The 57,671-nt window shown below is 70.9% G+C and carries 49 protein-coding genes and 1 riboswitch (2 of these 50 cut by a window edge); of the genes, 12 read left to right on the top strand and 37 right to left on the bottom strand.

The annotated features are described in order from the left end of the window. From H629_RS0108675 to H629_RS0108625, 11 genes are all read right to left on the bottom strand, one after another. On the bottom strand, positions 1–515 hold the 5' end (the start) of the coding sequence (locus tag H629_RS0108675) for an NAD(P)/FAD-dependent oxidoreductase (RefSeq protein WP_024356884.1). It extends 829 nt beyond the left edge of the window; the window shows 515 of its 1,344 coding nt (coding positions 1–515); its start codon is at positions 513–515; the stop codon falls past the left edge of the window. A gap of 209 nt (positions 516–724) precedes the next feature. After that, complete coding sequence (locus H629_RS0108670) at positions 725–1,219, bottom strand: DUF501 domain-containing protein (protein ID WP_024356883.1); 495 nt, start codon at positions 1,217–1,219, stop codon at positions 725–727. Next, the gene (locus H629_RS0108665) at positions 1,216–1,707 is read right to left on the bottom strand and encodes an FtsB family cell division protein (protein WP_024356882.1); all 492 of its coding nucleotides are present in this window, start codon (positions 1,705–1,707) and stop codon (positions 1,216–1,218) included. The genes H629_RS0108670 and H629_RS0108665 overlap by 4 nt, the downstream gene beginning before the upstream one ends. A 30-nt stretch (positions 1,708–1,737) precedes the next feature. Further along, on the bottom strand, positions 1,738–3,018 hold the full coding sequence (gene eno / locus H629_RS0108660; protein ID WP_024356881.1) for a phosphopyruvate hydratase: 1,281 nt from the start codon (positions 3,016–3,018) through the stop codon (positions 1,738–1,740). 138 nt (positions 3,019–3,156) lie between these two features. Continuing rightward, a complete protein-coding gene (hisS, locus tag H629_RS0108655; RefSeq protein WP_024356880.1) occupies positions 3,157–4,464 on the bottom strand; it encodes a histidine--tRNA ligase in 1,308 nt (435 codons plus the stop codon). Positions 4,465–4,645: 181 nt separating this feature from the next. Next, complete coding sequence (locus H629_RS0108650) at positions 4,646–5,446, bottom strand: MazG nucleotide pyrophosphohydrolase domain-containing protein (RefSeq protein ID WP_024356879.1); 801 nt, start codon at positions 5,444–5,446, stop codon at positions 4,646–4,648. A 168-nt stretch (positions 5,447–5,614) separates the two neighbouring features. Next, positions 5,615–9,397, bottom strand: a complete 3,783-nt coding sequence (gene mfd / locus H629_RS0108645; protein WP_024356878.1) for a transcription-repair coupling factor — start codon at positions 9,395–9,397, stop codon at positions 5,615–5,617. Further along, positions 9,394–10,017: an aminoacyl-tRNA hydrolase gene (pth, locus tag H629_RS0108640; protein ID WP_051137857.1), complete on the bottom strand. Its 624-nt coding sequence runs from the start codon at positions 10,015–10,017 to the stop codon at positions 9,394–9,396. The genes mfd and pth overlap by 4 nt, the downstream gene beginning before the upstream one ends. Before the next feature lie 114 nt (positions 10,018–10,131). Further along, positions 10,132–10,713 (bottom strand): 50S ribosomal protein L25/general stress protein Ctc, encoded by a 582-nt coding sequence (locus tag H629_RS0108635; RefSeq protein ID WP_024356876.1) that lies wholly within the window; start codon positions 10,711–10,713, stop codon positions 10,132–10,134. 184 nt (positions 10,714–10,897) lie between these two features. After that, positions 10,898–11,587 (bottom strand): uracil-DNA glycosylase, encoded by a 690-nt coding sequence (locus H629_RS0108630; RefSeq protein ID WP_024356875.1) that lies wholly within the window; start codon positions 11,585–11,587, stop codon positions 10,898–10,900. Positions 11,588–11,592: 5 nt separating this feature from the next. Next, a complete protein-coding gene (locus tag H629_RS0108625; protein ID WP_024356874.1) occupies positions 11,593–12,366 on the bottom strand; it encodes an SDR family NAD(P)-dependent oxidoreductase in 774 nt (257 codons plus the stop codon). 242 nt (positions 12,367–12,608) lie between these two features. Between H629_RS0108625 and H629_RS0108620 the strand changes: the two genes are divergently transcribed. After that, positions 12,609–13,931, top strand: a complete 1,323-nt coding sequence (locus tag H629_RS0108620) for a bifunctional o-acetylhomoserine/o-acetylserine sulfhydrylase (RefSeq protein ID WP_024356873.1) — start codon at positions 12,609–12,611, stop codon at positions 13,929–13,931. Between the two features lie 273 nt (positions 13,932–14,204). Here the strand turns inward: H629_RS0108620 and H629_RS0108615 are convergent, their stop codons facing one another. Further along, positions 14,205–15,059: an EamA family transporter gene (locus H629_RS0108615; protein ID WP_024356872.1), complete on the bottom strand. Its 855-nt coding sequence runs from the start codon at positions 15,057–15,059 to the stop codon at positions 14,205–14,207. A 190-nt stretch (positions 15,060–15,249) separates the two neighbouring features. Between H629_RS0108615 and metX the strand changes: the two genes are divergently transcribed. Beyond that, positions 15,250–16,455 carry a homoserine O-acetyltransferase MetX gene (metX, locus tag H629_RS0108610; protein WP_024356871.1) on the top strand — a complete coding sequence of 402 codons (1,206 nt, stop codon included), beginning with the start codon at positions 15,250–15,252 and terminating at the stop codon, positions 16,453–16,455. Positions 16,456–16,551: 96 nt separating this feature from the next. Here the strand turns inward: metX and H629_RS0108605 are convergent, their stop codons facing one another. Then, positions 16,552–17,763, bottom strand: a complete 1,212-nt coding sequence (locus H629_RS0108605; RefSeq protein WP_024356870.1) for a serine hydrolase domain-containing protein — start codon at positions 17,761–17,763, stop codon at positions 16,552–16,554. Between the two features lie 174 nt (positions 17,764–17,937). Here H629_RS0108605 and H629_RS0108600 point away from each other — a divergent pair, with 174 nt between their 5' ends. Beyond that, complete coding sequence (locus H629_RS0108600; protein WP_024356869.1) at positions 17,938–18,525, top strand: hypothetical protein; 588 nt, start codon at positions 17,938–17,940, stop codon at positions 18,523–18,525. A gap of 79 nt (positions 18,526–18,604) precedes the next feature. Here H629_RS0108600 and H629_RS0108595 read toward each other — a convergent pair whose 3' ends face one another. Then, on the bottom strand, positions 18,605–19,651 hold the full coding sequence (locus H629_RS0108595) for a hemolysin family protein (RefSeq protein ID WP_024356868.1): 1,047 nt from the start codon (positions 19,649–19,651) through the stop codon (positions 18,605–18,607). Beyond that, positions 19,648–20,985, bottom strand: a complete 1,338-nt coding sequence (locus tag H629_RS0108590; RefSeq protein ID WP_024356867.1) for a hemolysin family protein — start codon at positions 20,983–20,985, stop codon at positions 19,648–19,650. The genes H629_RS0108595 and H629_RS0108590 overlap by 4 nt, the downstream gene beginning before the upstream one ends. Before the next feature lie 242 nt (positions 20,986–21,227). Between H629_RS0108590 and H629_RS0108585 the strand changes: the two genes are divergently transcribed. The 3 genes from H629_RS0108585 to H629_RS0108575 are packed head-to-tail and all read left to right on the top strand — an operon-like array spanning position 21,228 to position 26,440. Beyond that, on the top strand, positions 21,228–24,965 hold the full coding sequence (locus tag H629_RS0108585; RefSeq protein WP_024356866.1) for a multifunctional oxoglutarate decarboxylase/oxoglutarate dehydrogenase thiamine pyrophosphate-binding subunit/dihydrolipoyllysine-residue succinyltransferase subunit: 3,738 nt from the start codon (positions 21,228–21,230) through the stop codon (positions 24,963–24,965). A 12-nt stretch (positions 24,966–24,977) separates the two neighbouring features. Continuing rightward, positions 24,978–25,736 carry a FadR/GntR family transcriptional regulator gene (locus H629_RS0108580; RefSeq protein WP_024356865.1) on the top strand — a complete coding sequence of 253 codons (759 nt, stop codon included), beginning with the start codon at positions 24,978–24,980 and terminating at the stop codon, positions 25,734–25,736. Next, the gene (locus H629_RS0108575; protein WP_024356864.1) at positions 25,733–26,440 is read left to right on the top strand and encodes a cache domain-containing protein; all 708 of its coding nucleotides are present in this window, start codon (positions 25,733–25,735) and stop codon (positions 26,438–26,440) included. Before H629_RS0108580 ends, H629_RS0108575 begins: the two co-directional genes overlap by 4 nt. Before the next feature lie 125 nt (positions 26,441–26,565). On the opposite strand, the gene H629_RS0108570 is transcribed toward H629_RS0108575, so the two are convergent. The 5 genes from H629_RS0108570 to H629_RS0108550 all read right to left on the bottom strand — a co-directional run bounded on the left by H629_RS0108570 (position 26,566) and on the right by H629_RS0108550 (position 31,575). Continuing rightward, the gene (locus tag H629_RS0108570) at positions 26,566–27,303 is read right to left on the bottom strand and encodes a type 1 glutamine amidotransferase (protein ID WP_029746768.1); all 738 of its coding nucleotides are present in this window, start codon (positions 27,301–27,303) and stop codon (positions 26,566–26,568) included. A 67-nt stretch (positions 27,304–27,370) separates the two neighbouring features. Further along, complete coding sequence (locus H629_RS0108565; RefSeq protein ID WP_024356862.1) at positions 27,371–28,096, bottom strand: gamma-glutamyl-gamma-aminobutyrate hydrolase family protein; 726 nt, start codon at positions 28,094–28,096, stop codon at positions 27,371–27,373. After that, entirely contained in the window at positions 28,097–28,822 is a 726-nt protein-coding gene (locus H629_RS0108560) for a substrate-binding periplasmic protein (protein ID WP_024356861.1), read from the bottom strand. Continuing rightward, complete coding sequence (locus H629_RS0108555; protein ID WP_024356860.1) at positions 28,819–30,255, bottom strand: glutamine synthetase family protein; 1,437 nt, start codon at positions 30,253–30,255, stop codon at positions 28,819–28,821. The genes H629_RS0108560 and H629_RS0108555 overlap by 4 nt, the downstream gene beginning before the upstream one ends. Positions 30,256–30,336: 81 nt before the next feature. Beyond that, the gene (locus H629_RS0108550; RefSeq protein WP_024356859.1) at positions 30,337–31,575 is read right to left on the bottom strand and encodes a cytochrome P450; all 1,239 of its coding nucleotides are present in this window, start codon (positions 31,573–31,575) and stop codon (positions 30,337–30,339) included. Between the two features lie 252 nt (positions 31,576–31,827). Between H629_RS0108550 and H629_RS0108545 the strand changes: the two genes are divergently transcribed. Beyond that, entirely contained in the window at positions 31,828–33,102 is a 1,275-nt protein-coding gene (locus H629_RS0108545; protein WP_024356858.1) for an FAD-dependent oxidoreductase, read from the top strand. Positions 33,103–33,175: 73 nt separating this feature from the next. Beyond that, the gene (locus H629_RS0108540; protein WP_024356857.1) at positions 33,176–33,634 is read left to right on the top strand and encodes a flavodoxin domain-containing protein; all 459 of its coding nucleotides are present in this window, start codon (positions 33,176–33,178) and stop codon (positions 33,632–33,634) included. 151 nt (positions 33,635–33,785) lie between these two features. Here the strand turns inward: H629_RS0108540 and H629_RS0108535 are convergent, their stop codons facing one another. The 4 genes from H629_RS0108535 to H629_RS0108520 all read right to left on the bottom strand — a co-directional run bounded on the left by H629_RS0108535 (position 33,786) and on the right by H629_RS0108520 (position 38,594). After that, the gene (locus H629_RS0108535; RefSeq protein WP_029746766.1) at positions 33,786–34,565 is read right to left on the bottom strand and encodes a gamma-glutamyl-gamma-aminobutyrate hydrolase family protein; all 780 of its coding nucleotides are present in this window, start codon (positions 34,563–34,565) and stop codon (positions 33,786–33,788) included. 103 nt (positions 34,566–34,668) lie between these two features. Next, positions 34,669–36,165 (bottom strand): APC family permease, encoded by a 1,497-nt coding sequence (locus H629_RS0108530; protein ID WP_024356856.1) that lies wholly within the window; start codon positions 36,163–36,165, stop codon positions 34,669–34,671. A gap of 237 nt (positions 36,166–36,402) precedes the next feature. Beyond that, complete coding sequence (locus tag H629_RS14815; RefSeq protein ID WP_024356855.1) at positions 36,403–36,759, bottom strand: cupin domain-containing protein; 357 nt, start codon at positions 36,757–36,759, stop codon at positions 36,403–36,405. Between the two features lie 77 nt (positions 36,760–36,836). Then, the gene (locus H629_RS0108520) at positions 36,837–38,594 is read right to left on the bottom strand and encodes an FG-GAP repeat protein (protein WP_024356854.1); all 1,758 of its coding nucleotides are present in this window, start codon (positions 38,592–38,594) and stop codon (positions 36,837–36,839) included. A gap of 449 nt (positions 38,595–39,043) precedes the next feature. Between H629_RS0108520 and H629_RS0108515 the strand changes: the two genes are divergently transcribed. From H629_RS0108515 to H629_RS0108500, 4 genes are all read left to right on the top strand, one after another. Then, positions 39,044–40,069, top strand: a complete 1,026-nt coding sequence (locus H629_RS0108515; RefSeq protein WP_024356853.1) for an agmatine deiminase family protein — start codon at positions 39,044–39,046, stop codon at positions 40,067–40,069. A gap of 101 nt (positions 40,070–40,170) precedes the next feature. Beyond that, the gene (locus H629_RS0108510; protein ID WP_024356852.1) at positions 40,171–42,000 is read left to right on the top strand and encodes an ABC transporter ATP-binding protein; all 1,830 of its coding nucleotides are present in this window, start codon (positions 40,171–40,173) and stop codon (positions 41,998–42,000) included. Positions 42,001–42,118: 118 nt separating this feature from the next. Continuing rightward, entirely contained in the window at positions 42,119–43,642 is a 1,524-nt protein-coding gene (locus H629_RS0108505) for an aldehyde dehydrogenase (NADP(+)) (RefSeq protein ID WP_024356851.1), read from the top strand. A gap of 316 nt (positions 43,643–43,958) precedes the next feature. Next, positions 43,959–44,345 carry an META domain-containing protein gene (locus H629_RS0108500; protein ID WP_024356850.1) on the top strand — a complete coding sequence of 129 codons (387 nt, stop codon included), beginning with the start codon at positions 43,959–43,961 and terminating at the stop codon, positions 44,343–44,345. Between the two features lie 171 nt (positions 44,346–44,516). Here H629_RS0108500 and H629_RS0108495 read toward each other — a convergent pair whose 3' ends face one another. The 13 genes from H629_RS0108495 to H629_RS14550 all read right to left on the bottom strand — a co-directional run. Then, a complete protein-coding gene (locus tag H629_RS0108495; RefSeq protein WP_024356849.1) occupies positions 44,517–44,870 on the bottom strand; it encodes a hypothetical protein in 354 nt (117 codons plus the stop codon). Between the two features lie 69 nt (positions 44,871–44,939). After that, on the bottom strand, positions 44,940–46,598 hold the full coding sequence (purH, locus tag H629_RS0108490) for a bifunctional phosphoribosylaminoimidazolecarboxamide formyltransferase/IMP cyclohydrolase (RefSeq protein ID WP_024356848.1): 1,659 nt from the start codon (positions 46,596–46,598) through the stop codon (positions 44,940–44,942). 182 nt (positions 46,599–46,780) lie between these two features. After that, positions 46,781–47,392, bottom strand: a complete 612-nt coding sequence (gene purN, locus H629_RS0108485) for a phosphoribosylglycinamide formyltransferase (RefSeq protein ID WP_024356847.1) — start codon at positions 47,390–47,392, stop codon at positions 46,781–46,783. Positions 47,393–47,577: 185 nt separating this feature from the next. After that, the gene (locus H629_RS0108480; RefSeq protein WP_024356846.1) at positions 47,578–48,099 is read right to left on the bottom strand and encodes a nucleoside/nucleotide kinase family protein; all 522 of its coding nucleotides are present in this window, start codon (positions 48,097–48,099) and stop codon (positions 47,578–47,580) included. Beyond that, positions 48,099–49,811 carry an ABC transporter permease gene (locus H629_RS0108475; RefSeq protein ID WP_029746764.1) on the bottom strand — a complete coding sequence of 571 codons (1,713 nt, stop codon included), beginning with the start codon at positions 49,809–49,811 and terminating at the stop codon, positions 48,099–48,101. Before H629_RS0108475 ends, H629_RS0108480 begins: the two co-directional genes overlap by 1 nt. A 1-nt stretch (position 49,812) precedes the next feature. Continuing rightward, positions 49,813–50,916, bottom strand: a complete 1,104-nt coding sequence (locus H629_RS0108470; RefSeq protein ID WP_024356844.1) for a thiamine ABC transporter substrate-binding protein — start codon at positions 50,914–50,916, stop codon at positions 49,813–49,815. Then, positions 50,911–51,020, bottom strand: a riboswitch (TPP riboswitch). Its footprint overlaps the gene before it by 6 nt. 52 nt (positions 51,021–51,072) lie before the next feature. After that, a complete protein-coding gene (locus tag H629_RS14560) occupies positions 51,073–52,926 on the bottom strand; it encodes a cell division protein PerM (protein WP_152485684.1) in 1,854 nt (617 codons plus the stop codon). Positions 52,927–52,965: 39 nt separating this feature from the next. Continuing rightward, the gene (locus tag H629_RS0108460) at positions 52,966–53,796 is read right to left on the bottom strand and encodes an ABC transporter ATP-binding protein (protein ID WP_024356842.1); all 831 of its coding nucleotides are present in this window, start codon (positions 53,794–53,796) and stop codon (positions 52,966–52,968) included. Beyond that, positions 53,793–54,623: an ABC transporter permease gene (locus H629_RS14145; protein ID WP_024356841.1), complete on the bottom strand. Its 831-nt coding sequence runs from the start codon at positions 54,621–54,623 to the stop codon at positions 53,793–53,795. Before H629_RS14145 ends, H629_RS0108460 begins: the two co-directional genes overlap by 4 nt. Before the next feature lie 11 nt (positions 54,624–54,634). Beyond that, positions 54,635–55,636 carry an aliphatic sulfonate ABC transporter substrate-binding protein gene (locus H629_RS0108450; RefSeq protein WP_084705376.1) on the bottom strand — a complete coding sequence of 334 codons (1,002 nt, stop codon included), beginning with the start codon at positions 55,634–55,636 and terminating at the stop codon, positions 54,635–54,637. A gap of 109 nt (positions 55,637–55,745) precedes the next feature. Beyond that, on the bottom strand, positions 55,746–56,486 hold the full coding sequence (locus H629_RS14140; RefSeq protein WP_276202540.1) for a response regulator: 741 nt from the start codon (positions 56,484–56,486) through the stop codon (positions 55,746–55,748). 29 nt (positions 56,487–56,515) lie between these two features. Continuing rightward, entirely contained in the window at positions 56,516–56,941 is a 426-nt protein-coding gene (locus tag H629_RS14555) for an ATP-binding protein (protein WP_051137848.1), read from the bottom strand. Then, a protein-coding gene (locus tag H629_RS14550; RefSeq protein ID WP_084705375.1) for a histidine kinase crosses the window boundary here: on the bottom strand, positions 56,942–57,671 show its 3' portion. 53 nt of this gene lie beyond the right edge of the window; 730 of the gene's 783 nt are visible here — the last part of the coding sequence; its start codon lies beyond the right edge, outside the window; the stop codon is at positions 56,942–56,944.

Here is a 57,671-nt window from a genome sequence, read left to right as displayed (position 1 = left end):
GCGAAGCCGCCGCCGACGACGGTGACGGTGAGCAGGCGGGCGCGCTCGGGCGAGCCGGCGGGCAGCGATGCCGCGCGCTCGAAGTTGCCGACGAGGCGGTCGCGCACGGCGACGGCCTCTTCGATGGTCTTCATGCCGATGGCGTTCTCGGCGATGCCCGCGATGGGGAAGGTGCGCGAGACGGAGCCGGTGGTGACGACGATGTGGTCGTACGCGAAGTCGAAGGCCTCGCCCTCGTTCGGGGTCACCGTCGCGGTCTTGGTGGCGTGCGAGATGCCCGTCACCTTGCCCGCGATGTTGTGCGTGCTGGTGAGGTGCCGACGGCGGGCCACGACCGCGTGACGCGGCTCGATCGAACCCGCGGCGACCTCGGGGAGGAAGGGCAGGTAAGCCATGTAGGGCAGCGGATCGACGATCGTGACCTCGGCCTCGCCCGCACGGAGCAGCTTCTCGAGCTTCCATGCGGTGTAGAAGCCGGCGTAGCCACCACCAACGATCAGAATCTTCTTCGCCACGAAGCGGTCTCCTTGATGCAGTGAGCGTGAATGCCCGGATCGCGGGCACAGAAAAACCGGGCACGTCGTACCCGAGGTCCCATACTACAGCTTCATGAGAGCGGTCACTGCTGTTTCGGCGGGCATTCCGCAGAACATGCCGCTATTCGTCGGCATCCGGGCGGATCGCCTGCAGTTTCTCCGGCCGGCGGGCCGATCGCGGCCCGAGGCTACGCGCTCGCGTACCCGTCCCAGCCGCTGCGAGCCAGCGCAAGGTCGCCGATGGGGTTGACGCCGGGCCCGGCAGCCAGCGCGTGGCCGATGAGGGCGTGCAGGCACTTCACGCGCGTGGGCATACCGCCCGCGCTCACACCGGCGAGCTCGGGCACCTCCCCCACGCTGTCGCGATCCTCGATGTACTGCTCGTGCGCGCGGGCGTACTGGGCGCGCACCTCCTCGTCCTCGGCGAGCAGTTCGTTGAACTCGTTCATCACGCCGGCGGCCTCGAGCCGGGACGCCGCGGCGACCGCCTCCGGGTGGCACAGGTAGTAGAAGGTGGGGAACGGCGAGCCGTCGGGCAGCCGCGGCGCGGTCGCGACGACGGTCGGACTGCCGTCGGCGGCCCGAGCGGCGATCCCCACGACGCCGCGCGCCTCGCGTCCGAGCTGCTCGCTCACGGCGTCGATGTCGGCGGCGGTGGGCTCGGTGTACGGTGGGCGGCTCATGGCTGGGGCTCCTCGGCGGTGGGGTCGGGGTCGGGTGCGGGTTGGGTTCCCGCGAGTTCGTCTGGCGGGGCTGCGGTCGTGCCCGCGGTCAGGAAGGACACCGCGATCCCGCGCACCCAGTCGCTCTCGAGGCGGGACAGCTCGGGGCTGGTCTCGTCGTCGGACTCCGCCGGCAGCACGATGTCATCGACCACGCCCAGCTGGGTCTCGCCCGGCATCACGTAGAAGAGCCTGTCGCGCGCCTGGGATCGCACGTAGACGGGATCCTTCCATTTCACCCGCTCGGCGTCGATCTCGTTGACCGCCTCCTGATGCAGCCGCACGCTCTCGCGCAGCTCGGAGATCTCGCGCCGCTGCTGCACGTAGGTGGAGAGGCTGGGGCTCACGATCACGGCGCCGGCCGCGAGCAGCACCACGACGAGCACGGTGAACCCGCTGAAGCGGAGGCTCGAGGCCCAGGCCCCGAGATCCTCCACCCAGCGTTTCACCGTGCTGCCGTTCGCGTTCGCGTGCTGCAGTTACGCCGTGAAGCGCGGGAAGGCGGCGCTACCGGCGTAGGCCGCGGCGCCGCCGAGCTCCTCCTCGATGCGCAGCAGCTGGTTGTACTTCGCGACGCGGTCGGAGCGCGCGGGCGCACCGGTCTTGATCTGGCCGCAGTTGGTGGCGACGGCGAGGTCGGCGATGGTGACATCCTCGGTCTCGCCCGAGCGGTGCGACATCACGGCGGTGTAGCCGGAGCGCTGCGCGAGCTGCACCGCGTCGAAGGTCTCGGTGAGGGTGCCGATCTGGTTGACCTTCACGAGCAGCGAGTTGGCGACGCCCTTCTCGATGCCCTCGGCGAGGCGCGCGGGGTTGGTGACGAAGAGGTCGTCGCCCACGAGCTGCACGCGATCGCCGATCTCGGCGGTGATGTGCGCCCAGCCCTCCCAGTCGCTCTCGTCGAGCGGATCCTCGATCGAGACGAGCGGGTAGCGGTCGAGCAGGTCGGCGTAGTAGGCCGTCATCTCGGCTGCGGTGCGCTGCTGGCCTTCGAAGGTGTAGACGCCGTTCTCGTGGAACTCGGACGAGGCGACGTCGAGCGCCACGGCCACGTCGCGGCCCGGCTCGAGGCCGGCGCGCTTGATGGCCTCGACGATCAGATCGAGTGCGGCCGAGTTGTGGGGCAGGTCGGGGGCGAAGCCGCCCTCATCGCCGAGGGCGGTGGTGAGGCCCTGCTCCTTGAGCAGCGCCTTGAGCGCGTGGTAGACCTCGACGCCCCAGCGCAGGCCCTCCGAGAAGGTCTCGGCGCCGAGCGGCACGGCCATGAACTCCTGGATGTCGACGCCGGTATCGGCGTGCGCGCCGCCGTTGATGATGTTCATGAGCGGCACCGGCAGGGTGTTCGCGGTCGGCCCGCCGAGGTAGCGGTAGAGGGGCAGCTCGGCCGAGGCGGCCGCGGCGTGGGCCACGGCGAGGCTGACGCCGAGGATCGAGTTCGCGCCGACGCGCGACTTGTTGTCGGTGCCGTCGACCTCCTTGAGCACGGCGTCGATGATGCGCTGATCGTCGGCGGCGAAGCCCTCGATGGCGGGGGCGAGCTCGTCGAACACGGCGTCGACGGCCTTGGTCACGCCCTTGCCAAGGTAGCGATCCTTGTCGCCGTCGCGCAGTTCGTACGCCTCGAAGGCGCCGGTCGACGCACCCGAGGGCACGGCTGCGCGCCCCACGGAATCGTCGGTGAGGCCGACCTCGACCTCAACGGTCGGGTTGCCACGCGAATCGAGAATCTCGCGGGCGATCACCGCGTCGATAAATGCCACCATGCGCTCCTTCGGAGTGTTGTTGCGGGGGTCAGCGGCGCTGTTCGCACCGCGGTTCCAGTGTAGCGGCAGCCCCAGCCCCGCTCGCTGCGAAGCAGCCCGGATCCGCGTCGCGGGCGCTGCGGCGGCACGCCCCGCTCAGTCGGCGAGCGCGCGGAACTCGATGGTGTCGGCCGTGGCCCCGGCCCGCACGTTCGCGAAGCTCGTGAAGCCCTCCTCTGCGACGCGCGCGAGCAGGGTCTTCATGTTCTTCTGACGCTTCTCGAGCCGCACGCGGTGACCGCGATCCACGAGCTCCCGCTTGATCGCGAGCAGCTCGGCGAAGGGCACCTCGGCGTCGTAGACGAGCGCGACCGATTCAGGGCCGGCCGAGCCGGGCAGCGAGATGAGATCCACCACCCGCTCGAATCCGATCGAGAAGCCGACCGCGGGCACGTCCTGCCCCAGGAAGCGCCCCACCATGCCGTCGTAGCGGCCGCCGCCGCCGACCGAGCTGCCCGAACCGGGATGCGCAACCTCGAAGATCGTGCCGGTGTAGTAGCCCATGCCGCGCACCAGGGTGGGGTCGAAGCGCAGCGCGACCCCACTGGGCAGCGCCCCGTCGAGAGCCGCGCCCAGTTCGGCGAGGCTCTCGATGCCGGCTGCGGCGCCGGGGTTCTCGGCGGCGCCGGGCAGCGCGGCTTCGATAGCGGATCGCGTGAGGGCGATCCCCTCCCCCGCGAGGGCGGGCTCGACCGCGGCGAGCACGGCCCCGATCCGCTCACCAGCCGCGCCGTCGATGTCGCGCAGCTCCTCGACGACGCCCGCGGCGCCGATCTTGTCGAGCTTGTCGATCGTGATGAGGGCGCGGTCGTGGGTGTCGGCGGCGAAGCCGCAGTGCTCGAGCAGACCGAAGAGGATGCGACGGTCGTTGACGCGGATCACGCATCCCTCGAGCCCGAGCGCCGCGAGCGCCTGCGAGGTGGCGGTGATCAGCTCGATCTCGGCGAGCAGGCCGGCCTCGCCGATGATGTCGATGTCGGCCTGCACGAACTGCCGGTAGCGGCCCTTCTGCGGACGCTCGGCGCGCCACACCGGGGCGATCTGGATGGCGCGGAAGACGGGCGGCAGCTCGGCGCGGTGGCTCGCGTAGAACCGGGTGAGCGGCACGGTGAGATCGAAGCGCAGACCGAGGTCGGCAAGCTGCTCGGCGTTGCCGGCGTCGCTGGCTGCGGCGAGCGCCTCGGGGCGGATGCCGCGCTTCAGGATCGAGAAGCTGAGCTTCTCGTTGTCGCCGCCGAGCCCGGCGTGCAGGCGCGCATAGTCCTCGACCACGGGGGTCTCGATCTCGTCGAACCCGTGGGCGCGGTAGACGCCCTTGATGACGCCGAGCGCGTGCTCACGGCGCGCCTTGTCTGCGGGGAGGAAATCGCGCATGCCGCGCGGCGGGTTCACGGGTGCTGCCATGGTCCCCTATTCTTCCACGCCGCCGCCCCGTCGCGCGCCCCGGCCATACCGCGCGCCGCCGCGCCGCTCGCCCTGCGGCACCCCTCCGCACGTCGGGGTCACACAAGTGGTCGTTTCCCGCCGCGGACCGAACCCGCGGTGCGGCGAGCGGTGTGGGGCGATCCGTCCTCCTGAGCGCCGCTCACTCCCCGTGGGTGACGCGTGCGGTGAAGCGGTCGATCGCGAGCCGCAGCGCGCGATCCGGATCGACGCCCGCGGCGTTCGCCCGCACGACGAGCGCGAGCATCGCGTCGCCGATCCCGTTCTCGGCCATGCGCTGCTCGTCGGGCCCGATCGCTGTGGCGAGGGGGTCGTCGGGGTGGCTCTCCCCCGCGCTCGGATCGACGAGCCGGGCCCGCTTCAAGCGTTCGACCACCTTCGCCGCGCGGGCGAGCGTGGGCATGCCCGCCGGGATGCCGTCGAGGGGGCCGCGCGATCCGCGTTCCTCCCCCGCAGCATCCTCCTTCAGCCGCTCCCACTCGGCGTGCAGCTCCTCGACCGTCATCTCGCCGCGGTCGCCGAACACGTGCGGGTGCCGGGCGATCAGCTTCGCATCGAGCGCGCCCGCGACGCTCGCGAGATCGTAGCCCTCGCCGTCGCGCTCCGCGATGGCAGCGTGGAAGAGCACCTGGTAGAGCACGTCGCCCAGCTCCGAGCGCACCTCGTCGGCGGGCAGCTGCCGCTCCACCGCGTCGATGAACTCTGCGGTCTCCTCGACGAGGAACGGGGTCAACGTCTCGTGCGTCTGCACGCCGTGCCAGGCGCAGCCGCCCGGTCGCACCATCGTACGCACCGTCTGCATCGCTGCCGCCACGGCCTCCGCGTCGCGGGCAATGGTCTCCGCGTCGGGTGCAACGGTCCCCGCGTCGGGTGCAGCAGACGTGCCTCCGGCATCCGCGGCGGGGTGCGGGGCGGTCTGGTCGACGTCTGCGTCCTGATCCATGCCATCCAGCCTACTGACGCCAGCGCTCGCTCGCCGAATGGCCCAGATCACAGCTCGGGCAGTGGATCGCAGCTCAGGCGGAGGTATTCGCCCAGAACCTCCGTCTGAACTGCGATCCACTGCCCGAGCTGCGACTCCCACTGCAGCGCGGAGCGCAGCGCGCAGCGCTCACGACGCGGGATCCTCCTCGAGCAGCGTCGCGAGCACGCGCCCGGTCCAGGCCACGATGTCGCCCTCGTCGCCGACGTTGCGCTGCCCGACGCCCGCGAGCGGGCTGCGCGACAGCGCGGTGCCGCCGGGCAGCGGGATCTGCAGCGCGCCCGTCGCCTCGGTGAAGCGCGAACCCGGGTACATGCGGTTCATGCGCATGCGGCGCGAGTCGAGCAGCTTGACGGGCTCGATGCGCAGCGCGGGGCCCGCGGCGACGACCTTCGAGAGGCCGAGCTTCGCCGCGCGGCGTCGCAGCGCCGAGACTGCGGCGAGGCGCTGCACCTCGGCGGGCGGTTCGCCGTAGCGGTCGGTGAGCTCTTCGAGCACGAGGGCGACGTGGTCCTCGGGCGTCTGCGGGTGGGAGGCGGCCGAGAACTTCTGGTAGGCCTCGAGTCGCAGACGCTCGCTCTCGACGTATTCCTCGGGGATGTGCGCATCGACGGGGAGTTCGAGCACCAGTTCGACGGGCCCGGTCGACTCCTCGCCCTTGAAGGTGCTGACGGCCTCGCCGATCATGCGCAGGTAGAGGTCGAAGCCGACGCCCGCGATGTGCCCTGACTGCTCGCCGCCGAGCAGGTTGCCGGCGCCGCGCAGTTCGAGGTCTTTGAGGGCGACCTGCATGCCCGAACCGAGCTCGTTGTTGGTGGCGAGCGTCTCGAGGCGCTCGTGCGCCGTTTCGGTGAGCGGCTTGTCGGGGTCGTAGAGGAAATAGGCGTAGGCCCGCTCGCGGCTGCGCCCCACGCGCCCGCGCAGCTGGTGCAGCTGGCTCAGGCCGTACTTGTCGGCCGCGTCGATGATGATGGTGTTGGCGTTCGCGATGTCGAGGCCGGTCTCGATGATGGTGGTCGAGACGAGCACGTCGAACTTGCGCTCCCAGAAGTCTTGCACCACCTGTTCGAGCTGGTGCTCGCTGAGTTTGCCGTGCGCGACGGCGACGCGCGCCTCGGGCACGAGTTCGGAGATCTGCGCGGCGACCCGGCTGATCGACGAGACGCGGTTGTGCACGAAGAACACCTGGCCCTCGCGCAGCAGCTCGCGGCGGATCGCGGCGGTGATCTGCTTGTCGCTGCGGGCGCCCACGAAGGTGAGGATGGGGTGGCGGTCCTCGGGCGGGGTGGCGAGGGTCGACATCTCGCGGATGCCGGTCACCGCCATTTCGAGCGTGCGCGGGATGGGCGTCGCGCTCATCGCGAGGATGTCGACGTTGGTCTTGAGCTTCTTCAGCGTGTCCTTGTGCTCGACGCCGAAGCGCTGCTCCTCGTCGATGATGAGGAGGCCCAGGTCTTTGTAGAGCACGTTGTCGGAGAGCAGACGGTGGGTGCCGATGACCACGTCGACGGTGCCCGCGGCGAGCCCGTCGATAGTGTCTTTCGACTCCTTGTCGGTCTGGAACCGGCTGAGCGCGCGCAACCGCACGGGGAAGCCGGCGAAGCGGTTCTGGAAGGTTTCGAGGTGCTGCTCGGCGAGCAGCGTCGTCGGCACGAGCATGGCGACCTGCTTGCCGTCTTGCACGGCCTTGAACGCCGCCCGCACCGCCACCTCGGTCTTGCCGAAGCCCACGTCGCCCGCGATCAGGCGGTCCATCGGGATGGAGCGCTCCATGTCGCGCTTCACCTCGTCGATGGTGGTGAGCTGGTCGAGGGTCTCGGCGTAGGGGAACGCTTCCTCCAGCTCGTGCTGCCAGGGGGTGTCGGGCGAGAAGGCGTGGCCCTTCGATGCGACGCGCGCCGAGTAGAGCTTCACCAGTTCGACGGCGATGTCGCGCACCGCCTTGCGCGCCTTCTTCTTCGCGGTGGCCCAGTCGCTGCCGCCCATCTTCGAGAGCGGCGGCGCCTCGCCGCCGACGTAGCGCGACAGCTGGTCGAGCTGGTCGGTGGGCACGTAGAGCTTGTCTTTGGGCATGCCGCGCTTGGTCGAGGCGTATTCGAGCACGAGGTACTCGCGCAGCGCCTTGGTCGCGTCGCGGCCGATGCCCGTGGGCACCATGCGCTGCGTGAGCTCGACGAAGCGGCCGATGCCGTGCGTCTCGTGCACCACGTAGTCGCCGGCCACGAGCTTGAGCGGGTCGACGACGTTCTTGCCGCGGCGGCGCGCGAGCTTCTGCCCGGATGCCGCCTGCGCGCTCACCGAGCGGCCGAAGAACTCGGCCTCGCTCGCGAGCAGCAGCTTGGCCTCGTCGCTCGCGAAGCCCGACCACGCGGTGCCTGCGACGAGGTACACGACCCCCGCTTCGAGGCGCTCGGGCAGTTCGTCGACCATGCGGGCGGCGGCGCCCGCCTCGACCAGCACGTCGCGGGCGCGCTCGACGAGCCCGATGCCCTGCGCGGTGACGACCACGTGCCAGCCGTCGCGCAACCGGTCCGAGAACAGGCGGATCGCGGTGCTCGTGGCGTCGGCCCCCGCGGCGGGCCGCGGGAACGGACCGCCGGCGACGTTGATGCGGTCGGGTTCGGCGTCGTCGAAGGCGGTGACGCTGCCGGCCTGCGGTGCGCTGACCGCGGCATCGCCCACGGCCGAACCGTCGGCCGAAGCGGATCCGGCAGCCGAGCCGGACCCTGCCGCCGAGCCATCGCCCGAGGCGCCCGCCGGGTCGTCATCGCCCGCGACGAAGGTCGAGATGGTCCACCAGGGGCGGCCGTGCGACGCAGCGCGCAGTTCGGAGACCGAGAGCATGCCGCTGTCGTCGGTGGGCACGGGCGCGTCGGCGCCGGCCGTGGCGGCGCTCCATGCGGCTTCGAGGAACTCGCGGTTGGTCTCGGCGAGGCTCACCGCGCGGCTGGCGACCCGCTCGGGCGACGCGACGAGCACCGCGCCGCCCGCCGGCAGCAGCGCCGTGAGCGGTGCGATGCCGGGCACGAGCTGCGGCAGCAGGCTCTCCATGCCCTCGACGGGCATGCCCTGGCTCATCTTCTCGAGCAGCGAGGAGAGGGCGGGGAAGCGCGGCAGCAGCTGGGCCGCGCGCTCGCGGACCTCATCGGTGAGCAGCAGCTCGCGGGCGGGCCACAGCTCCAGCTCGGGGAGCGGATCGCCCGCGCTGCGCTGATCGGAGACCGCGAAGCGGCGGATCTGATCGACCTCGTCGCCGAAGAAGTCGACGCGCAGCGCCTGCTCGGCGGTGGGCGGGAAGACGTCGAGGATGCCGCCGCGCACCGCGAACTCGCCGCGCCGGGTGACCATGTCGACCCGGGTGTACGCGCGCAGCACCAGCTCGCGCGCGACGAGGTCGAGCGCGCCCCCCGCGTGCCCCGCCGCGGTCGACGCGGCGCCGAGCGGCACCGCGCCCGCGCGCAGCACGAGCGGTTCGGCCCGGGCCGCGTGCGGCGACACCGGCTGCAGCGCGGCCCGCACCGAGGCCACCATGACGAGCGGCTGCGCTCCGGTGTGCTCGCGCAGCAGCCGCAGCGCCGCGGCGCGACGGCCGACGGTCTCGGCGCTCGGGCTCAGCCGCTCGTGCGGCAGGGTCTCCCACGCCGGGAACTCGGCGGTCACGGCCTCGGGTACGAGCGAGGCGAGGGACGAGCGCAACGCGTCGGCCTCGCGGCTCGTCGCCGCGATCACGAGCAGCGCACCGCGGTCGCCGGCCTCGCGCCGCCGCCGCAGCAGCCCCGCGATGAGCGGAGCCCGCAGCCCCTCGGCGACCGAGAAGTCGGCGTCGCTCGCGACCGCGCCGTCGGCGACCTCCAGCGCGCGGGAGAACGAGGGCGATGCCTCGAGCAGCCGGTCGATGCCCCGCAGCGTCACTTGACGGCCCCCCCGTGGAAGCGCTGCTGCGCGGCGATCAGGCCCTCGTCGACGAGGGCCTCTGCGGCGTCGGCGGCGTCTTCGAGCAGCACGGCGAGCGCCGACCGCTCGGTGGAGGCGAAGGGGCGCAGCACGAAGTCTGCGGCGTCCTGCTGGCCGGGCGGGCGGCCGATGCCGACCCGCACCCGCAGGAACTCGGGGGTGCCGAGCGCCTTCGCGATGTCGCGCAGGCCGTTGTGGCCGCCGTGGCCGCCGCCCTGCTTCAGCTTGATGGCGTCGAAGGGCACGTCGAGTTCGTCGTGGATGACCACGATGCGCTCTGCGGGCACGCCGTAGTACTTGGCGAGCCCCGACACTGGGCCGCCCGAGGTGTTCATGTAGCCGTTCGACTTCGCGAGGATCAGCTTCGGCCCGCCCGGCCGCACCCGGCCCTCGGCCACGCGCGAACCGGTGCGGTGCGGTGAGAATCGGCCGCCGATGCGCTCGGCCAGCACGTCGAGGGCCATCTGCCCGACGTTGTGCCGGGTGGCCTCGTACTTCGGCCCGGGGTTGCCGAGGCCGACGATCAGCCAGCTGTCATCGGACACGCGATCCTCTTTTCTTCGCTTCTGCCAGAACATCAGTCTCTCCTCGCTCACGATGATCGCAGAGACCACCGACATTCGCCCTGAGAGACGAACGGCCCGCCGGGCGGCGACGCATCGCCGACCCGACGGGCCATCGGTATCGGAGGGTTACTCCGCGGCAGCCTCTTCGGCCGCGTCGTCGCCCGCGGCGCCGCGCGGAGCGACGACGTGCACGACCAGCTGGTCCTCGGGGTCGAGCAGCGCAGCGCCCTCGGGCAGCGCGATCGCGCCGGCGAGGATCTGGGTGCCCTCCTCGAGGCCCTCGACGCTCACCTCGACGTTCTCGGGGATCGAGGTCGCGGGAACGCTGAGGCGCAGGGTGTTGAGCTCCTGCAGCGCGTTGGTGCCCGAGAAGGACTCGCCGGTGACGTGCACGGGCACCTCGACCTCGACGGTCTCGCCCTGCTTCACGACGAGCAGGTCGATGTGCTCGATGATCTGGCGCACCGGATCCTTCTGCACGTCCTTGACGAGCACGAGCTCGCTGCGGCCGTCGATGTCGAGCTCGATGATGGCGTTGGCGTGACGCACGATGAGGCTCAGCGGGTGGGTCTCGACCGAGACGTGCACGGGATCGGTGCCGTGGCCGTAGACGACGGCGGGGGTCTGGCCGGCGGCGCGCAGCTTGCGGGCCGCGCCCTTGCCGAAGTTGTCGCGCACGTTCGCGACGAGCTGGTTCTTCTCGCTCATGATGTTCTCCTTGCGGGCTTGCGCCCAACTGAGGCGGTCGGCCCGCCTGGTCGATATGTCTCGCCGTGTGGCGCGTCAGAAGGGCCCGCAAGAGGCTCCACCGCGTCGATCACGGGCGCGTGCGCGCCCCTCGCCGAAGTACAGCCATCGATTCTACACGATTCCCGAGTACCGGACCGTGCGGTCAGGCGAGCCGCCAGTCGACCGGGTCGGCGCCCTGAGCCGCCAGGGCCTCGTTCGCGCGGCTGAAGGGGCGCGATCCGAAGAACCCGCGCGAGGCCGACAGCGGCGACGGGTGCGGGCTCTCGATCCGCGGCACCGACCCCAGCATCGGCCCGAGCGAGCGAGCGTCGTTGCCCCAGAGGATCGCGACGAGCGGGCCGCCGCGATCCACGAGGGTGCGGATCGCGTGCTCCGTGAATGCCTCCCAGCCCTTCCCGCGGTGGGAGGCCGGCGTCCCCGCGCGCACGGTGAGCACCCGATTGAGCAGCATCACGCCGTGGTCGGCCCACGCCGTGAGATCGCCGTGGGCGGCGGGAGGCACGCCGAGATCATCCTGGAGCTCGCGGTAGATGTTCTGCAGGCTGCGCGGGATCGGGCGCACCTCGGGGGCGGTCGCGAAGGAGAGCCCGATGGGGTGGCCCGGCGTGGGATAGGGATCCTGCCCCACGATCAGCACCCGCACATCGGCGAGTGGGCGCTGGAAGGCCGCGAGGATCCGCTCCCCAGCCGGCAGCACCCGCTGCCCCGCGGCGCGCTCCGCGTTGAGGAAGCGGCCGAGCTCGGCGAGGCGGTCGCCCATCGGCGCGAGCGCCTCGGCCCAGTCGGGTGCGACGTGCCCGTGCTCGGCGAGTTCGGCCAGCGTCATCGCCATCGCGCTCACTCCCCCTTCGGGGCGAGCGCTCCCCGGTGCGTGTGGAACACGCTCGACTGCGCGACGGGGCGCAGCACGATCAGATCCTGGTTGACGTGCGGCGGCTGCTCGAACGCGCCCACGAGCACCCGTGCCACGTCCTCGGCCTGCAGCGGCTCCACGTCGACGTAGGGCTTCGCCGCTGCGGCGGCGTCACCGCGCAGACGGTTGAGCGTGAACTCCTCGGTGTGCACCAGGCCCGGGGCCAGCTCCATGACGCGAATCGGCTCGCCGGCCAGTTCGAGCCGCAGCACGTTCGTGACGGCGTGCGCCGCGTACTTCGCGGCGTTGTACCCGCCGCCGCCCGGGTAGGCGTCGTGGCCCGCAGTCGAGGTGAGGTTGAGGATCGACGCCCAGCCGGTGCTCCGAGCGCCGTCGCGCAGCACCGGCAGCAGAGCCGCGGTGACCGTTCTGAGACCGATGACGTTCACCTCGAACATGCGGCGCCAGTCGTCGTTCGACGACTGCTCCACCGACTCGGTGCCGAGCGCGCCGCCCGCGTTGTTCACCAGACCCGTCGCACCGCCCGTCTCGGCGACCTCGGCGGCGAGACGCGCCACCTGCGCTTCGTCGGTGACATCGCACACGACGGGGTGGGCGCCCGTCTCGGCGGCGAGCGCTCGCAGCCGATCCTCGCGGCGCGCCACCGCGACCGTCTCCCAGCCGAGCTCCGCGAAGCGGCGCACGGTCGCAGCCCCGATCCCAGAGCTCGCGCCCGTCACCACCACTCTCCGCAGCATCGCCGCTCCCCTCCTCCGGTTCGGCCCCCATCCTATTTCCCGGCGGCGCACCCTCGGGCCGGCACCGCCGACCCCGGCGACACCCGCCCGGCGAAGCGCCGGCCGATCCCCGCACTACGTTACGCAGCGTGTCTCGCACCGTTGCCCTTCTCAGGTGCGCTTCGTAGTCTCATCACCATCGCCCATCCGAGCGAACCGTCGCCGTACACACCCACACGTACCGAACTCACCGAGGAGCATCCATGACCGAGCAGAGCTGGGGTTTCGAGACCAAGCAGATCCACGCGGGCCAGCAGCCCGACGAGACCGGCGCGCGTGCGCTGCCGATCCACCAGACCACGTCCTTCGTGTTCGAGAACACCGAGCAGGCCGCGAACCGCTTCGCGCTCGCCGAGCTCGGCCCGATCTACACCCGCATCACCAACCCGACCCAGGCGGTCGCCGAGGAGCGCGTCGCAGCGCTCGAGGGCGGCACCGCCGCGCTGCTGCTCGCGAGCGGCCAGGCCGCGTCGACCTTCGCGGTGCTGAACATCGCGAACGCGGGCGACCACATCGTCTCGTCGAGCTCGATCTACGGCGGCACCTACAACCTGTTCAAGTACTCGCTCGCGAAGCTCGGCATCGAGGTGACCTTCGTCGAGGATCAGGACGACCCCGCCGCCTGGCAGCGCGCGGTGCGCCCCAACACGAAGCTGTTCTTCGCCGAGTCCATCGCGAACCCGCGCTCGGCGATCCTCGACATCCGCGCCGTCGCCGACGTCGCGCACGAGAACGGCCTGCCGCTCATCATCGACAACACCGTCGCGAGCCCCTACCTCGTGCGTCCCTTCGAGCACGGCGCCGACATCGTGCTGCACTCGGCCACGAAGTTCCTCGGCGGCCACGGCACCACCCTCGGCGGCGTGATCGTCGACGGCGGCACTTTCCCCTGGTCGCAGCACGCCGACCGCTTCCCCGGACTCACCGAGCCCGACCCCTCCTACAACGGCGTGAGCTACACGGGCGCCGTGGGCGACCCCATCGCCTACATCATCAAGGCGCGCGTGCAGCTGCTGCGCGACCTGGGCTCGGCGATCGCCCCCCACAGCGCCTGGCTGCTGCTGCAGGGCATCGAGACCCTGTCGCTGCGCATCGAGCGCCACGTGCAGAACGCGCAGGAGGTCGCCGAGTGGCTCGACAACCATGACGACGTCGCCACCGTCTCGTACTCGGGCCTGCCGTCGAGCCCCTGGTACGCGCTCGCCAACCGCTACGCGCCGAAGGGCGTGGGCGCGGTGCTCTCCTTCGAGCTGAAGGGCGGCGTCGAGGCCGGCAAGGCGTTCGTCAACAGCCTCGAGCTGTTCAGCCACGTCGCGAACATCGGGGACGTGCGCAGCCTGGTGATCCACCCCGCATCGACCACCCACTCGCAGCTCACCCCCGAGCAGCAGCTCACCGCCGGCGTCACGCCCGGCCTCGTGCGCCTCTCGGTGGGCCTCGAGAACATCGCCGACATCAAGGCCGATCTCGAGCAGGGCTTCGCTGCCGCTCGCCGCATCGTCGCCGAGGCGAACGCGCGCGCGTAGCCGCCCATCTGAGGGGCCCGGGCTTCGGCCCGGGCCCCTCTTGTGTGGTTCCGCCCCCGGCCTCCTCCTTATCCCTTCCCTCCCTGGTTCCCCTCTTCCGTCGATATGGGATCTGCCGAAGATATGGCGCCAGGCCCGGAATTCGTCATATTTACGGCGGATCCCATATCGACGGCGGGGCGCACCCGGCAGGGCGAACCGAGCAGGGCGAACCGAACAGGGCGAACTGGGCATACCGAACCCGACAGGCCCGGCTCGTCACCCCTAGCCTTCTCAGATCGCCCGCGACGTCGCCACCACACCGGCGCTCGCCGCGACGACGAGCAGGATCGCGAGCAGCTGCCTCAGGTCGAGCTGCTGGTGCAGCACCGCGAATCCGGCGAGGGCCGCGACGGCGGGCCCGAGGCTCGACAGCACCCCGAACACGCGAGCCGTCATGCGCTTGAGCGCGAGGAACTCCAGGCCGTAGGCGATCACGCTCGTCATGAGGGCGAGGATCGCGAAGGCCCCGAGCAGGGTCGGGTCGTGCCGCACGGCCGCCACGGCATCCCCGGCGCCGAAGGGCACGACCACGAGCGCCGCCACCGCGACGGCGGCGGCGAGGCCGTCGATCCCGCGCACCCGTGTGCTGAGCCGGGCCGATGCGACGATGTAGAGCGCCCAGAACGCCGCCGCCACCGCCGCGAAGAGGGCGCCACGCAGCGTCACCGCCCCGGTGTCGTCGAAGCCGAGCAACAGGATGCCGCCCACGGCCAGCACCACCCAGGCGGCGTCCACCGGCCGGCGGATGCCTGCGGCGGCGACCGCGAGCGGCCCCATGAGTTCGATCGTCACGGCGAGGCCGAGCGGGATCTCGGCGATGGCGAAGTAGATGGACACGTTCATGCCGGCCATCCCGATCCCGAGCAGCGCCACGCCGAGCCAGGTGCGCCGGGTCCAGCCGCGCACCCGGGGTCGCACGATGGCGATGAGGATGAGCGCCGCGAAACCGAGCCGCAGCGCGGCGGCGCCGAGCGGCCCCACCTGCGCGAACAGCGAACCCACGAGGGCGTTGCCGAACTGCACGCTGAAGATCGCGGCCACCGCCAGCAGGCTCGATGGCAGGCGGCGGGATGGATCGGCGGTCACCTCAGCACCCTATCGCCGGCCCCGTGCTTCTTCTCTCGCTGCCATCCGTATCGGATCTGCCGAAGGCATGGCGCCAGGACCGGGATCGGGCATGTCTGCGGCAGATCCCATATCGACGGCAGGTCACCCGCAGCCCTTCCACCCGTAACATTCGCCCGTGCCGCGCCCGACCCGGGCAGAATGGTCAGTTATGGACTGGCAGACCCCTGAGGACTCGTTCCCCACCGACTTCATCACCGACGCCCAGCTGCGGGCGCTGATGGGACGGCCGCCGATCTCGGGCGGCTGGCGCGACGGGGATCCCGTGGGCGAGCGCGAGTTCGCGAGCATCGGCGCGCTCACCACGGAAGCCGGCGCCGAGATCCCGAACGTGCGGATCGCCTATGAGACCTTCGGTGAGCTGAACGAGCGGCGCGACAACGCGATCCTCGTCTTCCACGCGCTCACCGGCGACAGCCATCTGCTCGGCCCCGCCGGCCCCGGCCATCCGACCGACGGCTGGTGGAGCGAGATCGTGGGTCCGGGCCGTCCGCTCGACACGAGCCGCTACTGCATCGTCGCGCCGAACGTGCTGGGCGGCTGCCAGGGCTCGACCGGTCCGGCGAGCCTCGATCCCGATGGGCAGGAGTGGGGCGGGCGCTTCCCTTACCTCACGATCCGCGATCAGGTGGCGGCTGCGGCGAGCTTCGCCGACGAGATCGGCATCGAGCGTTTCGTCGCCGTGATCGGTGGATCGATGGGCGGCATGCACGCGCTGGAATGGGGCATTGCGCATCAGCAGCGCACGGAGCGGCTGGCGGTGATCGCCGCTCCCCCGGTCACGACGGCGGATCAGATCGGCCTCAACCTGGTGCAGCTGGAGGCGATCCGCTCCGATCCGTTCTACCGCGGCGGCCACTACTACGACGCCCCCGACGGCGTCGGCCCGCACCACGGTCTCGCGACGGCGCGCCGGCTCGCACTGCTGAACTACCGCAGCCACACCGAACTCGACGACCGCTTCGGGCGGGCGTGGCAGTCGGCGGTGAGCCCGCTCGGAGGCGGCGGCCGCTTCGCCGTCGAGAGCTACCTCGATTTCCACGGCAACAAGTTCACGCGCCGCTTCGACGCCGGCAGCTACGTCACGCTGGTGCAGGCCATGAACTCGCACGACGTGGGGCGCGGGCGCGGCGGGGTGCGGGCGGCGCTGTCGACGCTGGAGCTGCCCACGCTGGTGCTCGGGATCCCGAGCGATCGGCTCTTCACCGTCGAGGGGCAGGACGAGATAGCCCGCCACACGCCCGGCAGCCTCGACGGCGATCGGGCGACGCGCATCGACTCGCCGTTCGGGCACGACGCGTTCCTCATCGAGTTCGAGCGGGTGGGCGAGCAGTTGCGGCGGCTGCTCGCGGTGTGAGGAGCTGAGCGGCTGAGGGTGTGCAGGCCTGAAGGTCAGCGGGTCAGCGGCATGCGGATCGGCGGCTCACCCGATCAAGGATCCGCTCTCAGCCCGTCAGAGCCGTTCGACCGCCTCGACCACGGCGGCGAGCGCCGCGCAGGTCTCGCGGTCTTTCGCTTCGTCGTCGGCGGTGTTCCAGGCGCTCGTCTTCACGATGACGGTCTCGCTGTCGGGGTCGACCCACAGGTATTGGCCGTGCACGCCGAGACCGGTGAAGGCGCGCCGTTCGCCGCCGAGGGTCCACCACTGGTTGGAGTAGCCGTAGTGCGCGTAGCCGCCGCCGTCCACGAGCGCGCCGGGCTGCAGCTGGGGCAGCTGGGATCCCCGGCTGCGCGCGACCCACGCTTCGGGCACGAGCTGCACGTCGTCGACCCGGCCGCCGGCCGCCATGATCGCGCCGACGCGCGCGGTGTCGCGCACCGTGGCGTTGAGCGATCCGCCGCCGAGTGCGGTGCGGGGGTGTCCGCGGGTAAGGAAGTAGTAGGCGTCGCTCTCGGCGCCCATGGGCTGCCAGAGGCGCTGCTCGGCGTAGTCGGCGATCGTGGTGCCGGTGGCTGCTTCGAGCACCCAGCCGAGCACGTGGGTGTCGATCGTGGAGTAGTTGAAGGCGGTGCCGGGTGCGCGCACGCGCGGAGTGGAGCGGATCACGTCGAGCACGGAGCCGCCAGTGGTGACGGCCGTCTCGAAGCGGCGGATCGGCGCGTCGGGGATGGTCCAGTCTTCGACGCCGCCGACGCCGCTGCGCATGTCGAGCAACTGCGCGATGGTGACGCCGTCGTAGGCGGTGCCGGCGAGCTGGGGCAGCACCTCAGAGACCCGCTCGTCGGTCGAGGCGAGTTCGCCGCGTTCGAGGGCGATGCCGAACAGCATCGAAGTCACCGATTTGGTGAGGGAGAAGAGCTGGAAGCGGGCGCTCGGCGAGGCGAAGACGCCCGGGTAGCTCTCGTGCAGCAGCCGGCCGCGGTGCAGGACGAGGAAGCCGGTGGTGCGGGTGCGGCAGTGCAGTTCGTCGAGGCGGTGTTCGCGGCCGTCGAAGGTGTAGGCGATGTCGGCGACGGGCAGCGGGCGCGGGGCTGCGGGCAGCAGCCGGGTGCGGGCCGGGCGGCGCACCTCCTCGGTGGGCATCACGCGGTGCATGTGCGTGAAAGTCCACTCGTTGATCGGCCGTCTGGTGGCGATCTCGCCCTGGTGCCACCAGAGCCAGGCTCCTCCGGCGATGGCGGCTGCGGTGGTCGCGGTCGCCGCCAGCACCTTCGTTGCGCGCATGGCTCCTCCTGTGTCGTCGCAGTGCCCGAAGCCTATAGCAGCGGGGCGGATCGGGCGGCGCGATTCGGGCGCTCGGCCCCGCGCCGCGGTTCCTGAGCGCCCTCCCATCGCCCTCTCACTTTGGCGGCGTAGTCTCGCCGGGTATCGAACGTTCGCGAGAGGAGCCAGGCCACCGTGACTGCCGTGCCGTCGCGCCGTTCTGTGCGCACATTCCGCGTGGTCGCGACCGTGTCGGCGGCGCTGCCGCTGTGTCTCACGGCTTGCGCTCCGGTCGCGTCGGTGGTGCCGCAGGCGACCGAGTTGCAGGCCGCCGCCGGTTCGGATCTGCTCGAGGTCTCGACGGAGCGGGTCTACGAGGCTGTCGAGACCCGGCTGCTCACGGATGCCGGGGGCGGCGGGCTGTCGGCCCTGATCGGTGAGACGCTGTCGACGAGCGGCTACATCGTGCTCTTCGACGGGATGATCACGGAGGCGAAGCTGCAGCTGCGCGCAGTGGGGTTGCCCGAGGCGGCGTTCGAGCTGACCGAGCCGACGGCGCTGCGGCGCGATATGAGCGAGAACGCCACGGTGAGCGCCGTGGGCACGCTCTCGACGCGGGGCGTGGTGCGACCGCACACGACGCTGCGGGTGACACCGACGCTGCTCACCGAGGAGTTCGCCGAGTTCGATGTGCGCCTGAGCGTGCCCGACAATCCGCTGCTGGCTCAGGATTCCTTCTTCACCGACGAGCTCGCGGCGCACGTGGTCTTCGCCGCGCACTGATCGCACGGACCGTGCGCGGCTCGGCGCCCCGGGATCCGGAGCCCTCGCGGACTCAGGACCCCGGATCGCGGATCGCGGATCAGTCGAAGCGCCTGCGCCGCGTCGCGTCGTGCACTTCGCCCACCAGCTCCTCGATCACGTCTTCGAGGAAGACCACACCGAGGTCGGTGCCGTCGCCGTCGTAGATGCGGGCGAGGTGGATGCCGCGGGCCTGCATGCGGGCGAGCACGTCTTCCAGCTCGGTGCCGGCGTGGATCGACATCATGGCGCGGATGCGCTTGCCCGGGATGGGCTGCGTGATGCGGTCCTCGCCGAGTCGCACGAGGTCCTTGATGTGCACGTAGCCGTCGAGTTCCCCGGCGGGGTCGGCGATCGGGTATCGCGAGAAGCCGTGGCGCGCAACAGCGGCGTCGACGTCGAGCGGTGTCGCCCCGGCGGGGAGCACCACGAGGCGGTCGAGCGGCACCAGCAGGTCCTCGGCCCGCTTCTCGGTGAACTCGAACGCCGCGGTCAGCGTGCCGCTGCGGTCCTCCAGCAGCCCCTCGCGCGTCGACTGGCTCACGATGCTCGCGACCTCTTCGAGCGTGTAGGTGCTGGTGGTCTCCGATTTCGGTTCCACGCCGAAGAGCCGGAGCGTGCCGTTGGCGACCGCGTTGAGCGCGGCGATGATGTGCCTGAGCACGCGCGACACCGCGACAAGGGGCGGCGCGAGCAGCAGCACGGCCTGATCCGGCAGCGAGAACGCGGCGTTCTTCGGCACCATCTCGCCGAGCACGACGTGCAAGTACGAGACGAGCAGCAGCGTGATCACGAACGCCGCGATCGAGACGGCCTCCGGCGGCAGGCCGGTCCAGGCGAGCGGCCCCTCCAGCAGGTGGTGGATCGCGGGCTCGGAGACGTTCAGGATCAGCAGCGAGCACACGGTGATGCCGAGCTGGCTGGTGGCGAGCATGAGCGTCGCGTGCTCCATCGCGTAGAGCGCGGTCTTCGCTCGCTTCGACCCGGCCTCGGCGCGCGGTTCGATCTGCGAGCGGCGCGCCGAGATCACGGCGAACTCGGCGCCGACGAAGAAGGCGTTGGCGGCGAGCAGCACGACCAGCCAGACGATTCCCATCCAGTCGCTCATGCGCGGTCCCCCCCTCGCTCGCCCGGTTCGACGGCGGGCGCCGGCGGGCTCGTGTAGCGCAGGCGCGAGATGCGGCGCCCGTCCATCCGTTCGACCCGCAGCGTGCCGCCCTCGGGCAGGGCGACCTCGTCGCCCGGGTCGGGGATGCGCCCCAGCTCGCGCAGCACGTAGCCGGCGACGGTGTCGTAGGCGTCGTCGTCGGGGATCTCGATGCCGGTCTGGTCGCGCACCTCGTCGGGGCGCAGATCGGCGGGGAACGTCATCTGCTCGGCGGTGCCGACGACGCCGGCTGCGGCGCGGTCGTGCTCGTCGGCGACCTCGCCGACGATCTCCTCGACGAGGTCTTCGAGGGTCACGATGCCGGCGGTGCCGCCGTACTCGTCGACGACGATGCCGAGCTGGAAGCCGGACGAGCGCAGCTCTTCCAGCAGGTGGTCGAGGTGCATGGTCTCGGGCACGCGCACGACGTCTTCGGCGAGTGCCGCGACAGGCACTTCGCCGCGCTTGCCGCGGGGCACCGCGACGGCCTGCTTGACGTGCACGACCCCCACCACGTCGTCGCGATCCTCGTCGATGACGGGGAAGCGCGAGTACCCGGTGCGGCCGGAGAGTTCGAGCACGGCCTGAGCGGGTTCGAGCCGCTGCAGGCTCTCGATCCGCAGTCTCGGTGTCATCACGTCGGCCGCGGTGAGCTCGGAGAAGCGCAGGGTGCGGTCGAGCAGCGTGGCCGTGTCGGCTTCGAGCAGGCCCGCACTCGCGGAGTGGCGCACGAGCGAGGAGAGCTCCTCGGCGGATCGCGCGCCCGACAGCTCTTCCTTGGGCTCGATGCCGATGGCGCGCAGGATTCCGTTCGCGCTGCCGTTGAGCACGACGACGGCGGGCTTGAACGTGGTCGTGAACGCCGCCTGCGCGGGCATCACGACGCGGGCCGTGGCGAGCGGCTTCGCGAGCGCGAAGTTCTTCGGCACGAGTTCGCCGACGATCATCGAGAACACGGTCGCGAGCGCCACTGCGAGGGGCGCGCTGATGGCGCGTCGCAGCCCCTCGGGCACGCCGAGGGCGCCGAGCGGCGCATCGAGGAAGCCGCTGATCGAGGGTTCCAGCGTGTAGCCGGCGAGCAGCGTGGTGAGGGTGATGCCCAGCTGCGCGCTCGAGAGGTGGGTCGAGGTGCGCGTCAAGCCTCGGATCACACGGTCGAGCCCGCGCTCACCGGCGGCGCGGCGGCGTTCGAGGTCGTGGCGGTCGAGAGCGACGAGGGAGAATTCCGCGGCGACGAAGATGCCCGTGCCTGCGGTGAGGAGAATACCGATGAGGAGCAGGAGCCAGTCGTTCACCGGCCGCTCCTCAGAGGTGCGGAGGGCCGCGCTTCAGCGCGGCAGGTACTCGGGGGGTCCGAAGGTCTTCGAGAGTCTGCGTCCATAGCCCTCCTGATCCTAGCAGCCGGGAGTGGGGGTTCTTCCTGAGAGTCATCGCCCATCGTGTGTTCGAAAGGCGTAGGCTTGTCTACTGGAAACCGGCTACGGAGCCGGTCCGGGCTACGAGTTGCCACTTACCACATCTACGAAGGGAAGTCGCTTTGGCGGAGCGCACGGAGACCACCGGACAGGCTGGTCCCGCAGGAGATTTCGGTGCGAACGAGTGGCTCGTCGACGAGCTGTGGAAGCAGTATCAGGTCGACAAGAACTCGGTGGATCGATCGTGGTGGCCGGTACTCGAGCAGTACGGACAGTCCGCCACCGCCCCGGCCTCCCCCGGAGCTCAGGCCGCCGCCTCGCAGCCGAAGGCCACCGCGCAGCCCGATGTGGTCTCGCCGGCGTCGCCCGCGACCGCCTCGGTCCCCACCTCGACGCAGCCCGCGCGCACCACCAACGCGGCGCCCCGCGAGGCCCCGATCCCCGCCGATGCGCCCCGCACTCCGGCCCGCTCGGAGGCGGCGGAGCCGCAGCCGCAGCAGGACGACACCGTCACTCCCCTGCGCGGCATGGCCCGCACGCTCTCGAAGAACATGGATCAGAGCCTCACTGTTCCGACCGCCACGAGCGTGCGCACGATCCCGGCGAAGCTGCTGATCGACAACCGCATCGTCATCAACAACCACCTGCGGCGCAGCCGCGGCGGCAAGGTCTCGTTCACGCACCTCATCGGGTGGGCGCTGATCCAGTCGCTCAAGGAGTTCCCCAGCCAGAACGTGGCCTACGCCGAGGTCGACGGCAAGCCCTCGCTCGTCGCGCCGGCCCACATCGGGCTCGGCATCGCGATCGACGTGCCGAAGCCCGACGGCACCCGGTCGTTGCTGGTGCCCAGCATCAAGCGTGCCGAGACCCTCGACTTCAACGAGTATCTCGCCGCCTACGAAGACCTGGTGAAGCGCGCCCGCGACAACAAGCTCGGCGCCGCAGACTTCCAGGGCACCACGATCTCGCTCACCAACCCGGGCGGCATCGGCACCGTGCACTCGGTGCCGCGCCTCATGAGCGGTCAGGGCTCCATCATCGGCGCCGGCGCCCTCGAGTACCCGGCCGAGTTCCAGGGCGCCTCCGAAGAGGTGCTCGTGCGCCTCGGCATCTCGAAGACCATCACGCTCACCAGCACCTACGACCACCGCGTCATCCAGGGCGCCGGCTCGGGCGAGTTCTTGAAGCTCGTCCACGAGCGGCTCACAGGCGGGCACCGCTTCTACGAGGAGATCTTCGCGGCCCTGCGCATCCCCTACAAGCCGGTGCAGTGGGCGACCGACATCCACGTCGACGTGTCGGGTGCGGTCGACAAGACGGCCCGCGTGCAGGAGCTCATCAACTCGTTCCGCGTGCGCGGCCACCTGATGGCCGACATCGATCCGCTGGAGTACGTGCAGCGCACCCACCCGGATCTCGAGATCGAGAACCACGGCCTCACCTTCTGGGATCTCGACCGCGAGTTCGTGACCGGCGGCATCGGCGGCAAGCGAACCATGAAGCTGCGCGACATCCTGGGCGTGCTGCGCGACTCGTACTGCCGCAAGATCGGCATCGAGTACATGCACATCCAGGATCCGGCGCAGCGGCTGTGGCTGCGCGAGCAGCTGGAGGTGCCCTACGCGAAGCCGAGCCGCGACGAGCAGATGCGCATCCTCGAGAAGCTCAACGAGGCCGAGGCCTTCGAGACCTTCCTGCAGACGAAGTACGTCGGCCAGAAGCGCTTCAGCCTGGAGGGCGGCGAATCGGTGATCCCGCTGCTCGACGCGATGCTCATCGACGCGGCCGAGGACGGCGTCGACAGCGTCGACATCGGCATGGCGCACCGCGGCCGTCTGAACGTGCTGTCGAACATCGCCGGCAAGACCTACGGTCAGATCTTCCGAGAGTTCGAGGGCGCGCAGTCGCAGAAGGCCGGCTCGGGCGACGTGAAGTATCACCTCGGCACCTCGGGCGTCTTCACCGCCCCGAACAGCACGCAGGTGCCGGTGCACCTCGCCGCGAACCCCTCGCACCTGGAGACCGTCGACGGCGTGCTCGAGGGCATCGTGCGCGCGAAGCAGGATCTGAAGCCCATCGGCTCCTTCACCACGCTGCCGTTGCTCGTCCACGGCGACGCGGCGATGGCCGGCCAGGGCGTCGTCTACGAGACGCTGCAGATGTCGCAGCTGCGCGCCTACCGCACGGGCGGCACGATCCACATCATCATCAACAACCAGGTCGGCTTCACGACGCTGCCGCTCGATTCGCGTTCGGGCGTCTACTCGTCCGAGATCGGCAAGGTCGTGCAGTCCCCGATCTTCCACGTGAACGGCGACGACCCCGAGTCGGTGGTGCGCGTCGCGAAGCTGGCGTACGAGTTCCGCCAGCGCTTCCACATCGACGTCATCATCGATCTCGTCTGCTACCGCCGCCGCGGCCACAACGAGGGCGACGACCCCTCGATGACGCAGCCGCTCATGACCGACCTCATCGAGGCCAAGCGATCCACCCGTCGCCTGTACACGAGCGCGCTCGTGGGCCGCGGCGACATCACCGAGGAGGAGTACGAGAAGGCCAAGCAGGACTTCCAGGACCGCCTCGAGGTCGCCTTCCAGGAGACGCACGCCGCGCAGACGGGATCGATCCCGATCGTGGGCGCGGGCGGCATCGGCGAGGTCGCCGAGGCGGGCGGCCCCGGGCCGGCGCCGCTCGAGACGGCGGTGGATCGCGCCGTGGTCGAGCGCATCGGCGATGCGTTCGGCAACAAGCCCGAGGGCTTCACGGTGCATCAGAAGCTGCAGCAGCTGCTCAACAAGCGGGTCGAGATGAGCCGCGAGGGCGGCATCGACTGGGGCTTCGGCGAGCTGCTGGCGCTCGGTTCGCTGCTCATGGAGGGCACTGCGGTGCGCTTCGTGGGCCAGGATGCCCGCCGCGGCACCTTCGCGCAGCGGCACGCGGTGTTCCACGACCGGGCCAACGGCCAGGAGTGGATCCCGCTGCTCAACCTCTCCGACGAGCAGGCCCGGTTCTGGATCTACGACTCGCTGCTCTCCGAGTACGCGGCGCTCGCCTTCGAGTACGGCTACTCGCTGCAGCGCGAGGATGCGCTCGTGCTGTGGGAGGCCCAGTTCGGCGACTTCGCGAACACGGCGCAGGCCGTGATCGACGAGTACATCGCCGCGGCCGAGCAGAAGTGGGGTCAGCGCTCCTCGGTGGTCATGCTGCTCCCCCACGGCTACGAGGGTCAGGGGCCGGATCATTCCTCGGCGCGCATCGAGCGCTACCTGCAGCTCTGCGCCGAAGACAACATGATCGTCGCCCGCCCCTCGACGCCGGCGAACTACTTCCACCTGCTGCGGCGCCAGGCCTACGCGCGCCCCCGCAAACCGCTCATCGTGTTCACCCCGAAGCAGATGCTGCGCCTGCGCGGCGCGGCCTCCGCGGTCGAGGATTTCACGACCGGCACATTCCAGCCCGTGCTCGACGATCCCACGATCGAGAACCACGCGGCGGTGGAGCGGGTGGTGCTCGTCTCGGGCAAGGTCTACTATGACCTGCGCGCGGCGCTCGAGAAGCGTCCTGATCCGCGGGTGGCGCTGGTGCGCGTGGAGCAGTTCTACCCGGTGCCGAACGTGCCGCTGGGTCGCGTGCTCACCCAGTACCCCGGCGCTGAGCTGGTGTGGGTGCAGGACGAGCCCGAGAACCAGGGCGCGTGGCCGTTCATCTCGCTCGAGCTGTCGAAGCATCTGGCGAACGATCGCATCCGAGTGGTCTCCCGCCCCGCCTCCGCGGCCCCGTCGACGGGTTCGGCGAAGGTGCACGCCGTCGAGCAGGAGCGCCTCATCGCACGCGCGCTCCGCTTCGACGACGGATCCTGATCGGGGGCACGGGTGCAGAAACCCCCGCTGGGGCAGACCCCGCAGCACGGTGAGAGCGATCCCGGCGGCCCGAGCGTCGGCGGGATCGCGCAGCGGATCGCCGCTGCGATCTCGATGGGCGTGCTGACCGTCGGCGAGCGGCTGCCGGTGGAGGCGGAGCTCGCCACCCAGTTCGGGGTGGCGGTGGCCACGTTGCGGAAGGCGCTCGCCGAGCTGCGCGCGCACGGCATCGTGGAGACGCGGCGGGGCCGCAACGGCGGCACCTTCGTGGTGCAGGCGCCGTTCCCGTCGCCGCAGGAGCTGCGTTCCTCGCTGGCGCGCACAAGCCTCGTGGCGCTGCGCGACTTCTTCGACGAGCACGCGGCGATCTCCGGGATGGCGGCGCGCCTCGCGGCCGAGCGCACGCAGCCGGGAATGCGCACGAGGCTCGCAGAGTTCGCCTTCGAGGCGCGCGAGGGGCGCAACGGGCGGGAGCGCTCGCTGGCGGACAGCCGTTTCCACTTCGAGATCGCAGTGCTCAGCCACTCCCGGCGGTTGCTCACGGGCGAGCAGCGACTGCACTCGGAACTCTCCCCGTTCCTGTGGTGCGATGCGATCTGCCGCGCCTCGGTGCAGCAGGCCTTCGCCGAGCATCTTGCGATCGCGATGGCGATCGAGCAGCAGCGGGCGGATGAGGCGCAGCGTCTCGCCGTCGAGCACGTCAGGGGGAACATGCAGCTCATCGTCGACGGCAAGCTCGCGCTTGAGGGCGTCGAGGAGGGCGGATCGTGACCGCCGCGGAGGTTGCGACGGCGGTCACGGGCGTCGAGGCGTGGCTGGACGACCGTTTCGCTCACCTGGAGAAGCTGTCGCAGGACTTCACGGCGCTGCTGACGCTCGACGAGGCCGGCAGGCTCGACCTGGGCGAGACGGTGCGCCGCCGCCTGCGCGCGCTCGCGGTGCGCTACCTCGCCGACAACGCCGTGGTCGACGGCTGCGGCCTCATCTTCGCGCGCTCCGTGCTGAGCTTCGAGCGCGGCCATCTGGAGTGGTGGGTGCGCGAGGACGAGACGCGCTTCGCCCGCTACTCCTTCGGGGTGGTGCCGGGTGCCGACCGCTACTACGACTACGAGCACCACGAGTGGTTCATCCGGGCGTTCCACGAGGGCACGCCGGCGCTGGTGGGGCCCTACATCGACTATCTGGGGGTCGAGGCCTACGTGCTCACCCTCACCGTGCCGGCGAATGTGGGCGGCGTGCGGGTGGGCGCGATCGGCAACGACATCCAGGTGGCCGATCTCGAGGCTGAGCTGCTGCCCCTGCTGCAGCGCAGCGGCACCGAGATGGCGCTGATCGGCCGCCACGGCAATGTGCTCGTGGGCAACTCGTCGCGGTTCCTCGCCGGCGTGTTCGTGCCGGATGCCCTCGACGGCTTCACGCGCAAGCGGCTCGGCCCCGAGGGCGCCGACGTGCAGCTGGTGTACCGCACCGACTAGGCTGCTCGGGCCCCATCGAGAGGGCCTCTATGTATCGAGCCGGCCTGCTATTCGCGTGAATAGCAGGCCGGCTCGGTACGAAGGGGCCGACTGAACGGGGGCCCGGGCCAGGCGGCGGGGGCGGATCAGGCCGCTTGGGCGGCGCTGAGCTGTGCGACCTCCGCGAAGCGATCGGCGATCGGCAGCCAGACGGCTCCGAGCCGGGGCTCGGCTGCGAGCACGTCGCCCACCAGCACGGCCTCTTCGAGGCCCAGGTCGTGGATGCTCTGGCGATCCTCGTCGACCCAGTCCTGCGCCGTGCCGCCGAGCGCCTCGGGATGGAACTGCACGCCCCACGCCGCGGCCCCGATGCGGAACGCCTGGTTGCGGCAGGCGGGGCTCGACGCGAGCACGTGGGCGCTCTCGGGGAGCCGGTCGGCTTCGAGCCAGTGCCACTGCACCGCGGGCACCGAGGTGCCCGCGAGGTCGCCGAAGAGCGGATCGCCCGCCGCCGATGCATCGAAGCCCACGTCCAGCAGCCCCACTTCTGGACCCGCCGGCATGGTGCGGACGTGGCCGCCCGTGGCGGTGGCGAGCAGCTGCGCGCCGAGGCAGATGCCGAGCGTCGGCACACCCTGCTCGACGCCGTCGACGAGCAGCTTGCGGGTGGCCGGCAGCCAGGGCGCCTGGTCATCCTCGGTGGGGCCCATCGCGCCGCCGAGCACGATCAGCGCGTCGTAGCCGTCGAGCGATTCGGGCACGGGGGCGCCGGTGTCGGGTCCCACGGTTTCGAGCGTCAGGCCGTTCTCAATCAGCCGGTCCGACAGCTGTCCCAGCCCCGCGTTCTTCTGGTGCTCGATCACCAGCACTCGTGCACTGCGCATTCCACGCCCCTTCTGTTCTGATCCAAACCGTTGCCCGGCGCGGGCGATCCCGCTGCCGGCGACCCCGTCATGCCTCTCGGTCCATTCTCGCCCGAGCCCGCTCGATGAGCCAGGCGAAGAGCGCGTGCTGGCGCTCGTCCGCCGCGGCGTTGTCCTCCGGGTGCCACTGCACGGCGATGAGCGGCGCGTCGGGGTGTTCGAGTGCTTCGACCACGCCGTCGGGTGCGCGCCCGGTGACGCGCAGCCCCTCCCCGACGCGGTCGATCGCCTGATGGTGGTACGACGACACGGGCAGGCTGGCGGCCCCGATCGCTGCGGCGAGCGCCGACCCGGCTTCGAGTTCGACGTCGTGCACCGAGTTGCGGTGGGGGCTGTCGGCGGCGACATCCTGCACGAGCGTGCCGCCGTACTCGACATTCAGCAGTTGGAAGCCGCGGCAGATCGCGAGCACGGGCATCCCGATCCGGATCGCCGCGGCCAGCATGCCGGCTTCGAAGTCGTCCTGCTCGGCGAAGTCGGCGGGCGAGACGGCGGCGACGGGCTCCTGCCCGTAGCGGCGCGGGTCGATGTCCGATCCGCCCGGCACGAGCAGCGCGTCGAGGCCGCGCAGCCGCTCCTCCGGCGGCAGCGCGCTCTCGGCGAACAGGGTGAGTGGTTCGCCGCCCGCCCGGATCACGGAGCGCAGCACCGCCGCGGCGACCGCGCTGCCGTCGAATCGCAGGCCGTGGATGTGGTTCGACCACATCCCCGTGACTCCGATGCGCGGCATCCGGTCGCCGCGGAGGGCTGCCACTTACGCCTCGCTCGCGAGCGGGAAGGCGAGCAGCGGCATCCACTTGCGCCAGACTGCTTCGAGCGAGCCGTCGGCGACGACCTCCTCGATGGCGCGGTCGATCTCCTCGCGCAGCGCGTCGTTGCCGGGTGCGACGCCGATCCCCCAGCGATTGCCGGTCTGCACGGTGAAGGCCTCGACGAAGTCGGGGTCCTCCTGGCCGAGCGGGATCATCACGACGTCGTCGTCGACGAAACCGTCGATCTCGCCGGAACGCGTCGCCTCGATCATGTCGCCGAACACGTCGTCGCTCGCGCCGAAGCTGACGAGTTCGGCGCCGGGGAAGGTCTCGGCGAGCTTCATGTTGGTGGAGCCTGCGATCGCGCCGATCTTGTAGCCTTCGAGCTGCTCGGGTGAGCGGGCGGGGTCGTCGGCGCGCACCACGAGGGTTTCGTTGAACACGGCGTAGGGCTTGGTGAAGTCGACCTGTGCGGAGCGTTCGGGGGTGATGCCCTGGCCGCACCAGACGGCGTCGGCATCGCCGCGGCGCACGGCGGGGATCATCTCCTCCCACGGCACCATCACCCACTCGACGTCGGCGGCGCCTCCGGCGAGCCGCGACATGACGAGGGCGGCCGCCTCGGGTTCGTAGCCGCCGCGGGTGCGGCCGTCGGTGCTCTTGGAGAAGAGCGGCAGCGCCTCTGAGTCGATGCAGGCGAGCTTGATGGTTCGGTTGTCGGCGGTCACGGAATTGCCTCCCAGTACTGATCGAATTCCCACTGCGTGATGATTCCGCAGTAGCGCGCCCACTCGTCGCGCTTGAGCTGCAGGAAGATGCGGGTGAGCTCCTCGGGCATGGCTCCCATGAGGTACTCGTCGGCCTCGAACGATTCGATGGCCATGCCGAGGGTGTTCGGCACTGCTCCGCCCTGCGCGGCCTCGCTGAGCTGGCCCGGGTCGCCCGGGTCGATCTGCGCTTCGAGGCCGTGCTCGATGGCGGCGAGCAGGTAGAGGTGCGAGAGGTAGGGGTTCACGCTCGCATCGGGCAGGCGGTACTCCATGCGGCCGTTCGCGGAGATGCGGATCGCGACGCCGCGGGTGTCGAGGCCCCAGTCGGCGCCGGAGGGGGCGAACTGGCCCGCATCCCAGTAGCGCTTGTAGGAGTTGACCGTGGAGGCCATCACGAGCATCGAGCCGGGCGTGTGGAGCAGCATGCCGCCGATCGCGTGGCGCGCGGTCTGCGTGGCGTGCAGTTCGACGCGGCCGTCTTCGATCACGTTCTCGGCGGGGCCGTCTTCCGAGACGCGCCACAGGCTGAGGTTGTGGTGGCAGCCATTGCCCATCTTGCCGTTGTAGGGCTTCGCCATGAAGCTCGCTTCGAGGCCGAGTTCACGTGCCACCTGCTTGCAGATCTGGCGGTAGGTGGTCATGCGCTCGGCGGTGAGGTCGGCGCGGTCGTAGTCCCAGTTGAGCTCGATCTGGCCGTCGTCTTCGTAGTCGCCCTGGATCATGGTGAAGTCGAGCGCCTGGCCGTAGCTGATGACCTTCTTGTAGACGGGGCGCATCTTCTCGAGGTTCTCGACCTGATAGGCGGGGCTCTGATCCTGCTTGCTGATGGGCTCGATCCCGGGGCCGATCCAGGTCATCTCGGGTTCGAGGCCGCTGCGCAGTTCGAAACCGGTGCGTTCGGTGAAGCCGCGGTGCGCGGCTTTGAAGAGCGCGCGGGTGTCGAGCGCGACGAGCCGGCCGCCGCCTTCGCCGAGGTGAGGCGGATCGTAGGCGGTGCAGAAGATGCGGCCGACCTCGGTGTCCCAGGGCAGCACCTGGAAGGTCTCGGGTTCGGGGAGGCCCCAGAATTCGTGCGCGTCGACGCCGCCGCCGATCAGTTCGCCTTCGCGGCTGGTCTGCAGGTCGGTGAGCGCGGTGCGGTGGAAGGCGATGCCCTTCTTCAGCATGCGCTCGTAGAGTTCGGCGGGCACCACCTTCGCGACGGTGCGGCTGCCGAGCGTGGGCAGCATGTAGTAGATGTATTTGACGCCGGACTCGCGGATGCGGTCGCCGAGCGCCTGCACGGTCTCGGGTCGCAAGTTCGCCGCCTGGTGCCGCGAGAATGCGGTGTCGTCGGCGAGGATCTCCCGCAGGGCGGCGCCGAAGCGCCCTCCTGTTGTGAGGTCGGACATGTGGTTCCTTTCGTCTTTGGAAGGTCTGTCTGGTGCGGATCGGGTGCCCCGGCCGCGTTCATGGGTGCGGGGCGCGCGGCGTCAGCGCACGGTGAACTCGATCGGCAGGCGGACGGGGCCGTGGTTGCCGGAGTCGGGCAGCCACTCGTCGCCGCCGGGGCAGGAGATGTCGGTGAAGGCCTGGGCGAGCAGCGGCAGGGCGATGCTCATGTCGGCGCGGGCGATGTAGTGGCCGAGGCAGTGGTGCACGCCTCCGCCGAAGGTGTGGTGCTGCTTGCGGCGTTCGGATCCGGGCTCGCTGCCGGCGTTGAGGTCGATGTCGGGGTCGGGGTAGGCCTCGGGGTCGGTGCCGCTCGACATGGTGAAGAGGTGCACGGTGGTGCCCTTTTCGATTTCGAGGCCGTGGAACTCGAAGTCTTCGTTGGCTTCGCGGGTGACCCAGCGGGTGGTGGGGTTGACGCGCAGGCCTTCTTCGAGGGCGGGCTTGGCGTACTTCGCGGGATCCTGGGCGAGCAGTTCCCACTGCTCGGGGTTGCGCATGAAGGTCTGCAGCAGCAGGCCGATCTGGTTGCGCGTGGTGTCCATGCCGCCGAACAGCATGAGCACGAGGGCGTTGCGCAGTTCGGCGTCGCTGAGCTTGTCGTCGGCCTGCGAGAACTGCACGAGGCGCGAGACGACGTCATCGCCGGGCTGTTCGCGTCGTTCGTCGATGAGCCGGCCCACGAAGTCGTAGAGTTCCTGCACGGCCTCGTCGACGCGGTCGATGTCTTCTTTGATGGTCACGCTGAGCGCGTAGCCGACGGTGTTGGCACGTGAGGCGATGAAGGGCCAGTGGTCGTGGTCGAGGCCCATCATGGCGCAGAGGGCACGGGTGGCGAAGGGCTCGGAGAAGTCGGCGACGAATTCGACCTGCTCGCCGCGGGCGTGCTTCTGCTTCATGCCGTCGATGAGCTCGTTCGCGATCTCGGCGAACTCGGGTTCGAGTTTGCGCGCGACGCTGGGCGAGAAGGCGGGGTTGAGCAGGCGGCGGATGCGGTGGTGCTCTTCTCCTTCGAGCACGAGCAGGTTCTTCGCCCACCACTCGTAGAAGATGCCGGAGTGCACGCCGTGGTGGTCGGGCCACTTCGCGCTGCCCTGGTTGAGGCTCGGGTGCTTCAGCAGCTCGGTGACCTCTTTGTAGCGCAGCACGCCGTAGCCGTAGTTGGTCTTCGCGTACCAGCTGCGTTCGCGGGCGTCTCGCACCGCTTCCGAGTTCATGGCGAACTCGGGCGAGGCGATGTCGAGATACGGGACGTCCGCCTGGGTCGTCTCTCCGGTCATCCGTACTCCTTTGTCGAATTCTGATCCGCTCGGTTTCGCGAGCGGCCGGTGGTAAATAAGTTATCTGTGAATGTTTTATACCGCAAGCTCTCTTGGGAAATCGGTGGGTCGATTTGGGAATATCAGGAAAAATCATTCACCAAGCACATCTTTAGCGCTACACTGATGGCATCGACCGGATCGCAACGGAGCGCCGGATCGTGGCACTGTGCCGAAACTCCCCCTGCCGCACCGCACCGCAAAGGAGCTGCGATGTCGTCATCCACGACCCCGAAGATCGCCGTGATCGGCAGCGGCCCCGCGGGCTGCTATCTCGCTCAGTCGCTGCTGCGCGCCGTGCCGGGCTGCGAGCTCACCGTGTTCGACCGTCTCGCGTCGCCCTTCGGGCTGGTGCGCTACGGCGTCGCCGCCGACCACCAGCACACCAAGGCCATCACGCGGCAGTTCGACAGGCTCTTCCAGCACGAGGCGGTGCGCTTCGCCGGCGGCATCGAGGTGGGGCGCGACGTCTCCCTCGCGCAGCTGCGCGAACTGTTCGACGCGGTCGTGATCGCGACCGGCCTCACCGCCGACCGCGAGCTCGGCATCCCGGGGGCCGAGCTGCCGGGCGTCATCGGCGCGGGCGCCATCACGCGCGCCCTCAACGCCCACCCCGATGCGGCCGCGCCGCTGCCCGAGCTGGGCTCCGATGTGGTCGTCATCGGCGGCGGCAACGTGGCCCTCGACGTGCTCCGCTTCCTGGTGAAGGATCGCGCCGCGTACGAGGGCAGCGACGTCGCCGACGAGGCGCTCGACGCCTACCTCGCAGCACCCGCCGAGCGCGTCACCCTCGTCAGCCGCTCCGCCGCCCCTGATTCGAAGGGCGACCCGCAGATGCTGAAAGAACTGGCGGCGCTCCCCCGCGCCGTCTACACCTCGCCCGATCCCGTCGAGGGGGGCGCCGGCTCGCAGCTCGATCGAGCTGCGGCGGGGCGCGTTGCGGCGATCCGCGAGATGATCGCGCCGGATCGCCCCCGCGGCGACGGCCCGGAGGTGACGCTGCGCTTCGGGCTGACCCCGCTGCGGGTGCTCGGCGAGCACCGTGCGGAGGGCGTCGAGTTCGCCTCCGGCGACGAGGTGGTCGTGGTGCCCGCAAGCTCTGTGGTCACGGCGATCGGATTCGCGGCGCACCCGGATCACGCCTTCGCAGCCCTCACCGCCGCGGGCGCCGAGACCGGCCGCGTCGAGCCCGGGCTGTATCGCACCGGATGGGCGAAGCGGGGACCGCGCGGTGCGATCCCCGAGAACCGCGCGTGCGCCAAGGCAGTGTCCGACGAGATCGTGGCGGATCTGGCGGACGGCTCGCTGTCGGCGTCGCCGTCTACACTCGGCTTCGACGGGCTCGCCGCGGAGGTGCGGGATCGCGCCATCGGCTACGAGCAGTGGCTCAGGCTCGATGAGCACGAGCGCTCCCTCGCCGCCTCCGACCGGGTCAGACGCAAGCTTCCCGACCACGACCGCATGATCGACATCGCCCGCGGGGCGTAGGCCACCGAACACCGAGCCCCGGGCTCGACCCCCGACCACCGAGCGCAACGCTCCTTCTGAGAGGAAACCAGCTGTGAAGTTCACGGTTCTCTACGGCACCGAATCCGGCAACTCCGAGCTCATCGCCGAGGATCTCGGCGCGAAGCTGCGCGAGACCCACGACGACGTCGAGGTCTTCGACCTGCAGAACTTCGATCCGGCAGAGCTCACCCCTGAGCGCTTCTATCTCGTGGTGTGCTCCACGCACGGCGAGGGAGATCTGCCCAACACGGCGATCCCGTTCGCCGAGGCCTTCGACGCTGCGCTGCCCGATCTCACCGGTGTGCGCTACGCCATGTTCGGGCTCGGCGACACCTTCTACGAGGAGACGTACAGCCAGGGCAGCGAGCACATCGATCGCCGCTTCGCGCAGCAGGGCGCCGAGCGGGTGGGCGACTACGGCCGCCACGACGCCTCCTCCTGGGACATGGGCAGCGATGTTGCGCTCGAGTGGCTGCCCGGCGTGCTCGAAGCTGCCTCCGCCACGGTGTAGCGGACACGGTGTCGCGGGCCCGGTGTCACAGCCCAAGCCTCCGCGGCCTCCGTCTACTGAATCTGCCCTCGCAGATGTTGCACTGTCGGTGAAGAGTGCACCATCTGCGAGGGCATTTCGTGTGCGGTGGCGGCTGCGCGGCCGAACGCGCTCAGGCGGCTCGACGCACGAGCTCGCCGAAGATCCGCGCCCGATCCGCCGCATCCGCATCCGGTTCCTCAGGATGCCACTGCACCCCGAGCACCCAAGCCGCTTCGCGATGCTGCGTCGCCTCCACGATGCCGTCGTGCGCGTGCGCCGTCGCCCGCAGCGCGGGCGCGACCTCCGCGACGGCCTGATGGTGGCCGTTGCGCACGATGACGCGCGAACGCCCCAGAATGCGCTCGATCTCAGAACCCGGCTCGAGGATCACCTCCTCGTCGATGAACAGCGCCTCGCCTGGGCCGCCCTTGTGCATCGGCCAATTGCCGATATCGGGGATCAGCGTGCCGCCGAATGCCACATTGAGCAGCTGCGAGCCGCGGCAGATCGCGAGCGTCGGCAGATCGCGATCCACCGCGTCGCGGATCAACCCGATGCAGTAGTCGTCGGCGCGACGATCCACACCGTACAGATTCGCCGGCGGCGGGCCGCCGTGACCGTAGCAGTCGAGGTCGACGTCTCCGCCGCCGAGGAACACCACCCCGTCAGCACCGCCCAGCACTTCCTCCGCCGACGCCAACCGCTCGCCGGCCGAATCGACGAGCCGCGGCCTGCCGCCCGCGGCGCGCACCGCGTCGAACGCGATCCTCGTGAACTCGTCCTGCAGCCCGTGCGAAAGGGCATCCATTCCCGGGAAGGTGAGTGACACCACCATCGGGATCAGCGGGCCATCCGGATCCTCCTCGCCCACGGCGAGGAAGGGGGTCGGGTCGACGGCGAGGTCGGTCATCGGGGTCCTTTCGGGTGAGAGACGGGAGTCCCGCCGCCCTGCCCCCACCGAAGCCGGGGCGGTGCGACGGGACTCCCGTCGTTTGTTGCGAAGTGAATCGGGATCAGACCGTGGTGCGGATCGGCCCGCTCGCGTCACCGGCGGGCGCGTCGCCCTTGGCGTACGCCTTCGAGGCGAGCATGTAGATCCAGCCGACGGCGATCACGCCGACCGTCGTCATGATGAGCAGGTAGTCCTCGCCCCAGCCGCCACCTGTCGGGCGCGGCCACAGGATGTTGAGCACCGCCGCGATGCCCCAGACCAGCGCGAGCACGTTGACGGGGTAGGCCCAGGCACCGAGCCGGAACTTGCCGGCAGGACGCCATCCCATCAGGCGGGCGCGCAGGGCGGCGAGCACGACCATCTGGAATCCGATGTAGATGCCCACGGTGCCGAAACCGACCATCGCGGTCAGCGCATCCTCGAGCAGCAGCGAGAGCACTACCACTGCGGCCGGGAAGAACGCCGCGGTGAGCAGTGCGTTGTTCGGCACGTGGCGCTTCTCGTTGAAGCTGGCGAGGAAGCGCGAAGCGGGCAGGAACCCGTCGCGCGCCATCGAGTAGACGAGGCGGCTCGCAGCGGCCTGCAGGCTCGTGATGCACGAGATGAAGGCGACGACCACCACGAACATGACGAGCGGGAAGACAGGGCCGAAAGCGTTGTGCAGCGCCTCGCCAATCGGGTCGGCCACATCGCCGCTCGCGACAGCTGCGAAATCGGGCACAGCGAATACGAGCGAGAACACCAGCACATTGGCCGCGAAGCCGCCGATGTAGAGCGTCATGCGCATGGCCTTCGGCACGCGGGCGCTCGGGTTCTTGATCTCCTCGGCCACGTCGCCATTGGCCTCGAAGCCGTAATACGCGAACATGCCGATGAGCGCCGCTGCGGCGAAGGCGCCAAGGTAGCCGCCGGGTGCGTCGTTGCCGATGCCTTGGTTGTCGAAGACCACCGACCAGTCCTGCTGGCGGTGGAACAGCAGCAGGTAAAGGCTGATGCCGACGGCTCCGATCATCTCGGCGATGAGGCCGACCGTGGCGGCGAGGCTCAGCACTCGCGTGCCCGAGAAGTTGAGGATGGTGGCGATCACGAGCGTGCCGAGCGCGACGAGCACGGTGCCGCCGGCGTCGAGACTGCCGCCGAAGATCGAAGCGACGAACGGCGCGGCGCCGTACGCCACCGCCGCGAGGGTACCGACGAGGGCGACGACGTAGATCCAGCCGTTCATCCAGGCCCACTTGCGACCCCAGAGGCGACGCGACCACGGATAGACGCCACCGGCGACGGGATAGTTCGAGACGACCTCGCCGAAGACGAGCGCCACGAGGAACTGGCCCACGAGCGCGATGACGAGCGCCCACGCCATGGGCGGCCCGGCCTGGCCGAGCGAGATCGCGAACATCGAGTAGACGCCGGCGATCGGCGACAGGTAGGTGAAGCCGAGCGAGACGTTGCCCCAGAAGGTCATGTCTCGTTTGAAGGTGGTGTCGTAGGAATAGCCGAGGGACGCGAGATGGGCCGCGTCCTCGTCGTGCTCCACGACGGGTGTGTTGTCTGACATGGTCGCAAGTACTCCCTTGTACGTCTGCCTGTGATGACGCACCCGCCGTCACGACGGGATCGCCATATACAAACTACATCTAGATGTTTTTCAAAGGCAAGCGCTGAAGGGTAACGGAATCAATACCGCAACACATCGGAAACAAATTCATGCACAGATGCATGAATTCTCCGAGCAGATGCCGCGGAGACGACGAAGGCCGGGGTCTCACGACCCCGGCCTTCGCGCGCAAACAGGTCAGAGCATCACGTAGAACTTCTCGAGCGTCTCGGTGATCTCCCACGTGCCCTTCCAGCCGGTGGGGAACGACGCCACGTCGCCCGGACCGAGCTCGACCGGCTCGCCGCCCTGCTCGGTCACGACCATGCGCCCGCGCAGCACGTGGATCACCTCGCCCATATCGGCGAAGTCCCACTCCGAGACGCCCGGCTCGCAACGCCAGAAACCGGTGTGTACGCCCTTCTCGGAATCCGAGGTGAACTCCTCGAGCCAGGTCTGCGTGGGGCCCGTCGTCGAGGTGCCCAGCGGGGCGCCCAGCGGACCGGCATCGGCGATGCGCTCGAATACCTCGGTCACGGCCACGTGTTGCGTCATTGCAATCTCCATCGTTGGATGTTCGTCGAAGCGGCGGGCAGCTGCGCCGCCGCTTAAACCTTAGCGCGTTAGATGTTTTATACGGAAGGGCGACGTCGGCGCTGTACCAGCACGAACCCCGCACCGAGGACGACGGCGGCACCAGCTGCAGCGAGACCCCAGACCGGATCCGCCGCGCCAGTGCGACTCAGGCTTCTCGCCTCGCGATCACCCGGGGACGGATCGTCCCCCGTCGGAAGCGTCGGACTCGGCGCCGTGGGCTGCGGCACGGGCGTCGGGTTCGGCGTCGGGTTCGGCGTCGGCTTGGTACCCGGATTCGGGGGCGCCGCCGGGGCAGGAGCGTTCATGGTGATCACCCGCACCGCCGGCGCGGTGCCCGGGCTGAAGAGCGCCGTAGCTCCCGCAGCGAATCGCACCTGATCGCCGGTCGCATCTGCGGTGAGGTCGGCGAAGGATCGGGCGAGATGCTGGCCCGCCTCCGCGCCGAGAACGAGGTTCGCGCCGACCGCATCGGCCGCCCCGACGAGCCCTGAGACTTCGAAGACGCCCGTGGGCGACAGCGGGATCCGCCCGCCGACGAGATAGCGCGAGTCGAGCGCGAGCACATAGCCCGCCCCGGGCTGTGCCGGGTCGATCGAGCCGTCCATGCCGCCCGCGAGCAGCATCGACCAGCCGGCCATGCGCACCGCGCCGACCGCATGCCCGAAGTGGTCGTCCCCGGCCACGCCGTTGAGCCACCAGCCGCGCTGCACCGACGAGTCATCCGCCGCGTGCACGGCGAAGCCGGTCGTCGCGAGCGGATCGGTCGCGACGTTCGCGCCATCGGCCCCGCCGCGCACAACAACCGCACTGCCCGAACGCGGCGAGTCCGACTCTCCGCCGATCAGGAGGTCGCCGAGACCGTCACCGTCGATGTCCCCCAGGCCGACGACCGAGGTGCCGAGCAGGTCGTAGCCGCGAGCGGGGCCGTCGATGCGGAAACCCGGAACGGGGCCCGTGCCGAGCGTCACATCGGCGCCGAGATCGGTGAGCACCCAGACCGCGCCGGTGTAGGGGCTGGCCGCGGCGGGACCCGTGTACGAGGCGCTGCCCACGGCGAGATCGTCGCGGCCGTCGCCGTTCACATCGCCGACGCCCGCCATGGAGACGATGTCGATGCCCGCCCCCGCAATGCGCGTGCCCGGCATCGTCGCGATCGCAGTGTCGGGGGCCACGAGCTGCTCCGCGTCGACGATCACCACGGCCCCGCCGATCTGATTCACCGCGACCTCGTCGCGGCCGTCGCCGTCGATATCGCCGACGCCGCCCGAGAGCTTGTGCACGCGCGTGCCGAGATCCGCGACCAGATCGATGGGACCGAGCGTCGCGAAATCGGCATCGCCGTAGACGATGTAGGCGGCCGAGCCCTGCGCGACGAGCACCAGATCGTCGAAGGTGTCGCCGTTCACATCGCCCGCGCAGCGCACGTCGACTCCCCCGTTGTACCAGCCGAGATCGGAGGGATCCATGATCGTCACGGGGTTCGCCGCGGCGAGCTCTCCGCTCGCGACGCCGTCACCGGCCCCCATCAGCACGTAGGCCCCCTCGTCGTTCGTGGCGCCGCCGCTCATCATCGTCATGTACATGCCGACCGCCAGGTCGAGCCTGCCATCGCCGTCAAGATCGCACTTCGTCTGCGTGGCGGTGGCCCCGAGCGCGGAGCCGGGAACGCCGGTGAGCGCGGCGTCGTCAGTGACGGTGGCGGCGAACGCCGGCGAGGCGACGAGGAGCGCGCTCGACACGGCGAGCGCGGCGGCGGCGCCGAGGGCCGCCGATCGAGGAGGGAGGAGCTTCAAGACAGGCCTTTCTGCGGTGCGGCGAGGGGCGCCGCGAGACGACAAACGAGATTAGCTTAGCCTAACTTTACTTTCATCCGATGATCTATCGATGCGGCTAGCTGTGACCTTGTGGCGGCGCCGCGGGCTGGGGACTCGGGCCGCGATACGCGCCCGTCGCTCCCCGCACAATCGGGGTCACTTTTTGCCGAGTCGCAGCACGACACGCGATCAAAAGTGACCTCGATCTCGGAAAGGAGGCGGCTTCGGAAGAAGGCACGGCGTCGAAAGCGAAACGGCGTCGAAAGCGAAACGACTCGGATGAGAGACAACCCCGGCAAGCGATCGATAGGCCTGCGCGCAGCTCGAAGAAGATCGAGACGGGTGCGGCGCACGCCCCGGTAGACTGATATGTCAGCGGCCTGCTTGCCTGCTTTGAGGTGGCGCCGCGAGATTCAAGGAGCAACTGAATGACTACTTGGCGCATGCCCATCGAGGGACACGAGCAGGAGCGGCTCTGGCTCGCGTGGCCGACCACCGGCTACACGCTCGGCGAGACCGAGGCCGAGGCCCACGAGGCGCGCACCACCTGGGCCGCCGTCGCGAACACCGCCAGCGAGTTCGAACCCGTCACCGTGGTGGTGAACCCGGGCGACGAGGAGATCGCCGCGAAGTACCTCTCGGCGCAGGTCGACCGCATCACCGCCCCCCTCAACGACGCGTGGATGCGCGACATCGGGCCGAGCTTCGTCATCGGCGACGACGGCCGGCTCGGCGCCGTGAACTACGTGTTCAACGGCTGGGGCGGCCAGGACTGGGCGCAGTGGGACAAGGATCAGCACATCGGCCGCATCGTGGCGGAGGCCGCCGGCGCCGAGCTGGTGAACTCGGAGATGACCAACGAGGGCGGCGGCATCCAGGTTGACGGCACCGGCCGCGTGGTCCTCACCGAGACCGTGCAGCTCGATCCGGGCCGCAACCCGGGCTGGACCAAGGAGCAGGTCGAAGCCGAGCTCAACCGCACCATCGGCACGACGAGCGCCCTGTGGCTGCCCCGCGGCCTCACCCGCGACCACGACACCTTCGGCACCCGCGGGCACTCCGACATCCTCGCGGCCTTCGCGACGCCCGACGTGCTGCTCATGCACCGCCAGGACGCCGAATCGCACCCCGACCACGTCATCGCGAAGACCAACCGCGCCGTGGCCGAGCGCTATCTCGCGGACGCCTCGGCCGGTTTCGAGATCATCGACCTGCCCGCCCCCGAGGCGCTGCGCGACGACGAGGGCTTCGTCGACTACAGCTACATCAACCACGTCGTGCTCAACGGCGCGGTGATCGCCTGCGCCTTCGGCGATCCCGCCGATGACCGCGCGCTCGCAACGCTGCGCGAGGTCTACCCGGGTCGCACGGTGGTCGGCATCGACGCCCGTCCGCTCTTCGCGCGCGGTGGCGGCATCCACTGCATCACGCAGCAGCAGCCCAAGGTCGCCTGACCGGCCCTCACCCGTCGCAACGCCCCGGCTGCCGGAATACTCTGGCCGCCGGGGCGTTGCCCTGTTCATACCTATCTCTCCCCCGGAGGCCGCACCCCGTCGTGACCACCATCCTGCGCATTCTGCGGTTCACCCGCACCCTCACGCCCTACTACCTCGCCATCATGGCCGCCGCCGCCGTGGTCACCGGGGCGGGCATCGCCGTGCCCTTCATCACGGGCGCGGCGACGGACGTGGTGGTGGATGCCGTCGGCTCGGTGTCGAACGGCTCGGGGATCCCCGACGGTGCGATCCGCTCCGTCATGCTGCTCGCGCTCGCGCTGTTGGCTGCGAGCCTCGTCGAGACGGTCGTGAGCAACCTCGGCGGCTACTGGGGCGACGTGATGAGCGAGCGCATGCGCACGATCCTCTCCACCCGCTACTTCGAGCAGCTGCTCACCCTGCCGCAGCGCTACTACGACAACGAGCTGACCGGCACGATCGTCGCCAGGCTGAACCGCTCGATCACCGAGATCACGGGCTTCATGAAGACGTTCTCGAACATGTTCGTGACGATGCTCATGACGACCGTCGCGGTGCTCGCCATCAGCGCGTGGCACTACTGGCCGCTCGCGCTCCTCCTGCTGCTCGCCTACCCCGCCTACCTCTGGCTCACAGCGATGACCAGCCGCAAGTGGCAGCGCATCGAGCGCGAGAAGAACGAGCACGTCGACGAGGCGTCGGGGCGCTTCGCCGAGGTCGTCGGGCAGATCCGCGTCGTGAAATCGTTCGCGCGCGAACGCGGCGAACTCGACCGCTTCTCCCGCCACTTCGGCGAGACCGTGCGCCTCGCCTCCGAGCAGTCGCGCTACTGGCACACCATGGACGCCGTGCGGCGCGGCGTGCTCAACCTGATCTTCTTCGCGCTCTACGCCATGATCTTCGTGCGCACCGTCATGGGCCACTTCACGCCCGGCGAGATGGTGATGCTGATCCAGCTCATGGCCATGGCCCGGCAGCCCGTGCAGAACCTCAGCTGGGTGGTCGACACCGCGCAGCGGGCCGCCGCCGGATCGCGCTCGTACTTCGAGGTCATGGATCTCGACCCCGCCGTCGTGGGCGGCCCCGGGTCGCTGCCGCGGTCGGCAGAGCCCGCGTCGGGCGAGGGAGCGGATCGGAGCGCCCCGGGCGCGGCCGTGTCGTTCAAGCGCGTGAGCTTCGGGTACGACGAACGCACCGAGGTGCTCGGCGACGTGACCTTCGAGGTGCGGCCGGGCGAGCGCATCGCGTTCGTCGGCGAATCGGGCGGCGGCAAGACCACGCTCGTCAACCTGCTGCTGGGCCTCTACCGGATGCGCTCGGGCAGTATCGAGGTGGCCGGAGCCGGGACGGATCTCGCCTCGCTGCGGAGCAGCATCGGCGTGGTGTTCCAGGATCCGTCGCTCTTCTCCGGCACGGTCGCCGAGAACATCGCGTACGGCCGCCCGGGGGCGACACGCGACGAGATCGAGGCTGTGGCGCGGCGCGCCGCGGTCGACGGCTTCGTCTCGAAGCTGCCCGACGGCTACGACACCGTGATCGGCGAGCGCGGCATGAAGCTCTCGGGCGGTCAGAAGCAGCGGATCGCGGTGGCGCGGGCCATGCTGAAGGACGCGCCGATCCTCGTTCTCGACGAGGCCACCTCGGCGCTCGACACGAGATCGGAGCGCCTCGTGCAGGCCGGCCTCGACGATCTCATGCGCCAGCGCACCAGCCTGATCATCGCGCACCGGCTCTCCACCATCGCCGAGGTGGACCGCATCGTCACGCTGCGCGATGGGCGCATCGACGAGATCGGCACGCCCGCGGAGCTCGCCGAATCGGGCGGTATCTACGCCGAGCTGCTCGCGCTGCAGCACTCGGCTTCGAGGGCGGACCGCAAGCGGCTCAAGCGCTTCGATGTGATCGGATAGCGCGGCGCGAGCACCGCGCTGGGCACCCACGGCACTACGGCAGCCTCGCACGGCCGACACCCCCGCAACTGTGCAGACCGGCGGCCCGCAGCTCGCGCGCGCGTGGCACAATCTCCCCATGACCAACGAAGCGCTCTCCCCCGAACTCGAGGCCGTCGTCGCCGCAGCCGCCGCGGCCGCACCGGCCTTCGCCGCCACGGCTCCCACCGACCGCGCCCGAGCGATCGTCGCGGTCGCCGACGCACTCGAAGCCGCGAAGGAGCGCCTCGTCGGGATCGCGATGCGCGAGACCGGGCTCACCGAGGCCCGCCTGAACGGCGAGGTGGTGCGCACGGCCGTGCAGCTGCGACTGTTCGCCGACACCCTCGTCGACGGCGGATACCTCGACGCCCGCATCGACCCCGCCGACGCCGACTTCGCACTCGGCGTGCGGCCCGATGTCCGTCGCACGCTGCTCCCGCTCGGCCCGGTCATCAACTTCTCGGCCTCGAACTTCCCCTTCGCGTTCTCGGTGCTGGGCGGCGACTCCGCGTCGATCCTCGCCGCGGGCTGCCCCCTCATCGTGAAGGCGCACTCCGGCCACCCCGAGCTCTCCGACGCGACCGCCGAGGTCGCGCGCGAGGCGCTGGCCGCGGCCGGCATGCCCGAGGGCGTCTTCCACCTCATCCACGGCCGAGAGGCCGGCGTCGCAGTGCTGAAGGATCCGCGGGTGAAGGCCGGCGCCTTCACCGGCTCGATCGGCGTGGGCCGCCTGCTCGCCGACATCGCCGCCTCCCGCCCCGCCCCGATCCCGTTCTACGGTGAACTCGGCAGCGTGAACCCGGTGTTCGTCACGGCAGACGCCATCGCCGAGCGCGCTGAGGAGATCGCCCAGGGCTTCCTCACCAGCGTCTCGGGTTCTGCGGGCCAGCTCTGCACCAAGCCCGGCTTCGTGTTCGTGCCCGCGGGCTCGGCGCTCCCCGCGGCGATCACCGCAGCGGCCGGCGACTTCCTCGCGGAGCACCGCCTGCTCGACCCGCGCATCGCCCGCAGCTTCGAGGAGCGCCGCAGCGCGATCCTCGCCTCCCCCGGCGTGGGCGCCGTGGTACCCGGCGGGATCCGCTTCGACGAGGCGGGGCAGGGCTGGGCCACGCCCACGGTCGTCACCGTGTCGCTCGACGACTTCCGCCGCGGCAAGGAGGCGCTCGTCGAGGAGGCCTTCGGCCCGCTCGCGATCCTGGTCGAAACCCCCGAGGGCACCGACCTCGCGGCCCTCATGCCCGAGTTCTACGAGGGCAACCTCACCGGCACGCTGCACCTGAGCGAGGCCGAGGCGACGGGTGAGACCGCGAACGCCGAGGAGCTCCGCGCGCTCGTCGCCGCGCTGAGCCGCCAGGTCGGTCGCGTGCTCTTCAACGGCTGGTCGACCGGCGTGGCCGTCACCCCCGCGCAGCAGCACGGCGGCCCGTGGCCCGCCACCTCCAACGACACGAGCACCTCGGTGGGCACCGCGGCGATCACCCGCTTCCTGCGGCCCGTCGCGTTCCAGAACGCGCCCGCCGCGTTCCTGCCCGAGGCCCTGCGCGACGACAACCCGCTCGGCGTGCCCCAGGCGATCTCCCCCGCGGGCGAGTCGAAGCAGTGGGGCGCCCGCTGGCGCTGAGGCGGGCGCTGGCGCTGAGGCACCCGTGAGGCTGAGGCACCCGTGAGGCTGAGGCTCTGAGGGGCTTCGAGGCTGAGACCGCCCGGGCCCTCAGGCCCAGACCTTCAGCACCCCCCAGCCAGCCAGACCTCACCGAAAGGCGGAAAACGCACGCTCACCGCGAGGACGGCGTGCGTTTTCCGCCTTTCGGCTCACATACGCACTGATTCACAGGCACACAGGCTCAGGGGGCACAGGCTCAGGGGCGCAGGGCCCACGAGCGCCAGGGCCGCCGGGTTCTGGGCGTTTCCATAGGCGTCGCCCGTACGGTGGCAGCATGAACCGATCTCTGCGCGTGCTGGCGCTCTCCGCGACCGCGTTCACCGGGCTGCTCGCGCTCAGTGCCTGCGCCTCGGCGGAAGAACCGTCGGTGATCGGCGCGTGGGGCGCCCCGGAGACCCGCGGCGAGCCCTCGATCGTGTTCGAGCCCGACGGCAGTTACACCGGCAACGACGGCTGCAACGGCATCGGCGGCCGCTGGCGCAACGACACCGGCGCCGACGACACCGTCGACCTCGGCACCATGCACTCGACGCGGATGTTCTGCGAGGGCGTCGACACCTGGCTGAGCCTCGCCCGCTCCGCCGAACTATCCGGCGACACGCTCACTCTGCTCGACGAGGACGGCGGCGAGATCGGCACGCTGCAGCGCGCCGACGACTGACCCGGGCGGATCGCGATCCGCCTCCCGAGCACCCGCGATCCGCCGCCGCACGCCGCCGAGCCCCGGCACCCCAGCGCCCGGCCCCCCGAACACCACCCCGCCACGCAGATCGGCCCGGCCCCATCCGAAGACGGGGCCGGGCCGATCACGGCGCGAGTCGCGGCGACGCGCTCAGTGCCAGAGCACCGCCAGGACCACGTTCACGAGCGACAGGCCCGCCACCGCACCGATGACGCTGCCGGGCACGCTGTCCCGCTTGCGGTTCACGAGAATGACGACGACGAGCGCGATGAGCACCACCGTCTTCATCCCGATCTTCATGTTGTTCGGCTGGCCGCCCATCATGTAGATCGACGCGACGAGCAGCAGACCGGTCGCGAACAGCAGCGAGGCGCCGTGCAGGATGCCGGGGGTGATGCGCGCGCGGCCGGCCTTCACGGCGGGCAGCTGCGCGAGCGCGCCGCCGAACACCGCACCGAAGCCGACGAGGTGCATTACGACGAGGATGCCTTTGACGATTTCCATGTGTTCTCCAATGACTGGGGTGCTTCGGGTACCGCGTGCGCCGTCAGAGCCCGGCGCGTGGCTTGAGTCCTAGTGGAAGAAGTGGCGCTCGCCCGTGAAATACATGGTCACGCCGGCGGCCTGGGCCGCCTCGATGACCTCGGGATCGCGCACCGAGCCGCCGGGCTGCACGACGGCGCGCACTCCGGCGTCGATGAGCACCTGCAGGCCGTCGGCGAAGGGGAAGAAGGCGTCGGACGCGGCGACCGCGCCGCGCGCACGCTCGCCAGCGCGCTCCACCGCGAGGCGGCAGGAGTCGACACGATTGACCTGGCCCATGCCCACGCCCACCGATGCGCCGTCCTGCGCGAGCAGAATCGCGTTCGATTTCACGGCACGGCAGGCGCGCCACGCGAACTCGAGCTCGGCGAGGGTGGCGGCGTCGGCGGGCTCGCCGGTCGCGAGCTGCCACTCGGCGGCCGGTGCGAAGCTGCGGTCGGCGTCCTGCAGCAGGAAGCCGCCGGAGACCTGGCGCAGCTCGACCGGGTTGGGGGTGAAGTCGGCGGGCAGCACGAGCAGCCGCACGTTCTTCTTCTGGGTGAGGATCGCGAGCGCCTCCGGCTCGAAGCCGGGCGCCACGATCACCTCGGTGAAGATGCCCGAGACCGTCTCGGCCATCTTCGCGGTGACGACGCGGTTGGCGGCGATCACACCGCCGAACGCGGAGACCGGATCGCAGGCGTGCGCCAGCTCGTGCGCGGCGGCGATCGGGTCTGCGGCGCCCTCGGGGGCGACCGCGATGCCGCAGGGGTTGGCGTGCTTGATGATCGCGACTGCGGGGCGGTCGTGGTCGAAGGCGGCGCGCAGTGCAGCGTCGGCGTCGACGTAGTTGTTGTACGACATCTCCTTGCCGTGCAGCTGCGTGGCCTGGGCGATGCCGGCGCCCTCGTTCTCGGTGAAGAGGGCGGCGCGCTGGTGGCTGTTCTCGCCGTAGCGCAGCACCGCCTCGCGCAGACCGAAGACCTCGTAGCCGACGTAGCCCTCGGTGGTCTCGAAGATGCTGTCGATCGAGCCGTCCTCGACGGGGGCCTCGTCGGCGGGGGCGTCACCCCATTCGACGTCCTCCTGATCGAGGAACCAGTTCGCGACCGCGGCATCGTACTGCGCGGTGTGCACGAAGGCCTCGGTCGCGAGCGAGCGGCGCTGCGCGAGCGTGGTGCCGCCGGCGCGCACCGCCTCGATGACCTCGTCGTAGCGGCCGGGCGAGACCACGATGGCCGCGTTGGCGTGGTTCTTCGCGGTGGCGCGCACCATGGCGGGGCCCCCGATGTCGACGTTCTCGATGACGTCGGCGGCGGGCTTGCCCGAGGCGACGGTCTGCTCGAAGGGGTAGAGGTTCACCACGACGAGCTCGAAGGGGGCGAAGCCGAGCTGCTGGAGCTGCGCACGATGGTCGGCGAGGCGCAGGTCGGCGAGCAGGCCGGAGTGCACGGCGGGATGCAGGGTCTTCACGCGGCCGTCGAGGGCCTCCGCGAAGCCGGTCACCTCGGAGACGTCGGTAACCGGGTGGCCGGCGTCGCGGATGGTGGCGGCGGTGGAGCCTGTCGAGACGATTTCGACGCCGGCCGCGGCGAGCGCGGCGGCGAGGTCGAGCAGGCGGGTCTTGTCGCTCACGGAGATGAGGGCGCGCGTGACCGGCACCACGTCGCGGTGCTCGTAGAGGCTGGGGTCGTGGCTCTGGACTGCCATGCGGGGTTCCTTCGGGTCTGGGGGTGGGGCTGGGGCGGATCCGGGATCCTGGGGCGGATCCGCCGTCGATCCGGGGCTGCCGCTGTGATCGGGTGTCACTCCGATTCGGGCATGTCCTCGGCAGGGCTCATATCGTTGGCGGCTGGGGCTGGTCGGAGTGGTGTGGGCCTGGGGCTGACGGCTCAGGCGTGGGCCTGAGCGGGCAGCTCGAGCTCGCCGAGCGCGATGTCGCGCACGGTCTGCACGAGCAGCGGGCGTTCGAGCTGCTTGATGCGCTCGTGCAGCTCTGCCTCGCTCTCGCCGTCGCGGATGTCGACGCGGGCCTGGCGCAGCACGGGGCCGGTGTCGACGCCCTCGTCGATGACGTGCACGGTGACGCCGGTCTCGGTCGCACCGGCGGCGAGCGCGTCGCGCACGGCGTGGGCGCCGGGGTAGAGCGGCAGCAGCGCCGGGTGGGTGTTGATGAGGTGCGGGGAGAACTCGCGCACGAAGCCTGCGGGCAGGATGCGCATGAGGCCGGCGCTGACGACGAGGCCGGGCTCGGGGCCGGTGCCGACGCCGTGCTCCTGGATCGCCGCGGCCAGCATCTGCCCCCACTCCTCACGCGAGGCGTAGTCTCGGGGGCGCACCACGAAGGCGGGCACGCCGGCGGCTTCGGCGTGGGCGAGGCCGGGGGCGTCGGTGTCGGAGCCGACGCACACGATCTTCGCGGGGAACCCGGGATCCGCCGCCGCTTCGAGCAGCGCCTGCAGGTTGCTGCCGCCGCCGGAGATCAGAACCGCGAGTTTGAGCACGCAGACCAGTCTACCCGGCGCTGCGCTGCTGAGCGGCCAGGGGCGCTCGTCCCGCACCCTCGTCGTGCGCCTATCCCGTATTTCGGATCTCTCCTGTTTTTCGGATGGATCCCCCAGGTCTCCATCCGAAAAACAGGAGAGATCCGAGACAACGGACAAGGAGAGGGAGAGCCGCGGCCCGAGCGTCAGGAGAGCCGCGTCTCGTCGGCCAAGCGCCACGGCTCGTGCACGGCGTAGAGCGCGTCCTCCTGAGCGGCCCAGCGATCCCAGTGGGGCGCGTAGCTCTCACCGTCGCGGGCGAGGGCTCGGGATCGGCGCACCCCGTCTGGGCAGTCGAGCCAGAGGCTGCGCACCACCGCGCGCTCCCCCACCGCCCGCACGGCCCAGCGCCGCGCCGCAGCGAGGTTGCGAACCGTGATCGCACCGCAGCCCTCGATCACGAGCGGCGCGCGGAGGTCGATGCGGTGCTCCTCCGCGAAGGCGCCGGCGTACCAGTCGTACCGGCGGTAGCGCCCCTCGTCGAGCACCTCGGAGAGAGCGCCGGATCCCGCAGCGAGCCCGTCCCAGCCCGGGTAGAGGTCCTCGACGCGCAGCAGCTGCGGCTCGGCGCCCGCCCCGCGCAGCTCGCGCACGATCCGCGCGGCGAGCGAGGTCTTGCCGGATCCCGAACGCCCGTCGATGAGCAGCACGTCGAAGCCTTCCCCCATCAGAACAGCTCCCCCTGCCGGCGCCCGCCCCAGCGGCCGTCGACCCGCAGCCGCTCTGCGATGAGCATGATGGCCGCCGTCAGGGTGCCGAGCACCACCGCCGCGGCGAGGCCCGCGCCGTAGCTGCCGGGCGCCTGATGCCCGATCAGCTCGCCCACCGCGACCGGCAGGGTCTGCGCACCAGGACGCACGAGGAACGACGTCGCCCCGAACTCCCCGAGCGACGCGGCGAAGGAGAACCCGAGCGCGAGACCCGCGCTGCGGCCGAGCAGCGGCAGGTCGATCGTGCCGAGCACCGTCATCGGGGCGGCGCCGAGGGTCGCCGCGGCGAAGCGGATCCGCTCATCGATGCCGCGCAGCACCGGCAGCAGGATGCGCACCACGAGCGGCAGCGCCACGAGCGCCTGCGCGACCGGGATCAGCACCGTCGAGGTGCGCAGATCGAAGCCGATGCCGAGGGGCCGGTGCATCGTGATGAGCAGGCCGAAGCCGAGGGTGACCGCCGAAACCCCGAGCGGCAGCATCACGAGCCCGTCGAAGAGGCCCTGGGCCCGCCGCAGGCCGGGCGCGCGCGGCTTGCGCGACAGCACCAGCGCGATGAGCATTCCCAGCACCAGCGCGATCGCGGCGGCGACGGCCGCGATGCGGATCGAGAGCCACGCGGCGTGCGCGACCGGGGCGTCGAGCGGCAGCGCGGCGGGCGGCTGCACCAGCGCCGCGTAGTGGGCGAGCGTCCAGCCGCCGTCGCGGTCGCGCAGCGATCGGAGCACGAGGGTGAGCAGCGGTACGGCGTGCAGCAGCAGCGCGGTGAGCGAGAAGACCAGGATCGCGGGCAGGTCGGCGAGGCCCGGCCGCTGCTCGCGGGGGGCGTCCTCGCGCAGCTCCACGGCCCGCTCGCCCGCCCGCCGCAGCCGCGCCGACACCACGAGCGTCGCACCCACGATCACGAACTGGGCGAGCGACAGCACGGCCGCCCCCCGCAGGTCGAGGAACTGCACCGTGAGGCGGTAGATCTCGGTCTCGACGTTCGAGAACTCGCGCCCGCCGAGGATCAGCACGATGCCGAACGAGGTCGAGCAGAAGAGGAACACGAGGGCCGCTGCCGACGCGAGGGCAGGTGCGAGAGCCGGCAGCGTGACGGTGCACCAGGCGCGGATCCGCCCCGCCCCCATCACCCTCGCCGCCATCGCGGAGCTGTCGTCGAGCCGCGCCCAGAAACTGCCGACGGTGCGGGCTACGACCGCGACGTTGGGGAACACGAGGGCGAGCACCAGCACCGTGAGCGTGCGGTCGAGACCCAGCCATTCGAGCGGCCCCGCCGGCCCGAACAGCGCTGAGAAGGCGACGCCCACCACCACCGTCGGCAGCACGAAGGGCACGGTCATGAGCCCGTGCAGCAGCGTGCGCCCCGGGAAGTCGAGCTTGTAGAGCACGTAGGCGGCGGGGACGCCGAGCACGACCGCGAGCGCCGCGGCGAGACCGGCCTGCAGCAGGGTCTGTCCGATGACCCGCCAGGTGCGAGCCGCCCCGAACACCTCCGGCACGGCCCCGAGATTGAGGCGGCCGTCGTCGGTGAAGCCCGTGGCCACGAGCGAGAGCACCGGCCACAGGAAGAAGACGATCAGGAAGGCGAGCGGCAGGGCCGTCGCGAGGGTCCACCCCGCGACGGCCCACGCGCTCGTGCGCGCGGCGGTCCTGCTCCGCCGCGCCACGTCAGAGCCCGATCGTGTCGCCCAGGGTCTGCAGCCAGCCCTCGCGGCCCCGCTCGATCGCGCTGGGCGCGAGGTCGTGGGTCTGGCCCTCGGCGGGCTCGGGCGCGAACTTCGCCCACGCCTCGGGCATCTCCACCGACGCGTCGACCGGGCTCATGTACATGGCGTCCGGGATCGTCTGCTGGAACTCGTGCGACACGAGGTAGTCGACGACGGCCTGCGCGCCCGCCTCGTTCGCGGCGCCCTGCAGCACGCCGGCGTACTCGACCTGGCGGGTGCAGGTGTCGAGCAGCGCCCGCGTGCTGCTGGCGGTCAGTTCGTCGTCGACGGTGAACGCCGGCGACGAGGCGTAGGAGACGACGATCGGCTTCGTGCCGCCCTCGCCGCCCTGGGTGAACTGGCCGTAGTAGGCGTCGCTCCAGCCCTGCTCGATGCGGGCGCCGTTGTCGGTGAGACGCTTCCAGTAGTCGGCGAAACCGTCCTCGCCGAACTTCGCCACGGTGCCCACGAGGAAGGAGGCCCCGGTCGAGGATGCGGTCGGGTCGAGCAACGCGGTGAGCGAGGCGTACTCCGGCTTCGCGAGATCCTCGTAGGTGGCGGGCTCGGCCAGCCCCTGCTCTGCGAACCAGGCGGGGTCGATGTTGACGCAGGTGGCGCCGTGGTCGACGGGGGTGAGGGAGAACGGGGCGCCGTCGGAGCCTTCGCCGTCGATCGTGAAGCCGAGGCCGCTGTCGGGGAACCCGGCCGGGCGGTAGGGCTCGACCACGTCGCGCTCGATGAGCCGCGAGGCAAAGATGTTGTCGACGCCGAAGAAGGCGTCGGCGATGGGCGCGCCCGCGGTGAGCACGAGCTTGTTGGTGAGTTCGCCGCCGTCGCCGGCCGAGATCACCTCGACGTCGTACCCGGTCGCAGCGCTCGCGGCCTCCGCGAACTCGTCGTTCGGGAACGAGTCGTGCACGACGAGCGTGACTTTCTCGCTCTCGGCCGGGGTGCCGGGGGCGGACCCCGCGCAGCCGGTGAGCGCGAGACCGCAGACCGCGGCGAGCGCGACGAACGGGACCGCGGAACGGCGGGCGGGGGCGTGCGTGGGGCGTGCAGGCATCATTGAAGGCTTCCTTCCTCCGCTGGAATGAACCAGATCAGGTTGAACGGTCGGAGCACGCGTGCTCCCTCTCAGCCCCTCGCGTCGGGACTCCCGTGGATTGCCCGTTCAGCCTAACAGGTCGCGCCGGGCTGCTCGGCCTCGGTGCTTGCGGCCGCCTCAGCGCTTGCGACGGCCCCAGGGTCGGCGGGGCGGATCGGGCTCACCGTCCTGCGACTCCCGCTCATCCCAGGAGTACGCGCGCAGCAGCGCCTCGGTGTCGTGCGCGGTGTCGTCGGGCGCGGGGGCGTCGCTCCGGCCGCCCTCGGCTGGGGCGTCCGCGGGCGCGACACTCGTGTCCGCGGAGCCGTCGGGCGCGGCGGTGTCGAGGTCGGCGGCGGTGTCGAGGTCGGCGGCGTCCAGCGCGGCGGTGTCGAGGTCGGCGGTGTCGAGCGCGGCGGTTTCCTGGGCATCGGCGTCTTGGGCACCGTCGAGATCGGCTGCAGCATCTACGGCGGGTTCGACGGTGCCGGCGTCCCGCGACATCCACCGCCGCAGCGCCGCCCCGGCCCCGCGCGGGTGCTCCGCGTCGGCCTTCCCGCGAGCTTCCGCCGCCCTCGCCTCCGAGAGGTCGACGGTCTCGCCGTCGACCGGATCCGCCGCATCCTGCGGGATGGACCCCAGGATCTCATCGTCGGACTCGCTCAAGAGCGGCAGCGCCCCGGACCGCGACTCCCCCGTTGCGGGACGCGCTCCGCGCACTCGCCCGTTCACCGCACGCACCGCGTCGGGCAGCGAGATCCGCACCCCAGCCAGATCGATCCGTGCCGCGACGACGCCGACGAGCAGGCCTCCGCCCAGCTCTGCCGCCGCAAGACCTCCCGTCAGCCACGGCTCGGCGCCGACGGTGTCGAGCCGGCCGGGTCCGAGCGACCCGGCGGCGAGCGCGCAGAGCGCCGCCACCGCGAGCCCCGCGAGCGCCGCTGCGACGACGGGCGTGACGAGCGCCGCGAGCCACGTCGAGCGCCGCTGCCGGGCGCTGCGGGCGAAGAGCACGCCCACCACCACGCCGACGAGCACGATCGCGGCGGGAGCGAGCGCGCCGAGCGCTCCCCACCCCTGGGGGATCACCCCGAAGATCGGCAGTGCGGGCAGCGGACCGAGCAGCGCCTCGAACGGGGTCGCCAAGCTGCCGGCCCCCACCGCGAAGCCCGCCCCGGTCAGCCACGCCGTGCTCCAGACGATCGCGACCGGCAGCAGCGCGAGCTGCACCAGGAACACGAGCACCGAACCGAGAGGATCGAGGTGCAGGCCCTGCGTCAGCGCGATCACGTGCGGGTAGCCCACGACCACGGCGACTGCAAAGACGAACGACGCGAGCCCCAGCACGGAGACCAGCACGGCCGTGGCGAGGCGCACCGCTTCGGCCGCACGCACCGGCAGCACCGCCGCCGCGTGCGAGGCGCCCAGCCGCTCCACCGCGCGCTGCACCGCACGCGTGCACGCACGCCACCAGCCGTGGTCGTCACGAGCGGCGCGCACCACGAACGCCGCAGCCGAGACGGCCCCGTAGCTCAGCGCCGGCACCAGCACCGCCAGCCACAGCGGCCACACCGCGAGCGGAGCGGCGAAGGTCGCCGCCCCGAAGGCCACGGCCCCGAAGCCCAGCAGACCCCCCAGCGCCCCCGCAGCGCCCGTGCCGCCGCGCGCGCCGAAGCGCCACCCCGCCCGCGCCGCGAGCAGCACGGTGACGAGGGTGAGCCCGAGCGGGGCGAGCGAGAGCGCGAACCCGAGCGGTTCCGGGGAGAGCCCGAGACTCAACGCAGCCTGGGCATCGATCTCGAGCCGCATCGGCACCCAGTGCGCCAGCAACCAGACACCCGAGATCCCGGCGACCACCGCGCCGGGCTCCGCCGCGAGTCCGAACACCACCATCCAGAGCAGCAGCGCCGGCACCGCGACCACCGCGAGCCCGGCGAAGGCGACGGCCGCCGCCTCGATCGCGGCGACCACGGCGGTGACTATGGCTCTCATCGCCAGCAGCTTACTCCGCATCTCAGCGGCAGCGCCGCTTCACTCGGCGCGAGGCGCGTCGCGGATGAGCGCGAGAATGTCGTCGCTCAGCCCGCGGAACTCGGGGCTGCGCTCCGACGCGAGCGTGCGCGGGCGCGGGATCGGCACATCGACGATGCGCTGCACGCGCCCCGGGCGCGGACTCATAACGACCACACGATCGCTCGTGACCACCGCCTCGTCGATGTCGTGGGTGACGAGCAGCACCGTCAGGCGGTGCTGCTCCCAGACCTCGAGCAGCAGTTCCTGCATCGTGCGACGCGTCAGCGCGTCGAGCGCACCGAACGGCTCGTCCATGAGCAGCATGTCCGGCCCGTAGCTCAGCGAGCGGGCCAGCGCCACCCGCTGCTGCATACCGCCGGAGAGCTGGGCCGGGAACGAGCGCTCGAAACCGTCGAGCCCCACCAGCCGCAAGAACTCGCGAGCCCGATCCGCACGGTCTCCGCGAGACAGCCCGGGCTCGCCGCGCAGCGCGAACTCGACGTTCTGCTGCACCGTCAACCACGGCATGAGCGTCGCCTGCTGGAACACCACGCCGCGGTCCCGGCCCGGCCCCGCGACCTCGCGGCCGCTCACCTCGATGGTGCCCGCGCTGGGCTCGTCGAGACCCGCGACCAGCGAGAGCAGCGTCGACTTGCCGCAGCCCGAGGCCCCCACGATCGACACGAACTCGTTCTCCGCCACTTCCAGGTCGACGCCCTCGAGCGCGGTCACCGCGCGATCCCCGCGACCGAACCGTTTCACGAGCCCCGCGACCCTGAGCTTCGGCTCACCCGGACCCTGGGCCGAAGCCGCCGCCCCGGCCGACGCCGCCCGATCCTGACCGCTCATGCGCGACCCTCCTGATACGCGAACATGCGGCGCCCCGCGGCGCGCATCGCCTGATCGAGCACGAGACCCAGCAGCCCCAGCACGAACACGTAGCCGATGATGAGATCCGTCTGGAAGAAGCGCTGCGCCACCGTGATGCGGAACCCCATACCGCTCGACGCCGCCACGAGCTCGGCCACCACCAGCCAGGTCCAAGCCCAGCCGAGGGTGATCCGCAGCGCATCCCAGATGCGCGGCATCGCCGACGGCACGACGATGCGAGTGAGGAGCTGCAGCCAGCTCAAACCCAGTGTCTCCCCCAGGCTCACCAGCGTGCGCGGCGTGCGCCGCACCGCATCGGCCACCATCAGCACCTGCTGGAAGAACGTGCCCATCCAGATGATGAGAAACTTCTGCCCCTCATCGATCCCGACCCACACGATCGTGAGCGGCACGAACGCCACCACCGGCATGTAGCGGATGAAGTCCATGAGAGGTTCGAGCGCGGCCTCGACCCGCGGTCTCACCCCCATCAGCGTGCCGATCGGCACCGCCATCACCGTGGCGAGCACGAAGCCCACCAGGATGCGGAACGCGCTCACCCCGATATCGGCCCACAGCTCCCCGTTCGCGGCCTGCTCCGCGAGCGCGCCCAGCACCTCGCCCGGGCCGGGCAGGAACATCGGATCGACCAGCCCGAGCGAGGTGACCACCGCCCAGATCGCGACGAGCAGCACGAAAGTGCCGACCGCCGTCGCGAGATAGGCGGGGCGGCCCAGCGGGCGGCCGATGCGTGCTCGGCGGCGCACCTGGCGGCGCGGGGCCGGAGCCGGAGCAGTGCGGGTCATGCGGTGCGCGACTACTCGCCGAGGAACTCGGTGCGGATCGCGCCGGCAGCGTCGACATCGCCCGAGATCAGGCCGATCCGCTGCGCCACCTCGATGAGCGCCGGCAGCGTCTCGGCGGTGTAGGCGCCGTTCAGCAGCTCGCGGTTCTCGGCGAGCGTGTAGAAGTGCACGCCGTCGAACGCGGTCTCGAGGTCGGCGACATCGGAGCCGACGCCGGCCGCGATCACCGCACGCGCCTCATCGGTGTGCTCGCCGTAGAACGCGACCGCGTCATCCCACGCGGCCAGTACCTCGGTCACCTCATCGGGGCGCTCTTCGAGCACGTCGTTGCGCACCACCAGCACGTCGGTGATGAGCCCCGGGAACTCGCCGGCGGTGGCGACGGCCTCGACGCCCTTGCCAGCGCTGAGCGCCTCGCTGATGTAGGGCTCGTAGGTGACACCGGCGTCGATGCTGCCCGACATGAGCGTGGGCGCCACCTTGTCGGCCGACAGCTCGACCGTCTCGATGTCGTCGAACGACATGCCGGCGCCCTCCAGCGCCTCGGCGAGCAGAATCTCGCTCGTCGCGCCGCGCTCGAAGCCCACCTTCTTGCCTGCGAGATCCTCGACCGAGCCGACGCCCTCGCCCGCGATGATCGCGTCGGCGTCGGTCGCCGAGTCGAGCAGCAGCACGATCGAGACGTCGACGCCCTGCTCGATGAACTGCAGTGCCGCCTGGGCCCCCACGTTCGCCATGTCGAGGCGGCCCGCGGCAAGCGCGGCGTTCACATCCGCGTCTGCGTTGAAGCTCGACAGCTCGACCTCGACGCCGCGATCCGCGAAGAACCCCTGATCCTCGGCCACGTACCACTGGCCGTAGCCGAGCCACGGCTGCGTGCCCATACGAATGGTGTCGCCGGCGGCGCCCTGACCGGCGGAACCGGCGCCGCTCGCGCAGCCGGTGAGCCCGAGCGCGAGGGCGGCCGCGGCTGCGGCAGTGACGGAAAGCGAACGAAGCAGACGACTGGTCACAGGGGGTCCTTTCGGGGGCTGCCGCACGGCAGGAGACCGCGGATCGGCTGACGAGATGCCGGAACAGCGCGGGCGCGCGGATCAGCCCGCGCAACCCCACCATTCTACGTCACCCGTCGCGCAGTGATCCGCCGCCGCTCGCGGGACGCTCGGGGCGAGGGCCGTCGTCGGCCTCGAGCCCGGCATCAAGCTGCGCGTCTCGCGCGAGCGCCGCGGCGTGCGCGCGGTTCTCAGCGCCGAGCTTGACCAAGATACTGGAGACGTGGGTCTTGACGGTCGGCACCGAGATGCCGAGCCGGGCCGCGATGCCCGCGTTCGAGCGGCCCGCGCGCATCGCGTCGAGCACCTGCCGCTCTCGAGCCGTGAGCTGTTCGAGGCCGGGCAGCGGCGCCGGCTCGGTCGCCGGCGACACCGCCGCGAATGCGGCGAGCGCGCGCCGGGTCACCCTGGGATCGAGCACGCCCTCGCCGGCCGCCACTCGTCGCACCGCCTCGACGAGCGGAGCCGCCTCGGTGGTCTTCAGCAGAAACCCCGCAGCTCCCGCTCGGATGGCCGCGAACACCAGTTCGTCCTCGTCGAAGCTCGTGAGCACCAGCACTTCGGCGCTGCCCTCGGCAACGATGCGGCGGGTGGCCTCGACGCCATCGATGCCCGGCATGCGCAGATCCATGACCACCACGTCGGGGCGCAGTGCGGCCGCGTTGCGGATCGCGGCCGCACCGTCACCCGCCTCACCCACCACGACGACACCGTGGGTCTCGAGGATCATCCGGAGGCCCTCGCGGATCATGCCGTGGTCGTCGGCGAGCAGCACCCTCGGAGGCGCCGCCCCGGCCCGGCCCGGCTCCACCGCCGCAGTCCGCTCAGCGCCCCCCGCCTTCACACCGCCCCCTCTTCGGGCAGTCGCGCGCGCACCGCCCACACACCGGCGCCCTCCGGCCCGGCGAAGAGCTCCCCGCCGAGCGCGCGCACGCGCTCTCGCAGCAGTTCGAGCCCCATGCCGCTGCCCATGAGCGCGGGGCTGGCGAGGGCGGAACCACCGCGCGAGACCACATCGACGCGCACCTCGCCCTCGCCCCTCGACAGCCGCACGTCGACATCGGCGCCCGACGAGTGGCGCACGCTGTTCGCGAGCGCCTCGCGCACCACGCTGCCCACGGCCTGATCGAGCTGCGCGGGCAGCCCGCTGCCGCCCTGGTCGCTGAGCGTCGCGGCGACCCCTGAGCCGTTCGCGGCCTCGACCAGCCCGGGCAGCCCGGCTCGGCCGGGCGGCAGCTGAAAATCGCGCTCGCCCGACCGCAGCACCTAGATCATGGTGCGCAGCGCTCCGTGGGCTTCAAGGCTCGCGTCGCGCATTGCACGCAGGGCGCGACGCTCCTGAGTCTCGCCCGCAGCGCCCGCGGGCAGTCCGAGCGCGGCCTCGCTGCGGATCGCGATCGCGGAGATGTGCCCCGCGACCACGTCGTGCAGCTCACGGGCCATACGATCCCGCTCTCCCTGCACCGCGGCGGTGCGGTCGAGCTCGGCGAGCCGGGCCGTGTCGTCGGCGCGCTGCCGGTAGAGCGCAACCAGCTCACGCGACTGCGCGACCGAGTTCGCATACCAGTACGTCAGCCCGGCGAGCCCGACGAACTGGATGCCCACCATCACCGCCTCTCGCGGATCGTCGGAGAGCGCGAGGGCGGCCACCACGAGCGCGAGCGTGCTCACGATCACCACCCCGAGCATGCGCCTGCGCTGGGCCGGGGCGAGCCGAACCGTGCGCGCGTGGAAGAGCTCGAGCAGCACGAGCAGCGGCACGAGCCCACCGACGGTGAGCAGGTCGGCGACGAAGACGACTGCGGCGGCGATGAGGCCCACCAGCGGCGCACGACGCCGCAGCAGCACCAGCGCGCAGGCGGGCGCCGCCGTCGCCAGCCCCCACCACGGCGATACCCCGCCAGGCAGCAGCGAGAACATGCTCCACAACCCCGACCACCCGAACGCCGCGAGCACGATCGCGAGCAGCAGGTAGCTGCCCGCGAACGCCGCCGGC

The organism is Leucobacter chironomi DSM 19883, assembly GCF_000421845.1.
GTDB lineage: Bacteria > Actinomycetota > Actinomycetes > Actinomycetales > Microbacteriaceae > Leucobacter > Leucobacter chironomi.
Note: the sequence above shows the minus strand (reverse complement) of the source record. Positions and strands in the feature narration are given on the sequence as shown.

Bases quoted from the DNA above. Each gene is read 5' to 3' on its own strand.
- H629_RS0108670 (WP_024356883.1), bottom strand. From the start codon at position 1,219: ATGAGCCGCCCACCGTACACCGAGCCCACCGCCGCCGACATCGACGCC.
- hisS (WP_024356880.1), bottom strand. From the start codon at position 4,464: ATGGCAGCACCCGTGAACCCGCCGCGCGGCATGCGCGATTTCCTCCCC.
- H629_RS0108650 (WP_024356879.1), bottom strand. From the start codon at position 5,446: ATGGATCAGGACGCAGACGTCGACCAGACCGCCCCGCACCCCGCCGCG.
- pth (WP_051137857.1), bottom strand. From the start codon at position 10,017: ATGTTCTGGCAGAAGCGAAGAAAAGAGGATCGCGTGTCCGATGACAGC.
- H629_RS0108635 (WP_024356876.1), bottom strand. From the start codon at position 10,713: ATGAGCGAGAAGAACCAGCTCGTCGCGAACGTGCGCGACAACTTCGGC.
- H629_RS0108630 (WP_024356875.1), bottom strand. From the start codon at position 11,587: ATGGCGATGACGCTGGCCGAACTCGCCGAGCACGGGCACGTCGCACCC.
- H629_RS0108625 (WP_024356874.1), bottom strand. From the start codon at position 12,366: ATGCTGCGGAGAGTGGTGGTGACGGGCGCGAGCTCTGGGATCGGGGCT.
- H629_RS0108620 (WP_024356873.1), top strand. From the start codon at position 12,609: ATGACCGAGCAGAGCTGGGGTTTCGAGACCAAGCAGATCCACGCGGGC.
- metX (WP_024356871.1), top strand. From the start codon at position 15,250: ATGGACTGGCAGACCCCTGAGGACTCGTTCCCCACCGACTTCATCACC.
- H629_RS0108605 (WP_024356870.1), bottom strand. From the start codon at position 17,763: ATGCGCGCAACGAAGGTGCTGGCGGCGACCGCGACCACCGCAGCCGCC.
- H629_RS0108595 (WP_024356868.1), bottom strand. From the start codon at position 19,651: ATGAGCGACTGGATGGGAATCGTCTGGCTGGTCGTGCTGCTCGCCGCC.
- H629_RS0108570 (WP_029746768.1), bottom strand. From the start codon at position 27,303: ATGCGCAGTGCACGAGTGCTGGTGATCGAGCACCAGAAGAACGCGGGG.
- H629_RS0108555 (WP_024356860.1), bottom strand. From the start codon at position 30,255: ATGTCCGACCTCACAACAGGAGGGCGCTTCGGCGCCGCCCTGCGGGAG.
- H629_RS0108550 (WP_024356859.1), bottom strand. From the start codon at position 31,575: ATGACCGGAGAGACGACCCAGGCGGACGTCCCGTATCTCGACATCGCC.
- H629_RS0108545 (WP_024356858.1), top strand. From the start codon at position 31,828: ATGTCGTCATCCACGACCCCGAAGATCGCCGTGATCGGCAGCGGCCCC.
- H629_RS0108535 (WP_029746766.1), bottom strand. From the start codon at position 34,565: ATGACCGACCTCGCCGTCGACCCGACCCCCTTCCTCGCCGTGGGCGAG.
- H629_RS0108530 (WP_024356856.1), bottom strand. From the start codon at position 36,165: ATGTCAGACAACACACCCGTCGTGGAGCACGACGAGGACGCGGCCCAT.
- H629_RS14815 (WP_024356855.1), bottom strand. From the start codon at position 36,759: ATGACGCAACACGTGGCCGTGACCGAGGTATTCGAGCGCATCGCCGAT.
- H629_RS0108515 (WP_024356853.1), top strand. From the start codon at position 39,044: ATGACTACTTGGCGCATGCCCATCGAGGGACACGAGCAGGAGCGGCTC.
- H629_RS0108505 (WP_024356851.1), top strand. From the start codon at position 42,119: ATGACCAACGAAGCGCTCTCCCCCGAACTCGAGGCCGTCGTCGCCGCA.
- H629_RS0108500 (WP_024356850.1), top strand. From the start codon at position 43,959: ATGAACCGATCTCTGCGCGTGCTGGCGCTCTCCGCGACCGCGTTCACC.
- H629_RS0108495 (WP_024356849.1), bottom strand. From the start codon at position 44,870: ATGGAAATCGTCAAAGGCATCCTCGTCGTAATGCACCTCGTCGGCTTC.
- purH (WP_024356848.1), bottom strand. From the start codon at position 46,598: ATGGCAGTCCAGAGCCACGACCCCAGCCTCTACGAGCACCGCGACGTG.
- H629_RS0108480 (WP_024356846.1), bottom strand. From the start codon at position 48,099: ATGGGGGAAGGCTTCGACGTGCTGCTCATCGACGGGCGTTCGGGATCC.
- H629_RS0108470 (WP_024356844.1), bottom strand. From the start codon at position 50,916: ATGATGCCTGCACGCCCCACGCACGCCCCCGCCCGCCGTTCCGCGGTC.
- H629_RS14560 (WP_152485684.1), bottom strand. From the start codon at position 52,926: ATGAGAGCCATAGTCACCGCCGTGGTCGCCGCGATCGAGGCGGCGGCC.
- H629_RS0108460 (WP_024356842.1), bottom strand. From the start codon at position 53,796: ATGAGCGGTCAGGATCGGGCGGCGTCGGCCGGGGCGGCGGCTTCGGCC.
- H629_RS14145 (WP_024356841.1), bottom strand. From the start codon at position 54,623: ATGACCCGCACTGCTCCGGCTCCGGCCCCGCGCCGCCAGGTGCGCCGC.